The organism is Enterobacter cloacae complex sp. 394I7 (genome assembly GCF_057320345.1).
Genome location: NZ_JBXWCR010000007.1, coordinates 56,201 through 113,871, shown reverse-complemented (window position 1 = coordinate 113,871; position 57,671 = coordinate 56,201). Strand labels below are relative to the sequence as shown.

At 56.9% G+C, this 57,671-nt stretch carries 48 protein-coding genes (1 of these 48 cut by a window edge); 32 read left to right on the top strand and 16 right to left on the bottom strand.

The genetic code is table 11. From position 1 onward, the window contains the following. The 13 genes from AC2FAP_RS19930 to AC2FAP_RS19870 all read left to right on the top strand — a co-directional run. Positions 1–425: the 3' end of an alpha-2-macroglobulin family protein gene (locus AC2FAP_RS19930; protein WP_449541458.1), read on the top strand. 4,528 nt of this gene lie to the left of the window's left edge; only the last 425 of its 4,953 coding nucleotides appear in the window; the start codon falls outside the window, past its left edge; its stop codon occupies positions 423–425. A gap of 1 nt (position 426) precedes the next feature. Then, positions 427–2,751 carry a peptidoglycan glycosyltransferase PbpC gene (gene pbpC / locus AC2FAP_RS19925; RefSeq protein WP_449541457.1) on the top strand — a complete coding sequence of 775 codons (2,325 nt, stop codon included), beginning with the start codon at positions 427–429 and terminating at the stop codon, positions 2,749–2,751. A 156-nt stretch (positions 2,752–2,907) separates the two neighbouring features. Next, positions 2,908–3,339: a nucleoside-diphosphate kinase gene (gene ndk, locus AC2FAP_RS19920; protein ID WP_003860625.1), complete on the top strand. Its 432-nt coding sequence runs from the start codon at positions 2,908–2,910 to the stop codon at positions 3,337–3,339. A 169-nt stretch (positions 3,340–3,508) separates the two neighbouring features. Beyond that, positions 3,509–4,675, top strand: coding sequence for a dual-specificity RNA methyltransferase RlmN (gene rlmN, locus AC2FAP_RS19915; RefSeq protein WP_014171168.1), 1,167 nt, complete (start codon positions 3,509–3,511; stop codon positions 4,673–4,675). Positions 4,676–4,967: 292 nt separating this feature from the next. After that, entirely contained in the window at positions 4,968–5,984 is a 1,017-nt protein-coding gene (gene rodZ / locus AC2FAP_RS19910; RefSeq protein WP_449541456.1) for a cytoskeleton protein RodZ, read from the top strand. A gap of 26 nt (positions 5,985–6,010) precedes the next feature. Next, entirely contained in the window at positions 6,011–7,129 is a 1,119-nt protein-coding gene (gene ispG / locus AC2FAP_RS19905) for a flavodoxin-dependent (E)-4-hydroxy-3-methylbut-2-enyl-diphosphate synthase (protein WP_014171166.1), read from the top strand. A gap of 81 nt (positions 7,130–7,210) precedes the next feature. Next, positions 7,211–8,485 (top strand): histidine--tRNA ligase, encoded by a 1,275-nt coding sequence (gene hisS / locus AC2FAP_RS19900; RefSeq protein WP_020883031.1) that lies wholly within the window; start codon positions 7,211–7,213, stop codon positions 8,483–8,485. Between the two features lie 13 nt (positions 8,486–8,498). Continuing rightward, a complete protein-coding gene (locus AC2FAP_RS19895; RefSeq protein ID WP_020883032.1) occupies positions 8,499–9,119 on the top strand; it encodes a YfgM family protein in 621 nt (206 codons plus the stop codon). Between the two features lie 10 nt (positions 9,120–9,129). Next, positions 9,130–10,308: an outer membrane protein assembly factor BamB gene (gene bamB / locus AC2FAP_RS19890; protein WP_014171163.1), complete on the top strand. Its 1,179-nt coding sequence runs from the start codon at positions 9,130–9,132 to the stop codon at positions 10,306–10,308. Between the two features lie 112 nt (positions 10,309–10,420). Next, positions 10,421–11,893: a ribosome biogenesis GTPase Der gene (gene der, locus AC2FAP_RS19885; RefSeq protein WP_449541455.1), complete on the top strand. Its 1,473-nt coding sequence runs from the start codon at positions 10,421–10,423 to the stop codon at positions 11,891–11,893. 300 nt (positions 11,894–12,193) lie between these two features. Continuing rightward, the gene (locus AC2FAP_RS19880; protein ID WP_025203468.1) at positions 12,194–13,735 is read left to right on the top strand and encodes a peptide MFS transporter; all 1,542 of its coding nucleotides are present in this window, start codon (positions 12,194–12,196) and stop codon (positions 13,733–13,735) included. 65 nt (positions 13,736–13,800) lie between these two features. After that, complete coding sequence (locus AC2FAP_RS19875; RefSeq protein WP_449541454.1) at positions 13,801–14,835, top strand: Gfo/Idh/MocA family oxidoreductase; 1,035 nt, start codon at positions 13,801–13,803, stop codon at positions 14,833–14,835. Positions 14,836–14,887: 52 nt separating this feature from the next. Continuing rightward, the gene (locus tag AC2FAP_RS19870; protein WP_228176516.1) at positions 14,888–15,109 is read left to right on the top strand and encodes a zinc ribbon domain-containing protein; all 222 of its coding nucleotides are present in this window, start codon (positions 14,888–14,890) and stop codon (positions 15,107–15,109) included. Here the strand turns inward: AC2FAP_RS19870 and AC2FAP_RS19865 are convergent. The 3 genes from AC2FAP_RS19865 to xseA form a co-directional block, all read right to left on the bottom strand. After that, entirely contained in the window at positions 15,106–15,456 is a 351-nt protein-coding gene (locus AC2FAP_RS19865; RefSeq protein WP_032678683.1) for a protealysin inhibitor emfourin, read from the bottom strand. The genes AC2FAP_RS19870 and AC2FAP_RS19865 overlap by 4 nt on opposite strands. Beyond that, positions 15,457–16,476, bottom strand: coding sequence for a M4 family metallopeptidase (locus AC2FAP_RS19860; RefSeq protein ID WP_014171157.1), 1,020 nt, complete (start codon positions 16,474–16,476; stop codon positions 15,457–15,459). A gap of 72 nt (positions 16,477–16,548) precedes the next feature. Then, on the bottom strand, positions 16,549–17,922 hold the full coding sequence (xseA, locus tag AC2FAP_RS19855) for an exodeoxyribonuclease VII large subunit (protein WP_395017432.1): 1,374 nt from the start codon (positions 17,920–17,922) through the stop codon (positions 16,549–16,551). A 162-nt stretch (positions 17,923–18,084) separates the two neighbouring features. Here xseA and guaB point away from each other — a divergent pair, with 162 nt between their 5' ends. Both guaB and guaA read left to right on the top strand, forming a co-directional pair. Next, positions 18,085–19,551, top strand: a complete 1,467-nt coding sequence (gene guaB, locus AC2FAP_RS19850; protein WP_020883040.1) for an IMP dehydrogenase — start codon at positions 18,085–18,087, stop codon at positions 19,549–19,551. A gap of 67 nt (positions 19,552–19,618) precedes the next feature. After that, positions 19,619–21,196 carry a glutamine-hydrolyzing GMP synthase gene (guaA, locus tag AC2FAP_RS19845; protein WP_014171154.1) on the top strand — a complete coding sequence of 526 codons (1,578 nt, stop codon included), beginning with the start codon at positions 19,619–19,621 and terminating at the stop codon, positions 21,194–21,196. A gap of 58 nt (positions 21,197–21,254) precedes the next feature. Here the strand turns inward: guaA and AC2FAP_RS19840 are convergent, their stop codons facing one another. Beyond that, positions 21,255–22,085: a MurR/RpiR family transcriptional regulator gene (locus tag AC2FAP_RS19840; RefSeq protein ID WP_020883041.1), complete on the bottom strand. Its 831-nt coding sequence runs from the start codon at positions 22,083–22,085 to the stop codon at positions 21,255–21,257. Positions 22,086–22,363: 278 nt separating this feature from the next. On the opposite strand from AC2FAP_RS19840, the gene AC2FAP_RS19835 reads away from it, so the two are divergent. The 10 genes from AC2FAP_RS19835 (at position 22,364) to iolB (ending at position 35,483) form a co-directional block, all read left to right on the top strand. Then, on the top strand, positions 22,364–23,869 hold the full coding sequence (locus AC2FAP_RS19835) for a CoA-acylating methylmalonate-semialdehyde dehydrogenase (protein ID WP_449541453.1): 1,506 nt from the start codon (positions 22,364–22,366) through the stop codon (positions 23,867–23,869). 11 nt (positions 23,870–23,880) lie between these two features. Then, on the top strand, positions 23,881–25,806 hold the full coding sequence (iolD, locus tag AC2FAP_RS19830; protein WP_449541452.1) for a 3D-(3,5/4)-trihydroxycyclohexane-1,2-dione acylhydrolase (decyclizing): 1,926 nt from the start codon (positions 23,881–23,883) through the stop codon (positions 25,804–25,806). Positions 25,807–26,107: 301 nt separating this feature from the next. Continuing rightward, positions 26,108–27,094, top strand: coding sequence for an inositol 2-dehydrogenase (gene iolG, locus AC2FAP_RS19825; RefSeq protein WP_020883044.1), 987 nt, complete (start codon positions 26,108–26,110; stop codon positions 27,092–27,094). Between the two features lie 31 nt (positions 27,095–27,125). Continuing rightward, complete coding sequence (locus tag AC2FAP_RS19820) at positions 27,126–28,055, top strand: sugar ABC transporter substrate-binding protein (RefSeq protein WP_020883045.1); 930 nt, start codon at positions 27,126–27,128, stop codon at positions 28,053–28,055. Between the two features lie 54 nt (positions 28,056–28,109). Next, a complete protein-coding gene (locus tag AC2FAP_RS19815; RefSeq protein WP_032678678.1) occupies positions 28,110–29,657 on the top strand; it encodes a sugar ABC transporter ATP-binding protein in 1,548 nt (515 codons plus the stop codon). An 11-nt stretch (positions 29,658–29,668) separates the two neighbouring features. After that, entirely contained in the window at positions 29,669–30,697 is a 1,029-nt protein-coding gene (locus AC2FAP_RS19810) for an ABC transporter permease (protein ID WP_014171147.1), read from the top strand. A gap of 8 nt (positions 30,698–30,705) precedes the next feature. Continuing rightward, positions 30,706–31,839 (top strand): Gfo/Idh/MocA family protein, encoded by a 1,134-nt coding sequence (locus AC2FAP_RS19805; protein WP_020883047.1) that lies wholly within the window; start codon positions 30,706–30,708, stop codon positions 31,837–31,839. Positions 31,840–31,851: 12 nt separating this feature from the next. Beyond that, entirely contained in the window at positions 31,852–33,756 is a 1,905-nt protein-coding gene (locus tag AC2FAP_RS19800) for a bifunctional 5-dehydro-2-deoxygluconokinase/5-dehydro-2-deoxyphosphogluconate aldolase (RefSeq protein WP_449541451.1), read from the top strand. Positions 33,757–33,770: 14 nt separating this feature from the next. Further along, positions 33,771–34,661 (top strand): myo-inosose-2 dehydratase, encoded by an 891-nt coding sequence (gene iolE, locus AC2FAP_RS19795; RefSeq protein WP_032680496.1) that lies wholly within the window; start codon positions 33,771–33,773, stop codon positions 34,659–34,661. A gap of 9 nt (positions 34,662–34,670) precedes the next feature. Continuing rightward, positions 34,671–35,483 carry a 5-deoxy-glucuronate isomerase gene (iolB, locus tag AC2FAP_RS19790; RefSeq protein ID WP_406767478.1) on the top strand — a complete coding sequence of 271 codons (813 nt, stop codon included), beginning with the start codon at positions 34,671–34,673 and terminating at the stop codon, positions 35,481–35,483. Between the two features lie 41 nt (positions 35,484–35,524). Here the strand turns inward: iolB and AC2FAP_RS19785 are convergent, their stop codons facing one another. After that, positions 35,525–36,742 carry an MFS transporter gene (locus AC2FAP_RS19785; RefSeq protein WP_449541450.1) on the bottom strand — a complete coding sequence of 406 codons (1,218 nt, stop codon included), beginning with the start codon at positions 36,740–36,742 and terminating at the stop codon, positions 35,525–35,527. Between the two features lie 113 nt (positions 36,743–36,855). On the opposite strand from AC2FAP_RS19785, the gene AC2FAP_RS19780 reads away from it, so the two are divergent. Continuing rightward, the gene (locus tag AC2FAP_RS19780) at positions 36,856–37,302 is read left to right on the top strand and encodes a winged helix-turn-helix transcriptional regulator (RefSeq protein ID WP_047743060.1); all 447 of its coding nucleotides are present in this window, start codon (positions 36,856–36,858) and stop codon (positions 37,300–37,302) included. 44 nt (positions 37,303–37,346) lie between these two features. On the opposite strand, the gene AC2FAP_RS19775 is transcribed toward AC2FAP_RS19780, so the two are convergent. The 3 genes from AC2FAP_RS19775 to AC2FAP_RS19765 form a co-directional block, all read right to left on the bottom strand. Next, a complete protein-coding gene (locus AC2FAP_RS19775; RefSeq protein ID WP_279257717.1) occupies positions 37,347–38,090 on the bottom strand; it encodes an alpha/beta fold hydrolase in 744 nt (247 codons plus the stop codon). A gap of 11 nt (positions 38,091–38,101) precedes the next feature. Continuing rightward, entirely contained in the window at positions 38,102–38,569 is a 468-nt protein-coding gene (locus tag AC2FAP_RS19770) for a DUF6130 family protein (RefSeq protein WP_020883054.1), read from the bottom strand. Between the two features lie 111 nt (positions 38,570–38,680). Next, entirely contained in the window at positions 38,681–39,874 is a 1,194-nt protein-coding gene (locus tag AC2FAP_RS19765; protein WP_449541449.1) for an MFS transporter, read from the bottom strand. A 97-nt stretch (positions 39,875–39,971) separates the two neighbouring features. On the opposite strand from AC2FAP_RS19765, the gene AC2FAP_RS19760 reads away from it, so the two are divergent. Beyond that, the gene (locus AC2FAP_RS19760; RefSeq protein ID WP_410377772.1) at positions 39,972–40,862 is read left to right on the top strand and encodes a LysR family transcriptional regulator; all 891 of its coding nucleotides are present in this window, start codon (positions 39,972–39,974) and stop codon (positions 40,860–40,862) included. Here the strand turns inward: AC2FAP_RS19760 and AC2FAP_RS19755 are convergent. Continuing rightward, on the bottom strand, positions 40,859–41,029 hold the full coding sequence (locus tag AC2FAP_RS19755) for a YfgG family protein (protein ID WP_020883056.1): 171 nt from the start codon (positions 41,027–41,029) through the stop codon (positions 40,859–40,861). The two genes, AC2FAP_RS19760 and AC2FAP_RS19755, sit on opposite strands and share 4 nt — an antisense overlap. A gap of 370 nt (positions 41,030–41,399) precedes the next feature. On the opposite strand from AC2FAP_RS19755, the gene AC2FAP_RS19750 reads away from it, so the two are divergent. After that, positions 41,400–43,640 carry an EAL domain-containing protein gene (locus tag AC2FAP_RS19750; protein ID WP_151711832.1) on the top strand — a complete coding sequence of 747 codons (2,241 nt, stop codon included), beginning with the start codon at positions 41,400–41,402 and terminating at the stop codon, positions 43,638–43,640. 4 nt (positions 43,641–43,644) lie between these two features. Here the strand turns inward: AC2FAP_RS19750 and ppx are convergent, their stop codons facing one another. The 4 genes from ppx to purM form a co-directional block, all read right to left on the bottom strand. After that, on the bottom strand, positions 43,645–45,183 hold the full coding sequence (gene ppx / locus AC2FAP_RS19745) for an exopolyphosphatase (RefSeq protein ID WP_020883058.1): 1,539 nt from the start codon (positions 45,181–45,183) through the stop codon (positions 43,645–43,647). Between the two features lie 3 nt (positions 45,184–45,186). Continuing rightward, the gene (gene ppk1, locus AC2FAP_RS19740) at positions 45,187–47,247 is read right to left on the bottom strand and encodes a polyphosphate kinase 1 (RefSeq protein ID WP_014171133.1); all 2,061 of its coding nucleotides are present in this window, start codon (positions 47,245–47,247) and stop codon (positions 45,187–45,189) included. Between the two features lie 229 nt (positions 47,248–47,476). Beyond that, the gene (purN, locus tag AC2FAP_RS19735; RefSeq protein WP_333096785.1) at positions 47,477–48,118 is read right to left on the bottom strand and encodes a phosphoribosylglycinamide formyltransferase; all 642 of its coding nucleotides are present in this window, start codon (positions 48,116–48,118) and stop codon (positions 47,477–47,479) included. Further along, complete coding sequence (gene purM, locus AC2FAP_RS19730) at positions 48,115–49,152, bottom strand: phosphoribosylformylglycinamidine cyclo-ligase (protein ID WP_014171131.1); 1,038 nt, start codon at positions 49,150–49,152, stop codon at positions 48,115–48,117. Before purM ends, purN begins: the two co-directional genes overlap by 4 nt. Before the next feature lie 266 nt (positions 49,153–49,418). On the opposite strand from purM, the gene AC2FAP_RS19725 reads away from it, so the two are divergent. The 4 genes from AC2FAP_RS19725 (at position 49,419) to AC2FAP_RS19710 (ending at position 53,814) form a co-directional block, all read left to right on the top strand. Continuing rightward, complete coding sequence (locus tag AC2FAP_RS19725) at positions 49,419–50,849, top strand: 6-phospho-beta-glucosidase (protein ID WP_020883060.1); 1,431 nt, start codon at positions 49,419–49,421, stop codon at positions 50,847–50,849. A 165-nt stretch (positions 50,850–51,014) separates the two neighbouring features. Next, positions 51,015–51,641 (top strand): uracil phosphoribosyltransferase, encoded by a 627-nt coding sequence (upp, locus tag AC2FAP_RS19720; RefSeq protein WP_020883061.1) that lies wholly within the window; start codon positions 51,015–51,017, stop codon positions 51,639–51,641. A gap of 86 nt (positions 51,642–51,727) precedes the next feature. After that, a complete protein-coding gene (gene uraA / locus AC2FAP_RS19715; protein WP_014171128.1) occupies positions 51,728–53,017 on the top strand; it encodes a uracil permease in 1,290 nt (429 codons plus the stop codon). 95 nt (positions 53,018–53,112) lie between these two features. Next, complete coding sequence (locus AC2FAP_RS19710) at positions 53,113–53,814, top strand: DnaA inactivator Hda (protein WP_212479862.1); 702 nt, start codon at positions 53,113–53,115, stop codon at positions 53,812–53,814. 56 nt (positions 53,815–53,870) lie between these two features. Here AC2FAP_RS19710 and AC2FAP_RS19705 read toward each other — a convergent pair whose 3' ends face one another. Genes AC2FAP_RS19705 through celB form a run of 3 tightly spaced genes read right to left on the bottom strand, consistent with a single transcriptional unit; the run spans position 53,871 to position 57,571 of the window. Beyond that, on the bottom strand, positions 53,871–55,292 hold the full coding sequence (locus AC2FAP_RS19705; protein WP_449541448.1) for a leucyl aminopeptidase family protein: 1,422 nt from the start codon (positions 55,290–55,292) through the stop codon (positions 53,871–53,873). Beyond that, complete coding sequence (locus tag AC2FAP_RS19700; RefSeq protein WP_047366201.1) at positions 55,292–56,248, bottom strand: glycosylasparaginase; 957 nt, start codon at positions 56,246–56,248, stop codon at positions 55,292–55,294. Before AC2FAP_RS19700 ends, AC2FAP_RS19705 begins: the two co-directional genes overlap by 1 nt. 3 nt (positions 56,249–56,251) lie before the next feature. Continuing rightward, a complete protein-coding gene (gene celB / locus AC2FAP_RS19695) occupies positions 56,252–57,571 on the bottom strand; it encodes a PTS cellobiose transporter subunit IIC (protein ID WP_014171124.1) in 1,320 nt (439 codons plus the stop codon). Positions 57,572–57,671 lie beyond the last annotated feature (100 nt).

Sequence of the window (57,671 nt, the reverse complement as noted above, 5' to 3'; positions counted from 1 at the left end):
CAACCGACGGCAGTACAAAGTCGCTCACGTCACTGAAGAGCGGCGAGCTGGTGCTGGTATGGCTTGAAGTGAAGGCCAGCCAGAACGTGCCGGATGCGCTGGTTGTCGATCTCCTCCCGGCGGGACTGGAACTGGAAAACCAGAACCTGGCGAGCAGCAGCGCCAGCCTGCAGGACAGCGGCAGCGAAGTGCAGAACCTGCTCAGTCAGATGCAGCAGGCGGATATTCAGCATATGGAATTCCGCGACGATCGCTTTGTGGCGGCGGTGCCGGTTAACGAAGGGCAGCCGGTCACGCTGGTTTATCTGGCGCGCGCCGTGACGCCGGGAACCTATGAGGTGCCGGTCCCGATGGTAGAGTCCATGTATGTTCCGCAGTGGCGGGCAACAGGTGCGGCCAGTGGCCCGCTGATTGTTGTACCGTAATATGCGGCTTGTACGTCTGATACGCTCCCGCTGGCTGTGGCTGGCGGGAGCGCTTCTCGTTTTATGGGGGCTGATCCTGGCCGCTGATCGCCTGTGGCCGTTGCCTCTGAAAGAGGTCAACCCCGCACGGGTGGTGGTGGACGAAAAAGGCACACCGCTCTGGCGTTTTGCCGATAGCGAAGGGATCTGGCGCTATCCGGTCACTCTCGAAGAGGTTTCTCCCCGCTATCTTGAAGCCTTGATCCAGTATGAAGATCGCTGGTTCTGGGACCATCCAGGCGTGAATCCGTTCTCTGTGCTGCGCGCCGCCTGGCAGGATCTTACCTCCGGGAGGGTTGTCTCAGGCGGCAGCACGCTCACCATGCAGGTGGCGCGCCTGCTGGATCCGCATCCGCGCACTTTTGGTGGCAAAATTCGTCAGCTCTGGCGAGCCATGCAGCTTGAGTGGCATCTCTCTAAGCGCGACATCCTCACGCTTTATCTTAACCGCGCCCCATTTGGCGGTACGCTGCAGGGGATTGGTGCGGCAAGCTGGACCTATCTCGGCAAACCGCCTTCGCAGCTCAGCTATTCCGAAGCGGCGCTGCTCGCCGTATTGCCGCAGGCGCCAAGCCGGTTGCGTCCTGACCGCTGGCCGGAACGTGCAGAAGCGGCACGCAACAAAGTGCTCGACCGGATGGTGACGCAGGGCGTCTGGTCGGCAAGCCAGGTTAAGGAGTCCCGTGAAGAAGCGGTATGGCTGGCGCCCCGGCAAATGCCGCAGCTGGCACCGCTCTTTTCGCGCATGATGCTCAGTAAAAGTCGCGATACTAAAATTGTGACTACCCTGGATGCGTCCCTGCAGCGGCAGCTTGAAGAACTGGCGATGAACTGGAAATCCCGCCTGCCAGCACGCAGTTCGCTGGCAATGATCGTCGTCGATCACACGGATATGAAAGTGCGTGGCTGGGTGGGATCGGTCGACATTAACGATGACACCCGGTTTAGCCATGTGGATATGGTGAATGCGATCCGATCGCCGGGATCGGTGCTCAAGCCCTTTATCTACGGTATGGCGCTGGACGACGGTTTGATCCACCCGGCATCGCTGCTCCAGGATGTTCCAAGAAAAACGGGGGATTATCGCCCGGGTAATTTCGACAGTGGGTTTCATGGGCCGGTGAGTATGAGTGAAGCGCTGGTACGCTCTCTTAATCTGCCCGCCGTGCAGGTGCTCGAGGCATACGGACCAAAACGTTTTGCTGCGATGTTGAGTAATGCAGGTTTGCCGCTGATTTTACCTGCTGGCGCACAGCCAAATTTATCGCTGATCCTGGGCGGGGCAGGGGCGCGGCTGGCCGATATCACCGCGGCCTACAGCGCGTTCGCCCGACACGGTAAAGCGGGCCGGTTGCGATTACAGCCAGGCGATCCCTTGTCAGAGCGGCCGTTGTTATCCCAGGGCTCGGCGTGGATCATTCGCCGTATTCTGGCCAATGAGGCGCAGCCGCTGCCGGACAATACGTTGCCACAGGTGGTACCTCTGGCATGGAAAACGGGAACCAGCTATGGCTACCGTGATGCATGGGCGGTAGGGCTGAATGCCCGTTACGTTATTGGGATCTGGACCGGACGACCGGACGGCACGCCTGTGGCGGGTCAGTTTGGGTTTGCGAGCGCGGTACCTCTGCTTAACCAGGTAAATAATGTTCTGCAGTCTGGTTCAACGCTCGATCAGGCGCGTCTGCCACGCGACCCGCGTCCTGACGGTGTGGGACGCGGCGTCATCTGTTGGCCGGGCGGCCAGTCGCTGCCGGAAGGGAGCGAAAATTGCCGTCGTCGTCTGGCGACCTGGCTGCTGGACGGCAGCGAGCCGCCGACATTGCTCTTACCGGAACAGGAAGGTATTCGCGGGATCCGTTTCCCGGTCTGGCTGGATAAAGAGGGCAAACGCGTGGCGGCAGACTGCCCGGATGCGACCGAGAAAGTTCTGGATGTCTGGCCGCTGCCGCTGGAACCCTGGCTGCCTGCAGCCGAGCGGCGCTCAGCACGGATCCCTTCGCCATCGGCTACCTGTCCGCCCTTGTCGCAGGACTCACCTGCACCGCTGATGTTGACTGGCGTGCGTGAAGGCGCGGTTATCAAGCGTCTGCCGGGGGAATCCCGCGTCTCGTTACCGCTACAGGCCACCGGCAATAGCGGTGAACGCTGGTGGTTTTTGAATGGCGAACCGCTGGCGGTGAAGAGCCGGGTTTACACCTTGCAGCTTGATAAATCAGGCGATTATCAGGTGCTGGTGATGGATGAAGCGGGGCAGGTGGCGACGGTGAATTTCACGCTACAGTAGCGTTAAACGTCTCTTCTGCTGTGAGCTGTTGCTAATCTTCGTCTCATTTTAAAAAAATGTTACCTGAATCCATAGGCAATGGCGCTATTGCTCATTATAATCCGCGCCACACCATACTCAGGTATGAAAAACAACAGAACATTTACAGAGGTTATCATGGCTATTGAACGTACTTTTTCCATCATCAAACCAAACGCGGTGGCAAAAAACGTTATTGGCAGCATCTTTGCTCGCTTTGAATCAGCAGGGTTCAAAATCGTTGGCACCAAAATGCTGCACCTGACCGTTGAGCAGGCTCGCGGTTTCTACGCTGAGCACGAAGGTCGTCCATTCTTCGACGGCCTGGTTGAGTTCATGACTTCTGGCCCGATCGTTGTATCCGTACTGGAAGGCGAAAACGCAGTACAGCGTCACCGTGACCTGCTGGGTGCGACCAACCCGGATAACGCACTGGCTGGTACCCTGCGCGCTGACTATGCAGACAGCTTCACCGAGAACGGCACCCACGGTTCCGATTCTGTTGAATCTGCCGCTCGTGAAATCGCGTTCTTCTTCGCTGAAGGCGAAGTGTGTCCACGTACCCGTTAATTTAACGGTTTCGTTTACACATTATTTTCGTAAATGCCGCGTGCAGACGTGGCATCCCTGCGCCAGACTTTGTACAATGCAACGCCCCGGACGAGCAGACTGCTTTCCGGGGCGTTTCTTTTCAACCCTCCATGGGCCATAACGTGTAACAACGAGGCCGGAAAAAATTATGTCTGAATTAGTGAATACCTCCGAAGTCGCCATTCCTGCGGTTCCAAATAAAAATGGAAAAATTAACCTGCTGGATCTGAACCGTCAGCAGATGCGCGAGTTCTTTAAAGAGATGGGCGAGAAGCCGTTTCGTGCCGATCAGGTCATGAAATGGATGTACCACTATTGCAGCGACAACTTTGATGACATGACTGACATCAACAAAGTGCTGCGCAATAAGCTCAAAGAAGTGGCTGAAATCCGTGCACCAGAAGTGGTGGAGGAGCAGCGCTCTGCCGATGGCACCATCAAATGGGCGATTGCCGTTGGCGATCAGCGCGTTGAAACCGTCTACATCCCGGAAGAAGACCGCGCCACGCTGTGCGTCTCCTCTCAGGTGGGCTGTGCGCTGGAGTGCAAGTTCTGCTCAACCGCTCAGCAGGGATTCAACCGTAACCTGCGCGTGTCTGAAATTATCGGCCAGGTGTGGCGTGCGGCGAAAATCGTCGGTGCGGCGAAAGTGACCGGGACCCGTCCAATCACCAACGTAGTGATGATGGGCATGGGCGAGCCACTGCTGAACCTGACCAACGTCGTTCCGGCGATGGAAATCATGCTGGATGACTTCGGCTTTGGTCTGTCCAAGCGTCGCGTAACGCTGTCGACGTCAGGCGTAGTGCCTGCACTGGACAAGCTGGGCGACATGATTGACGTTGCGCTGGCGATCTCCCTGCATGCACCGAACGACGAAATCCGTGACGAAATTGTACCCATCAACAAAAAGTACAATATCGAAACTTTCCTCGCCGCCGTGCGTCGCTACCTGGAGAAATCCAACGCGAACCAGGGCCGCGTGACGATCGAGTATGTCATGCTCGATCACGTAAACGACGGTACCGAGCATGCGCATCAGCTGGCTGAACTGCTGAAAGATACGCCGTGCAAAATCAACCTGATTCCATGGAACCCGTTCCCGGGCGCGCCTTATGGCCGTAGCTCGAACAGCCGTATCGACCGTTTCTCCAAGGTGCTGATGGAGTATGGTTTCACCACTATCGTGCGTAAAACCCGTGGTGATGATATCGATGCTGCATGCGGACAGCTGGCAGGTGATGTGATTGACCGTACCAAACGTACCCTGCGTAAACGCATGCAGGGCGAGACGATTGCGGTCAAAGCTGTTTGATTCTTATGCACTCACGGCGCATTATTTGCGCCGTGAAGCATAATCTTACTGAATAATCAGTCAGATTCGTGATGACTGATCAATAATTACGGTGCGTTTCATCCGACTTTCGGGCAGTATGTAACGACGTAACAACAGTTTATCCTGACGGGCAGGGCTGTGCTGTCATCTCCGGGCTGACAGTCTTATACTGTCTGTTCAAGGTTAACTGATCAGAACTTTCGCGGTGCGGGTGGCATTGTGACTTACCGGCACCTGAACCCTTTTTTTCACGTACCAGTAGTTGTAGCGAATGAATACTGAAGCCACTCACGACCAACATGAAGCACTCTCCACTGGCGTTCGTCTTCGCAACGCCCGTGAACAACTCGGACTCAGCCAGCAAGCCGTTGCAGAACGCTTATGTCTGAAGGTTTCCACGGTTCGCGATATTGAAGAAGATAAGGCTCCGGCCGATCTGGCTTCAACATTTCTGCGTGGTTACATCCGCTCTTATGCAAAACTGGTGCATATCCCTGAAGAAGAATTACTGCCAATGATGGAGAAGCAGGCACCGGTCCGCGCAGCAAAAGTTGCGCCGATGCAGACCTTCTCCCTGGGAAAACGTCGTAAAAAACGTGATGGCTGGCTGATGAGCTTTACCTGGCTGGTGCTGTTTGTGGTGATCGGCCTGACGGGCGCATGGTGGTGGCAAAACCACAAGGCGCAGCAGGAAGAGATCACCACCATGGCCGATCAATCCTCCGCCGAGCTCAATCAGTCCGGAAATGACAACGCTCAGAGCGTGCCGCTGAATACCGAAGGTGCTGCCACCTCCAGCGAGCCGCAGACTGCCGCGACCGATGCGCCTGCAACCGATGCCGGGCAGGCACCCGCCGCAACGGCTAATACCCCTGCGCCTCAGGCTCAGGATCCAAACGCGGTGGTTGCCCCTTCTCAGGCAAACGTGGATACCGCGACCAACGCGCCAGCGGCCACTCAGCCTGCGGACAACGGTGCTGCGTCACTGCCAACCAATCCGGCCGGAACGGCTGCGTCGGCGGCGGACCCAAATGCGCTGGTGATGAACTTCTCAGCTGACTGCTGGCTGGAAGTGACCGATGCAACAGGTAAAAAACTGTTCAGCGGTCTGCAGCGTAAAGATGGCACGTTAAACCTAACCGGCCAGGCACCGTATAAACTTAAAATCGGCGCTCCGGCAGCAGTACAGATCCAGTATCAAGGAAAACCTGTCGACCTGAGCCGCTTTATCAGAACTAACCAGGTTGCGCGTCTTACCGTTAATGCCGAACAATCAGCAGCACAGTAACAGACGGGCAACGCGGGAGATTTTTCATGCATAACCAGGCTCCGATTCAACGTAGAAAATCGAAACGGATTTACGTTGGTAATGTGCCAATCGGCGATGGGGCTCCTATCGCCGTCCAGTCGATGACCAACACGCGCACCACAGACGTGGAAGCGACGGTCAATCAGATCAAAGCGTTAGAGCGTGTAGGCGCGGACATTGTTCGCGTCTCCGTGCCGACAATGGATGCCGCTGAGGCGTTCAAACTGATCAAACAGCAGGTCAGCGTTCCGCTGGTTGCTGATATCCACTTCGATTACCGCATTGCGCTGAAAGTTGCTGAATATGGCGTCGACTGCCTGCGTATTAACCCGGGCAACATCGGTAACGAAGAGCGTATCCGCATGGTGGTGGATTGCGCCCGCGATAAAAATATTCCTATCCGTATCGGCGTTAACGCCGGTTCCCTGGAAAAAGATCTGCAGGAAAAATACGGTGAGCCAACGCCGCAGGCGCTGCTTGAATCCGCGATGCGTCACGTTGATCATCTTGATCGTCTGAACTTTGATCAGTTCAAAGTCAGCGTAAAAGCCTCAGATGTGTTCTTGGCAGTAGAGTCTTATCGCCTGCTGGCAAAACAGATCGATCAGCCTTTGCACCTCGGGATTACGGAAGCCGGCGGCCTTCGTAGCGGTTCCGTTAAATCGGCGATCGGTCTGGGGCTGCTGCTCTCGGAAGGGATCGGTGACACCCTGCGCGTTTCGCTGGCGGCCGATCCGGTAGAAGAGATCAAAGTCGGTTTCGATATCCTCAAATCACTGCGTATCCGCGCACGTGGGATCAACTTCATTGCCTGCCCAACCTGTTCACGTCAGGAATTTGACGTGATTGGCACGGTGAATGCGCTTGAGCAACGTCTGGAAGATATCATCACCCCGATGGACGTCTCCATCATCGGGTGCGTGGTAAACGGTCCGGGTGAAGCCCTGGTGTCAACGCTCGGCGTCACCGGCGGTAACAAGAAAAGTGGTCTCTATGAAGATGGCGTGCGTAAAGATCGTCTGGATAATAGTGATATGATCGACCAGCTTGAAGCCCGCATCCGTGCCAAAGCAACAATGATGGATGAAGCGCAGCGCATCAGCATTCAGCAGGTTGAAAAATAACGTGATGGGAAGCGTGGCGCTTCCCATGTATGATTGAACCCATTCTTTGGGTTCTTTTTTGTATATAGAAAGAGAATAAACGTGGCAAAAAACATTCAAGCCATCCGCGGCATGAACGATTATCTGCCTGGCGAAACCGCCATCTGGCAGCGCATTGAAGGCACACTCAAACAGGTGCTCGGCAGCTACGGTTACAGCGAAATCCGTTTGCCGATTGTAGAGCAGACCCCGTTATTCAAACGCGCGATCGGCGAAGTGACCGACGTGGTTGAAAAAGAGATGTACACCTTTGAGGACCGCAACGGCGACAGCCTGACACTGCGTCCGGAAGGTACGGCGGGCTGCGTACGCGCCGGCATCGAACATGGTCTCCTGTACAATCAGGAGCAGCGCCTGTGGTATATCGGCCCGATGTTCCGCCACGAACGTCCACAGAAAGGTCGTTATCGCCAGTTCAACCAGTTGGGTGTGGAAGTCTTTGGCCTGCAGGGCCCGGACATTGACGCCGAACTGATTATGCTGACTGCCCGCTGGTGGCGTGCGCTCGGCATTGCTGAGCACGTCTCACTGGAACTGAACTCCATCGGTTCTCTGGAAGCACGTGCGAACTACCGTGACGCACTGGTTGCGTTCCTGGAGCAGCACAAAGAGAAGCTGGACGAAGACTGCAAACGTCGTATGTACAGCAACCCACTGCGCGTGCTGGATTCCAAAAACCCTGACGTACAGGCGCTGTTGAACGATGCACCTGCATTGGGCGACTACCTGGACGAAGCGTCACGTGAGCACTTTGCGGGTCTGTGCAAACTGCTGGAAGCCGCGGGCATTGCTTATACCGTGAACCAGCGTCTGGTGCGCGGTCTGGACTACTACAACCGCACCGTGTTCGAGTGGGTGACATCCAGCCTCGGTTCCCAGGGCACCGTGTGTGCCGGCGGTCGTTATGACGGTCTGGTTGAGCAGCTTGGTGGTCGTCCAGCCCCTGGCGTTGGCTTCGCCATGGGCCTTGAGCGACTTGTTTTGCTGGTTCAGGCAGTTAATCCGGAATTTAAAGCAGATTCCGTTGTCGATATATACCTGGTAGCCTCAGGCGCGGAAACGCAGCCTGCGGCAATGCAGCTTGCGGAACGCGTGCGTGATGCACTGCCGGACGTGAAGCTGATGACCAACCATGGCGGCGGCAACTTCAAAAAACAGTTTGCTCGTGCCGATAAATGGGGCGCAAGTATTGCACTGGTGCTGGGCGAGTCCGAAGTGGCTAACGGCGAAGTGGTTGTGAAAGACCTGCGCTCGGGTGAGCAGACAACGGTAACGCAGGACGGCGTTGCGGCGCACTTGCGCACTCTATTGGGCTAAGGAGAAGGACTGCGTGGAAATTTACGAGAACGAACACGATCAGGTCGACGCGATTAAACGCTTCTTTGTCGAAAACGGCAAGGCGCTGGTTGTTGGGGTTATTTTAGGTGTCGGTGCGCTGGTAGGCTGGCGTTACTGGAACAGTCATCAGGCGGACTCCGCGCGTGACGCGTCGCTGTCGTATGAAAATACCGTTAGCGCAATCCGTGCCGATCAGCCGCAAACGCTGACGGCGGCAGAGAAATTTGCCGCTGACAACAAAAACACCTACGGTGCGCTGGCCGCACTGGAAGTGGCGCAGCAGTACGTTGATAAGAACGAGCTGGATAAAGCCGCTAGCCTGCTGTCACAAGGGCTAACCGCCGCCAGTGATGAAAATCTGAAAGCGGTAATCAATCTGCGCCTGGCTCGTATTCAGGTTCAGCAGAAAAAAGCTGACGATGCGCTGAAAACGCTCGATACCATCAAAGGCGAAGGTTTTGCTGCCATTGTTGCCGATCTGCGCGGTGAAGCACTGCTGAGCAAAGGTGACAAAGCGGGCGCGCGTAAAGCGTGGCAAGCTGGCGTAGAGAGCAAAGCTTCACCTGCGCTGAGCGAAATGATGCAGATGAAAATAAATAATTTGTCCGTCTGAGAGGGACCCGATGCAATTGCGTAAATTACTTCTGCCAGGACTGCTTTCTGTTACGTTATTGAGTGGCTGTTCACTGTTCAGTGGCGAAGAAGACGTTGTGAAAATGTCCCCACTGCCGACTGTTGAAAACCAGTTTACCCCGTCCACCGCGTGGAGCACCTCCGTGGGCGATGGTATTGGTGATTTTTATTCCAACCTGCACCCGGCTTTTGCCGACAGCGTTATCTATGCGGCTGACCGCAAAGGTACCGTGAAGGCGGTTAATGCCGATGACGGGAAAGAAGTGTGGTCGGTTAACCTGGCGGAAAAAGACGGCTGGTTCTCTCGTAAACCGGCACTGCTTTCTGGCGGTCTGACCGTTGCCGGTGGGCATGTGTACGTGGGTAGCGAAAAAGCCCAGGTCTATGCTCTCAACACCAGCGATGGTTCTGTTGCATGGCAAACCTCCGTGGCCGGTGAGTCTCTGTCTCGTCCGGTCGTGAGCGACGGCATGGTACTGATCCACACCAGCAACGGCCAGCTGCAGGCGCTGAACGAAGCCGATGGTCTGGTGAAATGGACCGTGAACCTGGATATGCCTTCCTTGTCCCTGCGCGGTGAATCTGCGCCGGCTACCGCCTTTGGTGCTGCCATTGTTGGCGGTGACAACGGTCGTGTAAGCGCGGTACTGATGCAGCAAGGCCAGATGATCTGGCAGCAGCGTATTTCTCAGGCGACAGGCTCAACGGAAATCGATCGTCTGAGCGATGTCGACACGACCCCGGTTATCGTAGACGGTGTGGTTTACGCACTGGCCTATAACGGTAACCTGACCGCGCTGGATCTGCGCAGCGGCCAGGTCATGTGGAAACGTGAACTGGGCTCAGTAAATGATTTCGTGGTTGATGGCAACCGTATCTATATGGTCGATCAGAACGACCGTCTGCTGGCGCTCAGCACCGAAGGTGGTGTTACGCTGTGGACGCAAAGCGATCTGCTGCACCGTCTGCTGACCGCACCAGCACTGTACAACGGTAGTCTGGTGGTGGGTGATAGCGAAGGGTATATGCACTGGATTGACCCGGACAACGGTCGTTTTGTTGCTCAGCAAAAAGTCGACAGCTCTGGTTTCCTGACGGAACCGGTCGTGGCTGACGGCAAACTGCTGATTCAGGCAAAAGACGGCACGCTGTACGCGATCACGCGTTAATTACCCAGCGGTTGTAGTATACTAAACGGCTCCTGTTCACTCAGGAGCCGTTTTGACATTTTTAAAAACGCCGCAAATGCGACGTTTATTTGAATTTTATGAGGCTTCAAACATGGTACCTGTGGTCGCGCTTGTCGGGCGCCCTAACGTTGGAAAATCCACTCTTTTTAACCGTTTAACACGCACCCGTGATGCGCTGGTTGCGGATTTCCCGGGGCTGACGCGTGACCGTAAGTACGGTCGTGCAGAAGTAGAAGGACGCGAGTTCATCTGTATTGATACCGGTGGTATTGACGGGACAGAAGATGGTGTTGAAACCCGCATGGCGGAACAGTCGCTGCTGGCGATTGAAGAAGCTGACGTGGTTCTGTTTATGGTGGACGCTCGCGCAGGCCTGATGCCGGCGGACTCCGCTATTGCGAAACATCTGCGCTCGCGTGAAAAACCCACTTTCCTGGTGGCGAACAAAACTGACGGTATTGATGCAGACCAGGCGGTTGCGGATTTCTGGTCCTTAGGTCTGGGCGAAATCTACCCGATCGCGGCATCTCATGGCCGTGGCGTGACCAGCCTGCTGGAAACCGTTCTGCTGCCGTGGGTTGATGAAGTTAACCCGCCGGAAGAGATCGATGAAGACGCCGAATATTGGGCGCAGTTCGAAGACGGCGAAGCGGTCGAGGAAGAGCCTGAAGACGACTTCAACCCGCAGGATCTGCCGATCAAACTGGCTATCGTGGGCCGTCCAAACGTAGGTAAGTCTACACTTACTAACCGTATCCTCGGCGAAGAGCGTGTGGTCGTTTACGACATGCCGGGCACCACCCGCGACAGTATTTATATCCCGATGCAGCGCGATGAGCGTGAGTATGTACTCATTGATACCGCAGGCGTACGTAAGCGCGGGAAAATCACCGATGTGGTGGAAAAATTCTCCGTTATCAAAACCCTGCAGGCGATTGAAGATGCCAACGTGGTCATGCTGGTCATCGATGCGCGTGAAGGTATCTCCGATCAGGACCTTTCTCTGCTCGGCTTCATTCTGAATAGTGGGCGCTCACTCGTTATCGTGGTCAACAAATGGGATGGCCTGAGTAATGAGGTGAGAGAGCAGGTGAAAGAGACGCTCGACTTCCGTCTGGGCTTTATCGACTTTGCCCGCGTGCACTTTATCTCTGCGTTACACGGCAGCGGTGTAGGTAATCTGTTTGAGTCCGTGCGTGAAGCGTACGACAGCTCCACCCGTCGTCAGAGCACCGCCATGCTGACCCGTATCATGAACATGGCAGCAGAAGACCATCAGCCGCCGCTGGTGCGTGGTCGTCGCGTGAAGCTGAAATATGCTCACGCCGGGGGTTATAACCCACCAATCGTGGTGATTCACGGCAACCAGGTTAAAGACCTGCCGGATTCCTACAAGCGCTATCTGATGAACTACTTCCGTAAATCACTGGACGTAATGGGCACGCCAATCCGTATCCAGTTCAAGGAAGGGGAGAACCCGTTCGCCAACAAGCGCAATACCCTGACGCCAAACCAGATGCGTAAGCGTAAGCGTTTAATTAAACACATTAAGAAAAGCAAATAAGCTTTGCCGTTCTTTCTGAAGCCCGCGTTGATCGCGGGTTTTTTTTCGCCCGCTCATACCGCCAGTCCTCTCTGTGTGATGTCAATCACTATTCACTTTTAACCAAGTTTAAATCTAAGAAAGTAGACAATCATCGAATTTTCATCTTAAAGTCCAGGGTCCGGTACTAGACAAAACTAGCGACTGGTTATCAAATGGTTAACTAACTTTTCGCCGCATGTAAAAAATCGGTCAGATACGTAACTGGCCGGCGTACATGCTGGTGTTTACAAGCACGACACATACCTTCCTGGGAGAATTATGCAATCCTCTGTTAATCAAAAAGAAAGCCGAACGTTCTTCGGCCACCCTTATCCGCTCGGTTCGCTGTTCTTTACCGAGATGTGGGAACGTTTCTCGTTTTACGGCATTCGCCCATTACTGATCCTGTTTATGGCCGCCACCGTGTATGACGGCGGGATGGGGCTGGCACGTGAAAACGCGTCGGCAATTGTGGGCATCTTTGCCGGCACCATGTACCTGGCCGCACTGCCGGGTGGCTGGCTGGCGGATAACTGGCTCGGCCAGCAGAAAGCCGTCTGGTACGGATCTATCCTGATTGCGCTCGGCCACCTGTCGATTGCGCTTTCGGCCATCATGGGTGATAACCTGTTCTTTATCGGCCTGATGTTCATCGTGCTCGGTTCTGGTCTGTTTAAGACCTGTATCTCGGTCATGGTGGGGACGCTGTACAAAAAAGGCGATGCGCGTCGTGACGGTGGTTTCTCGCTGTTCTACATGGGCATCAACATGGGCTCGTTTATCGCGCCGTTGATTTCCGGCTGGCTGATTAAATCTCACGGCTGGCACTGGGGCTTCGGCATTGGTGGCATCGGGATGCTGGTTGCCCTGATCATCTTCCGCGTGTTTGCCGTTCCGGCAATGAAACGCTATGACAGCGAAGTGGGGCTGGACTCGACCTGGAACAGCCCGGTGGTGAAAAGAAACGGCGTGGGCGCATGGTTGCTGGCGCTGGCTGTGGGTGTGGCTGTTATCGTTACGCTGATCGCGCAGGGTGTGATTGTGATTAACCCGGTTGCGGTAGCCAGCGTGCTGGTTTACGTGATTGCGGCGTCCGTTGCCCTCTACTTTATCTACCTGTTCCTTTTTGCGGGCCTGAATCGTAAAGAGCGTGCCAGACTTCTGGTCTGTTTTATTCTGCTGGTCTCCGCCGCGTTCTTCTGGTCCGCCTTCGAGCAGAAGCCAACGTCATTCAACCTCTTTGCCAACGACTACACTAACCGCATGATCGGTGACTTCGAAATCCCGGCGGTATGGTTCCAGTCGATTAACGCCCTGTTCATCATCCTGCTGGCACCGGTATTCAGCTGGGCCTGGCCGAAACTTGCCAGCATGAACATTCGTCCGAGCAGTATCACCAAGTTTGTTATTGGTATTTTGTGTGCCGCCGCAGGCTTTGGTCTGATGATGCTGGCTGCGCAGAACGTACTGAATAACGGTGGCGCGGGCGTGTCGCCATTCTGGCTGGTGGGCAGCATCCTGATGCTGACGCTGGGGGAACTGTGCCTGAGCCCGATTGGTCTGGCGACCATGACGCTGCTGGCACCGGAAAGAATGCGTGGGCAGATGATGGGCCTGTGGTTCTGCGCAAGTGCGCTGGGCAACCTGGCGGCAGGTCTGATTGGCGGTCACGTGAAGGCCGACCAGCTGGATATGCTGCCGGATCTCTTCGCACGTTGCTCCATCGCGCTGCTGATTTGTGCCGCGGTGCTGATCGTCCTCATTGTTCCGGTACGTCGCATGCTGGAAAATGCGCAGACTAAACCGGCCGCTAACGCCTGATAACGCCTCGCTCGTCAATACCGGGGCAGGCGTTTGCCCCGGTAATTTACTCGACGAGGTAGAACATGCTGTTAGGGTTTGTTGGTCTTGGCGCGGTGGTGGAAACCGCTTATTTACCTGCATTACACAATCTGTATGGCGATTCACTGCACTGCCTGGGTTTTGATGTTCAGCCTGGCAGACACCCTGAAGGCGTGACGCGCTGCGCCTCTCTCACCGAACTTCTCTCGCATCCTCTTGATACCCTGTTTATTACCACGGCTTCTCTGCAGCATCTTGAGGTGCTGGAGCACGCCCTGGCGTCTCCTGTGGTGCGGATCGTGGTTGAAAAACCCATCGTCGCCACGCTCGCGCAGCTCGAAAAACTGAACAGGCTGCTGGCGTTGCCCGGTGCGGCGTCTCGTGTGCTCGCACTTGACCACTGGATGGCGCGCCTCGCAACGGTTCAGCTTGGGCTGATCGGGATTTTTGCTGATATCGCCAGAATTGACGGTTTTTTGCAGGAACCGAGCGGGTTTAACGCAAAAGGAGAACCTGTCGCGCTTAACTTCGCCACGGGTGAAGTGGACACCCGCACGCTTCACCATCCTGACGGCGTTATCCTGGACATCGGCACGCATGTGCTGGCGATGCTGCGTGAAACGGTGCGTTATCTGGGGGGCGGGGATGATATGACGCTGCAGGTGGTGGCCGCTACTGACCGGCTTGGGCGTGAGATCAAACAGGGCGATCTCACCACGGCAGAGGGCAGCGCTCATCTTCGCGGGCAGCTTAGTGGCATTCCGGTGGAGATTTGGCTCAACAAATATGCGGGACCGTCAGGCGGGCAAAAAGGGTTACGGCTGTATCTGCATGACGGGCGCGTCATAAGCCACGATCGTCACGGAGCAGAAGATGTGCTCGTGCTGACGGACGGCGATCGGGTTCAGCGCTGGCATATTCCAGGAACGATTTATACGCACTGCCTGGCAGAGCGCATTCTGGGGCAGAAAAGTCTGTTCGAATGTGACCCGGAAGAAGTGAGCCGGACGACACGCCGTCGAATGGCGGAAGTAGAACTGCTGCTGACCTTACAGCAACAGCTGCGTGGCCCGCACTGAGTGCTGCGTGTTAATATCAACGTATTACAGAATGCCCAGCAAAGGAGTCATCATGTCGATTACCTGCCCGGATTGCCACGCAGACCTTGAAGTGCAAAATGGCGTCGCCCACTGTGAGCACTGCGATAAGGATATCGCGCTCGAAGCCCGCTGCCCGGAGTGTCATCAGCCACTCCAGGTCTTAAAAGCCTGCGGTGCGGTGGATTATTTCTGCCAGAACGGCCACGGCCTGATTTCGAAAAAGCGCGTGGAGTTTGTCCCGGCTGAAGCTTAATCACACACGCAGCCTTCGCCTTTCTGCCACAGCTCGACCAGCGACTCAGGGGCTTCCTGCTCAGGCACCAGCACAATCATATCGGTGTACTGGGCCTGATTATGCTGAGTCCAGATTATCTGGATGCGAAAATAACGCTGATCGCCACTCCCCGGCGAGGTGGGTTCACCCGGCGGCTGGCCGCGTGGAAATGCCTGCTCCAGGATGTTTACCACGCGCTGACGCTGGGCCTCATTGAGTGACGAAAGCGTAATGGTGCGTTGGCCGCTTAGCTTAGGGATAAAAGCGACGCCGCCTTCCCGGGCCAGCTCAACGACGGCGTCATCTGTGAGTTCCGGAACCTGCATTTACAGCACTCCCACCTGTTCCCAGGCTTGTTTTATCGCAGCCGCCACGTCGCCACCGGACCGTTTCTCGCCGTGGGCAACCGTCAGTTTTGCGAAGGCCTCAAAATCGGCATCTTGCGCCAGGTGACGGTCGCAAACTGTGTCGTACCAGGCATATCCCGCTTTTTCCCAGGCATGACCCCCAATCGCCTTCGCGGCCAGATAAAACGCCCGGTTGGGAATACCTGAATTCAGGTGTACGCCGCCGTTGTCTTCGCGCGTTTTGATAAAGTCTTTCATGTGCCCAGGCTGCGGGTCTTTACCGAGCAGAGGATCGTCATAGGCGGTGCCGGGCGCTGACATGGAGCGTAGCCCTTTGCCGTTAATACCGTCTGCCAGCAGCCCCTCACCAATCAGCCAGTCGGCTTCATCGGCGGTCTGTTTGAGGTGGTACTGTTTGACCAGCGAGCCAAACACATCTGACAATGATTCATTCAGCGCGCCAGACTGCTCAAAATAGATAAGCCCGGCTTCGGTCTCGGTGACACCGTGGCTTAGCTCGTGGGCCACGACGTCAATGGCAATGGTAAAGCGGTTAAATATTTCGCCGTCGCCATCACCAAAGACCATCTGCTGACCATTCCAGAAGGCGTTTTGATATTCCCGGCCATAGTGCACGGTACCGGTCAGGATCAGGCCTTTATTATCAAGCGAATCGCGCTGATACATTTTCCAGAAGAAATCATGAGTGACCCCCAAATAATTGTAGGCTTCATCAACCGCCACATCGCCATTTGACGGCTGGCCCTCATAACGCACCTGAGTACCCGGCAGCTCCTGCGTCTGTCTGGCATCGTAAATATCACGCTCCAGTTGACCGGCTTTATTGACGTGCGGCGCGGCGGGTTTGCCCGGCATATGCGCCATGAGCGTTTGCACATGCGTTAACGTCTGACGGGCGCAGCGCTGCTGCGGCTCAGAACCACTTTCGATAATGCGACGAAGAATATAGGGGGGAATGACGCTGTGAAGATAAGACATGCTGCTCTCCTTAGTTCGGGCAAGGCCAGATAAAAGGGAATAGCAGCAGTATAGTTTGTAACCGACGAAGAATTATCCGGTTTTTCGCTGGCGGGTTTTTTTCACCGGTTTAATCTCTTTCACTTCGCTCTCCACCCAGCCGTCTGACAGACGGGTGGTGAGAACATCTCCGGCTTTCACCTGCTTCGTTTGCTTCAGCACTTTACCGTCGGTGGCGGTCGTTACGCTATAGCCTCGTGCCAGCGTCGAGAGCGGGCTGACCGCCTCGAGGTGGGTCACCGCGTTGCCAAAGCGTTCACGTGTGGTGCTAAGACGTGCACGGATAGTGTCTGCCAGTCGATACTCAAGCTGTCGGATACGCGTTTGCGCGCGATAAATCTTCGGCTGTGGGTTCTGCTGGTTCAGGCGCTGAGTAATACGCTGCTGGCGCGAGACCGCGCGCTTGAGCTGAATATCCAGCGCGACGTTCATTCGCTGACGCAGACGCTCCAGCACGGTTTGCTGACGGGCCAGCCGCAATTGCGGGTGCTGCTGTTGCAGGCGATGATGAAGCTGGGTAAACCGGCGCGTCCGGTTAGCCAGGAAATAGTCCATCGCCATTTCCAGACGCTGCTGACCATTCTGCAGCTGACGCAGCAGCTCCAGTTGATTGCGGCTCACCACTTCCGCGGCTGCGGAGGGCGTTGGCGCGCGTAAATCCGCCACAAAATCAGCTATCGTTACGTCCGTTTCGTGGCCGACGGCGCTGACGACCGGGATCTGGCTTGCGAAAATGGCCCGTGCCACACGTTCGTCGTTAAAGCTCCACAGGTCTTCCAGCGAACCGCCGCCACGCCCGACAATCAGCACGTCGCACTCCTGACGTGCGTTTGCAAGTTCAATGGCGCGGACAATCTGACCCGGTGCGTCATCACCCTGAACAGCGGTCGGGTAGATGATAACGGGCAGGGACGGGTCGCGGCGTTTGAGGACATGAAGAATATCGTGCAGTGCCGCCCCGGTTTTTGACGTAATCACCCCAACGCAGTGGGCAGGTGAGGGGAGCGGTTTTTTGAACTGCTGATCGAACAGACCCTCTTGCGAGAGTTTGTCTTTTAGCTGCTCGTACTTCTGCTGCAACACACCTTCGCCCGCAGGCTGCATACTTTCGACGATGATTTGATAATCGCCGCGCGGCTCATACAGGGTGATATTGGCGCGAACCAGAACCTGCTGACCATGCTGAGGGCGAAACGTCACGCGGCGGTTGCTGTTGCGGAACATTGCACAGCGCACCTGAGCGGTGTCGTCTTTTAACGTGAAGTACCAGTGACCAGAAGAAGGCTGCGTGAAGTTAGAAATTTCACCGCTGATCCAGACCTGCCCCATTTCCTGCTCAAGCAGCAAACGAACCGTCTGATTAAGGCGGCTGACAGTAAAAATTGAGGGGGATTGAGTGGATAACATGTGAGCGGGATCAAATTCTAAATCAGCAAGTTATTCAGTCGATAGTAACCTGCTGAGAGGGGAGTGCAAGGTTTTTTTATAAAAAAGTGTGGATGCAATCGGTTACGCTCTGTATAATGCCACGGCAATATTTAACCACCCACCAGGTCAGAGATATTGCCCATGCTACGTATCGCTAAAGAAGCACTGACGTTTGACGACGTCCTCCTCGTTCCCGCTCATTCCACCGTTCTGCCGAATACTGCCGATCTCAGCACGCAGTTGACGAAAACGATTCGCCTGAACATTCCTATGCTCTCTGCGGCAATGGACACCGTGACTGAAGCGCGCCTGGCTATCGCCCTGGCACAGGAAGGTGGCATCGGCTTTATTCATAAAAACATGTCTATCGAGCGTCAGGCTGAAGAAGTTCGCCGCGTGAAGAAACATGAATCCGGCATCGTGTCTGACCCACAGACCGTTCTGCCAACCACCACCCTGCACGAAGTGAAAGCCCTGACCGAACGTAACGGTTTCGCCGGTTACCCGGTTGTCACCGAAGATAACGAACTGGTGGGCATCATCACCGGCCGTGACGTGCGTTTCGTGACTGACCTGAACCAGCCTGTCAGCGTATACATGACCCCGAAAGAGCGTCTGGTGACCGTCCGTGAAGGTGAAACCCGTGACGTCGTGCTGGCTAAAATGCACGAGAAGCGCGTTGAGAAAGCACTGGTTGTGGACGCGAACTTCCACCTGCTGGGCATGATCACCGTTAAAGATTTCCAGAAAGCAGAACGTAAACCTAACGCCTGTAAAGACGAGCATGGCCGTCTGCGCGTAGGTGCTGCCGTTGGCGCGGGTGCAGGTAACGAAGAGCGTGTTGACGCGCTGGTGGCTGCGGGCGTTGACGTACTGCTGATTGACTCCTCTCACGGCCACTCCGAAGGCGTTCTGCAACGTATTCGTGAAACCCGTGCGAAATACCCAGACCTGCAGATCATCGGCGGTAACGTTGCAACGGGCGCAGGCGCTCGCGCACTGGCTGAAGCAGGCTGCAGCGCGGTGAAAGTCGGTATCGGTCCTGGCTCTATTTGTACCACCCGTATCGTGACTGGCGTAGGCGTTCCGCAGATCACCGCGGTATCCGACGCGGTTGAAGCGCTGGAAGGCACCGGTATTCCGGTTATCGCTGACGGCGGTATCCGCTTCTCTGGCGACATCGCGAAAGCGATCGCTGCAGGTGCTGCAGCCGTCATGGTTGGCTCCATGCTGGCCGGTACTGAAGAATCTCCGGGCGAAATCGAACTCTACCAGGGCCGTTCTTACAAATCATACCGTGGTATGGGCTCCCTGGGCGCGATGTCCAAAGGCTCTTCCGACCGTTACTTCCAGAGCGATAACGCCGCTGACAAACTGGTACCGGAAGGTATCGAAGGCCGCGTTGCCTATAAAGGCCGCCTGAAAGAGATCATTCACCAGCAGATGGGCGGCCTGCGCTCCTGTATGGGTCTGACCGGCTGTGGTACCATCGACCTGCTGCGTACTAAAGCGGAATTCGTACGCATCAGCGGTGCGGGTATCCAGGAGAGCCACGTTCACGACGTGACGATCACCAAAGAGTCCCCGAACTACCGTCTGGGCTCCTGATAAATTTCCGCGCCCGGCTCATGCCGGGCGCTCTGTATTTGTTTCACTTGCCTCGGAATTAGCGTCAATGACGGAAAACATTCATAAACATCGCATTCTCATCCTGGACTTTGGTTCTCAGTACACTCAACTGGTGGCGCGTCGCGTGCGTGAACTGGGCGTTTACTGTGAACTGTGGGCATGGGATGTCACGGAAGCACAGATTCGCGAATTCAATCCAAGCGGCATCATCCTGTCCGGCGGCCCGGAAAGCACCACCGAAGAGAACAGCCCACGCGCACCGCAGTACGTGTTTGAAGCGGGTGTGCCGGTATTCGGCGTTTGCTACGGTATGCAGACCATGGCCATGCAGCTGGGCGGCCACGTAGAAGGGTCTAACGAGCGTGAGTTTGGCTACGCGCAGGTTGAAGTCGTCACCGACAGCGCGCTGGTTCGCGGTATCGAAGACTCCCTGACCGCAGACGGCAAACCGCTGCTGGACGTGTGGATGAGCCACGGCGACAAAGTCACCGCCATCCCGTCTGACTTTGTGACCGTTGCCAGCACCGATAACTGCCCGTTTGCGATTATGGCGAACGAAGAAAAACGCTTCTACGGTGTGCAGTTCCACCCGGAAGTGACTCACACCCGTCAGGGTATGCGCATGCTGGAACGCTTCGTGCGTGATATCTGCCAGTGTGAAGCACTGTGGACGCCAGCAAAAATCATCGACGACGCCGTTGAGCGTATCCGCCAGCAGGTTGGCAATGACAAAGTGATCCTCGGCCTGTCCGGCGGTGTTGACTCCTCTGTCACCGCGATGTTGCTGCACCGCGCAATCGGCAAAAACCTGACCTGTGTATTCGTGGACAACGGTCTGCTGCGTCTGAACGAAGCGCAGCAGGTTATGGATATGTTCGGCGACCACTTCGGTCTGAACATCATTCACGTGGAAGGCGAGAAGCGCTTCCTCGACGCGCTGGCCGGCGAGAACGATCCGGAAGCGAAACGTAAAATCATCGGTCGCGTCTTCGTTGAAGTGTTCGATGAAGAAGCGCTGAAGCTGGAAGACGTTAAATGGCTGGCGCAGGGCACCATTTACCCTGACGTGATTGAATCTGCGGCTTCCGCAACCGGTAAAGCACACGTCATCAAATCTCACCACAACGTGGGCGGCCTGCCGAAAGAGATGAAGATGGGCCTGGTTGAACCGCTGCGTGAGCTGTTCAAAGATGAAGTACGTAAGATTGGCCTGGAACTGGGTCTGCCATACGACATGCTCTACCGTCACCCGTTCCCGGGTCCAGGTCTGGGCGTGCGTGTGCTGGGCGAAGTGAAGAAAGAGTACTGCGACCTGCTGCGTCGCGCGGACGCTATCTTCATTGAAGAGCTGCACAAAGCTGACCTGTACAACAAAGTGAGCCAGGCGTTCACCGTGTTCCTGCCGGTGCGCTCTGTCGGCGTGATGGGCGATGGCCGTAAGTACGACTGGGTTGTTTCCCTGCGTGCGGTAGAAACCATCGACTTCATGACCGCGCACTGGGCGCACCTGCCGTACGACTTCCTGGGCCGAGTCTCTAACCGCATTATCAACGAAGTGAACGGTATCTCCCGCGTGGTGTATGACATCAGCGGTAAGCCACCGGCTACGATTGAGTGGGAATGATTTTCCCCTGATATCACCCCAAACCCTCTGCTTGCGCAGGGGGTTTTTTTATTCTCCGTTACTTCCCACTGCCCAGCCGATATGCCAGCGCTACCACCAGCGACTGCACGAGGCACAGCGTCGCCGACTGCGAGCGAAACGCGTCAACCTGCGCCTCTTTCACCACAAAACAGAGATCGCTGAAGGTGGCCAGCGGGCTTATCTGGCTGTCGGTGATCACAATCTGCCGCGCGCCGACGCTGGCGGCGGTTTCGCTGACCATCACCGTCTCTTCCGCATACGGCGAGAAGCTGATCGATACCACAATGTCCTGCGCCTTGATGCGGTTGATCTGCTCACGCAGCATCCCCCCCATACCGTCGAGCAGAATAGGGCGGCACTCCAGGTGGCTCAGGGCGTAGGTCAGATAGGCGGCGACGCTAAACGAGCGGCGTAACCCGGCGATATAGATTGTGTCGGCGTCGGCCAGCAGTTGTACGGCGCGCTCCAGCATCTCCGGCTCGGCGCGGGCGGCCAGCTGCTGGAGGGCCTGCGCATTTGAACGGGCGAACTCCTGTAGAATATCGAGCGGGGTTTCCGGGACGGCCTGACTTTCCATTTCGCGAAACAGCCGGGCGCGGTCACTGTAGCTGGCGGTCTCTTCCACCAGGTTCATGCGAAACAGCTGTTTCATCTCGTTGAAACCGGTGAAGTCAAAAGCATTGGCAAAACGGATCAGCGTTGACGGCGGCACATCGGCACGCTCGGCAATGACGGCGACCGTATCAAAGGCCACGCTGTTGGTATTATCCAGCACATAGCGGGAGACCTGCTGCAGCCTCTTGCTCAGGCTATCGTAGCGATCGCGGATTTGCTGCTGCAGCTCATTCAGGCTGGTTGCTGTGGTCATTTTACCCCCTATGCATAGTTTTATGATTCTAAACGCAAAACCGCGTCTTTTAAATGCCGGCCGTCCATCTGGCCTCAAAAATGAAACAGAAGCTTCACGCTTTTCAACGCCTGAAATGCCTTAATAGCGCAGGCTGCACCGGCGATGGTGGCTGTTAACATAAAAATCCATCCTTGATCACAATAATCATCATTTATTTTATTTCAACTTAAAATGGAATATTTGTTTCATATATAGTGTGCAGGTAACAGTCACGTATCAACAGCGAGAGGTTAAGGATGGAGACGGTAGCGAATTTTATTCACGGCGAGTGTGTCACCGGTTCAGGCCAGCGTGTTCAGGCAATCTTCAACCCGGCCACCGGAGAGCAGATCCGCCAGGTGGTGATGAGTACGGCACAGGAAACCGAACAGGCGATTGCCGCAGCACAGCAGGCATTTCCTGGCTGGGCGCGTCATTCTCCACTTAAACGCGCACGCGTGATGTTCCGCTTCAAAGCGCTGCTGGAAGAGAACATGGAGCGTCTGGCCCGCATCATCAGCGAAGAGCATGGCAAAGTCTTCTCCGACGCGGTGGGCGAGCTGACCCGCGGCCTGGAAGTGGTGGAGTTTGCCTGCGGCATCCCGCATCTGCAAAAAGGTGCGCACTCCGCTAACGTCGGCACCGGTGTCGACAGCCACTCGTTGATGCAGCCGCTCGGCGTATGTGCCGGGATCACGCCGTTTAATTTCCCGGCAATGGTGCCGATGTGGATGTTCCCGATTGCGCTGGCCACCGGCAACACGTTCGTGCTGAAACCGTCGGAAAAAGATCCCTCTCTGGCGCTCGCGCTGGCAAAACTGCTGAAAGACGCCGGCCTGCCTGACGGCGTGTTTAACGTGGTGCAGGGCGATAAAGAGTCGGTTGACGTGCTGCTGACTGACCCGCGCGTGCAGGCTGTGAGCTTTGTCGGTTCAACGCCGATCGCCCAATACATTTACGAGACCGCCTCCGCCCACGGTAAACGCTGTCAGGCGCTGGGCGGGGCAAAAAACCACTGCATCTTAATGCCGGATGCCGATATGGATATGGCGACGAACGCGATTATGGGCGCTGCCTTCGGCGCGGCGGGAGAACGTTGCATGGCGCTGTCGGTGGTGCTGGCGGTGGGGGATAACACCGCTGATGAACTCTGTTCCCGGCTCGAAAAACAAATTGCCGCGCTGCGCGTCGGACCGGGTCTGGACCAGACGCCAGAGAACGAAATGGGGCCGCTTATCTCCTCGGCACACCGTAACAAAGTGCTGGGCTATATCGACAGCGGGGAAACCCAGGGAGCCCGCCTGCGCGTGGATGGCCGTGGGTTCAGCGTGAAAGGCCACGAGCAGGGCTATTTTGTCGGACCAACGCTGTTCGATAACGTCACGCCGGAGATGACCATCTATAAAGAAGAGATTTTCGGGCCGGTACTTTCTGTGGTGCGTGTTGCAGATTACAGCAGCGCGGTGGACCTGATTAACCGGCATGAATATGGTAATGGCTCGGCAATATTTACCCGTGACGGTGGCTGCGCGCGCCGCTTCTGCGAAGAGGTGCAGGCGGGGATGGTTGGGGTGAACGTGCCGATCCCGGTGCCGATGGCGTTCCACAGCTTTGGTGGCTGGAAGCGTTCGATCTTTGGTGCGCTGAATGTCCACGGCAACGACGGCGTGCGTTTCTACACCCGAATGAAAACCATCACCGCACGCTGGCCGGAAATGCAGCAGGAGACTGGCGCTGCGTTCTCCATGCCGACGCTGGGCTGACAGGAGGTTTTATGCAAACCGAACGTATGACCATGGCTCAGGCCCTGGTCAGATTCCTTAATCAACAGTATGTCTCCATTGATGGACAAGAATCGCCCTTCGTGGAGGGCGTGGCGACCATTTTTGGTCACGGCAACGTGCTGGGTATCGGCCAGGCACTGGAGCAGGATCCTGGCCACCTGCAGGTGATGCAGGGGTGTAACGAACAGGGCATCGCCCATATGGCGACCGGATTCGCCAAACAGCATCGCCGTCGGCGCATTTTTGCCGTCACCTCATCCGTCGGGCCCGGCGCGGCTAATATGGTGACGGCCGCGGCGACCGCCACCGCGAACCGCATTCCGCTCCTGCTGTTACCAGGGGATATCTATGCCAGCCGCCAGCCCGATCCGGTTTTGCAGCAAATCGAGCAGTACCACGATCTCAGTATCAGCACCAACGACTGCTTCCGTCCCGTTTCACGCTACTGGGACCGCATTAACCGTCCGGAACAGTTAATGAGCGCGATGTTAAATGCGATGCGTACGCTTACTGACCCCGCAGCGACGGGGGCAGTGACCATTTGCCTGCCGCAGGACGTACAGGGCGAAGCCTGGGATTATCCCTTGAGCTTCTTTGCGCGTCGCGTGCATCACATTGAACGCCGTCCGCCTGATCCCCAGCGTCTGGCCCAGGCACAGGCGTTGATTGCCCGTAAACACCGTCCGCTGGTGGTGTGTGGCGGGGGCGTGCGTTATTCCGGCGCGCATGAGGCATTTCGGGAATTTGTTGAGACGCTGCAGCTGCCGTTTGCCGAAACCCAGGCCGGAAAGGGGGCGCTGGTAAGCGATCATCCCCTTAATCTGGGGGGGATCGGTGTGACGGGCGGAATGGCCGCTAACCAGCTTGCACCCAGGGCGGATTTGGTGATTGGCATCGGCACGCGCCTGACGGACTTTACCACCGGCTCCAAAGCGCTCTTTTCCCATCCGGACGTCGAGTTCCTGCTTTTGAACGTCGCCGAATTTGATGCCCTGAAACTGGATGCCACGGCGCTGATTGCCGATGCGCAAACCGGGCTGCACGCGTTAACGCAGGCGCTCCCGGCGTACCGAAGCCACTGGGGAGAGGAGATCGCTCAGGCGAAATCTGCCTGGCATGCGGAGTGCCAGCGCTTATGGGGCCGTCAGTGGCATCCCGACGATGCGCCTGAAGTGGCAGGGCACCTTGATGCGCAGCTGGCGGAATACGGTGAGGCGCTCAATACCCGCCTGACCCAGACGCGGGTGCTGGGGCTTATCAATCAACATATCGAAGATAACGCCATCGTCGTGGGTGCGGCCGGATCGCTGCCCGGGGATTTACAGCGCCTCTGGCAGGTGAAGACGCCGGACAGTTATCACCTGGAGTACGGCTACTCCTGCATGGGGTATGAGATTGCGGCGGCGATAGGCGCGAAGCTTGCCAGCCCGCATCAGCCGGTTTACGCCATGGTGGGGGATGGCTCCTACATGATGCTGCACTCCGAGCTACAAACCGCGGTGCAGGAGGGGATCAACGTCACCGTCCTGCTGTTTGATAACGCCAGCTTCGGCTGCATTAATAACCTGCAGATGGGGCACGGGATGGGGAGCTTCGGTACGGAAAACCGTCATCGAAACCCAGATTCAGGCCGGCTTGACGGGCCGCTGGTGAAAGTCGATTTCGCCCAGAACGCGGAAAGCTATGGCTGCCGCGCGTGGCGGGTCCACGACGAGCAGAGTCTGCTGGCGGCGCTGGCGGCGTCGCGGGCGCATCCTGGCCCAACGCTGCTGGATATCAAAGTGCTGCCGAAAACCATGACCCATGATTACGCGTCATGGTGGCGAACCGGTGATGCGCAGGTCGCGGGATCGCCTGCGGTGCGCAAAGCCGCCGAGCAAACCCAGGCGCAGGTAAAAAAAGCACGCCAGTATTAAGTATTTCCCGCCGTAACGAAATTTTCATTTCATTTTCCCCTCACCCTAACCCTCTCCCCAAAGGGGAGAGGGGATGGTGTGGTGCACTCTTTTCTCCCTCGCCCCTTTGGGGAGAGGGCAGGGGTGAGGGGTTAGTAGCACCTTCTTCCATGTTGTGAGATTGATAACAAAATTTATCTCAATCATCTCAAAAGTGTTAACCCACACTCAAAAATATAATTTTCACTATTTATAAAAATGAAATAAATGTTTTATTTAAGGGGTCGTTAGTTCACAGCATTCACCAACACCGGGAGCCGTTATGTTTAACATTGCTTTACTGGGCGCTGGCCGAATTGGCCAGGTACATGCAGCTAACATCGCCAGCCACAGTGAGACCACGCTCTGGTCTGTGGTCGACCCGAATCAGGAATTTGCCACCCGCCTCGCCGCGCAATATCAGGCTCGTCTGCAGAGTCTGGAGGACGCGATGAGCGACCCAAACGTTCATGCCGTGCTGATCGCGTCTGCGACGGATACCCACGCGGATCTGATTGAGATGGCCGCCCGCCACGGCAAAGCGATCTTCTGTGAAAAGCCGGTACACCTGGATCTTGCCCGCGTGCGCGACTGCCTGAAAGTGGTTAACGAGTACAACGTACCGCTGTTTATCGGTTTTAACCGCCGCTTTGACCCGCAGTTTCGCCGGGTCAAAACCGAGGTACAGGCCGGGCGGATCGGTAAGCCCGAATCGCTGCTGATTATCTCCCGCGACCCGTCCCCGCCACCGGCGCAATATGTGCGCGTTTCCGGCGGTATGTTCCGCGACATGACCATTCACGATTTTGATATGGCGCGCTTCATCATGGGCGAAGAGCCGGTGTCGGTGTATGCCCAGGGCAGCAATCTGGTGGATCCGGCGATTGGCGAGGCGGGGGATATCGATACCGCGTTTATCGTACTGAAGTATGCCTCCGGCGCGATGGCGACCATCGTCAACAGCCGCCGCTCTTCTTATGGCTACGACCAGCGCCTGGAACTGCACGGCTCAGAAGGCCTGCTGTGCGCGGGCAATATTCTTGAAAATCAGGTGCAGCACTACGGCAAACAGGGCTGCACCGGCGCGCTGCCGGAACACTTCTTCCTGCAGCGCTACAAATCCGCTTACGCCGCGGAATGGGAACACTTTGTTGCGGTGCTGCGCGGCGAAGCGACGCCTGACTGTAGCGGCGATGATGGTGAACGTGCGCTGTACCTGGCGGATAAAGCGCTGGAATCCCTGCGTAGCCAGCGTGAGATCGTCCTCTAAACACAACCACCCTACACAGAGAGACATAATAATGAAAAAACTGATCTTAGCCGCCCTCATCGCCATGACCGCCGGGGCAGCAATGGCCGAAAACGAGCAAATAGTTTTCAGTACACCAAACCTGGCGATGCCGTTTGAAGTTCACATGCAGCGTACCGCGGTAAAAGCCGCAAAAGAGATGGGCGTAAAGCTTCAGGTACTGGACGGGCAGGGCAGCTCGCCGAAACAGGTCGCTGACCTGGAAAACGCCATCACCCGTGGTGCGCAGGGGTTCATCGTCTCCCCGAATGACGTCAATGCCGTCTCCAGCGCGGTGGATGAAATTCAGGATGCGAATCTGCCCGTTGTGACGCTTGACCGCTCCGTCGACAGCCAGAAGAAGGTGCCGCATTTTGGTGCCAACAACTACAAAGGCGGCCAGGCGATTGGCGACTTCGTTAAAAGCAAATTCCCCAACGGGGCAGACATTATTCTGCTCACCGGCCAGCCAGGTTCCTCCTCCAACATTGAACGTACCAAAGGGATCCGCGACAGCCTGAAGGCGGGTGGGGACAAGTACAAGATCGTTGCCGATCAGACCGGCAACTGGATGCGTTCTGAAGGGATGCGCATTGTGGAAAGCGTTCTGCCGTCACTGCCGAAACGCCCACAGGTGATCCTCTCCGCCAATGACGACATGGCACTGGGCGCAATTGAAGCGCTGCAGGGCCAGGGCGTGAAGCCTGGCGAAATTCTGGTGACCGGCTTTGATGCGGTACCTGAGGCGCTGGCGCGCGTGCGCGACGGCTGGCTGGCGGTCACGGCGGATCAGCGCCCGGGCTTCGCGGTACAAACGGCGATGAGCCAGCTGGTGGCCAACGTGCGTGAGAAGAAAGCCATCACCGGCGCGGACTACCCGCCAACGCTTATCACCAAAGAAAATCTGCAGCAGGCTGAGCGCATCAGTGAGGCCGGTAACTGATTTATCCGGAGCCGCCGCGCAGGTGGCGGCTCCCTATTAAGGAGGAGCAGACCGATGTCGCAACCCTTACTGAAAGTGACCGACCTGGCAAAAAGCTTTTCTGGTGTCTGGGCGCTGAGCAGCGCACAGCTCACCGTCGGTGCCGGGGAGATCCACGCGCTGCTGGGTGAGAACGGAGCGGGGAAATCCACGCTGCTGAAAGCCCTGGCGGGCGCACAGCCGCAAACGCGCGGGGATATCTGGTTCAACGGCGACACGCTGCCGGTGGACGATTCACCGGTTGAGCGGCAGAACAAGGGCATTATCACTATCTATCAGGAATTTAACCTGCTGCCCAATATGACCGTCGCGGAAAACATGTTTCTCGGGCGTGAGCCGCGTAAACGTAACCTGATTGTCGACGAAAAAGCGGTGAACCAGGAGGCGCAGGTGATCCTTGATTATCTGCAGTTGAACGTTGCGCCAACCACGCCTGTCGCCCGTCTGAGCGTAGCCCAGCAGCAGATGGTCGAGATTGCCCGGGCGCTGACGCTGAACGCCAGGCTGATCATCATGGATGAACCCTCCGCGGCGCTGAGCGACAGCGAGGTGGAAAGCCTGCACCGCGTGGTGCGCGAGCTGAAAAACCGGGGGGTGAGCATTATTTATGTTACCCACCGACTGCACGAAGTTTTCCAGCTTTGCGATCGCTTTACCGTTTTCCAGGACGGCCGTTTCACCGGCAGTGGCGCCGTGGCGCAAACCAATGTCGAGCAGCTGATCCGTCTGATGGTGGGGCGTGACGTGGCCTTTAATCGTCGTCCCGCCAGCGAAACCCATCATGAAAACAAGCCGGTCCGACTGGCAGTAAAAGGGCTGAGCCGCGAAAAACCGCCGCTGGATCCGCACGGCATTGCCCTGCATGACATCAGCTTCCATGTCCACGCCGGAGAAGTACTGGGCATTGCCGGCCTGGTGGGGGCAGGGCGCACCGAAGTGGCGCGCTGCCTGTTCGGGGCGGATGCCTTTACCTCGGGCAGCTTTGAGCTGGACGGCGTCCCGTATCAACCGCGCGACCCGATGTACGCCCTCGATCAGGGCATCGCGCTGGTCCCGGAAGATCGCAAGAAAGAGGGGGCGGTGCTGGGGTTATCGATTCGCGACAACCTGTCGCTCTCCAGTCTTTCTTCTCTGATGCAGTGGCGCTGGTTTGTGAATACCCGCAAAGAGGACGATCTGATTGAGTCCTACCGCAAGGCGCTGCAGATCAAAATGGTCAACAGCGCGCAGGAGGTGCGCAAGCTCTCCGGCGGTAACCAGCAGAAAGTTATCCTGGCGCGCTGCATGGCGCTGAACCCTCGGGTGCTGATTGTCGATGAGCCGACGCGCGGTATCGACGTGGGCACCAAGTCGGAAGTGCACCAGGTGCTGTTTGATATGGCCAAACAGGGCGTGGCGGTGATCGTGATCTCCTCCGATCTGCCTGAAGTGATGGCGGTATCCGATCGGATCATCACGCTCAGTGAAGGCCGGGTGACTGGTGAGATCCACGGCGACGACGCTAACGAAGAGCGGCTGATGACGATGATGGCCATCAACCACAACGCCCTCAACGCGGCATAACGGAGTTTTCCATGACGCAGATGATTTCTAAAACGCAGGTTCCGGTGAAACGCAGCGGACGCCTCGATCCCATCGCCTTCTTCGAGCGCTTCGGGGTACTGATTTTCATGATCCTGCTGCTGATTTTCTTTCAGTCGCAGAACAGCAATTTTTTCTCTGAACGCAATATTTTCAACATCCTGACCGAGGTGTCCATCTACGGGATCATGGCCGTGGGGATGACCTTCGTCATTCTGACTGCCGGTATCGATCTTTCTGTCGGCTCCATCCTGGCGGTCTGCGCCATGACCGCTGCATACGTGATTAAGGGCGACAACTTCACCACCGTTGATCCGAACGCCTGGGGCGGCATGAGCTGGCTGATTGGGCTGGGGATTTGTCTGGCGATGGGCACGGCGATTGGCTTCCTGCACGGCCTGGGCGTAACCCGCCTGCGCCTGCCGCCGTTTATCGTCACGCTCGGCGGGATGACCATCTGGCGTGGCCTGACGCTGGTGATCAACGACGGCGCGCCCATTGCAGGTTTCGACCCGGGTTACCGCTGGTGGGGACGCGGGGAGCTGCTTGGCATCTCCATTCCAATCTGGATTTTCGCCATCGTGGCGCTTGGCGGGTATCTGGCGCTGCATAAAACCCGCTGGGGACGCTTCGTCTATGCCATCGGCGGTAACCCGGAGGCAGCGCGCCTGGCGGGGGTCAACGTGAAGCGCGTGCTGGTGAGTGTCTATGTGCTGATTGGCTGTCTGGCGGGACTGGCGGGCTTTATTCTCAGCGCTCGTCTTGGCAGTGCGGAAGCGGTCGCCGGGATCTCCTTTGAACTGCGCGTTATCGCCTCGGTGGTCATCGGCGGCACCTCGCTGATGGGCGGCTATGGACGCATCGGCGGCACCATCATTGGTTCCATCATTATGGGGATCCTGATTAACGGTCTGGTGCTGATGAACGTCTCGGCCTATTACCAGCAAATAATCACCGGATTAATTATCGTTCTGGCGGTGGCATTCGACACCTATGCCAAGAGCCGTCGCGGCGCATTGTGAGGATCAGGATGAAAGAGGTTCGTATTGGATTGATTGGCACCGGGTATATCGGCAAGGCACATGCCATCGCCTATGCCCAGGCGCCGACGGTATTTACCCTGCGCGGCAAACTGGTGCGCGAGATGGTGGCGGAAGTGACGCCCGCGCTGGCAGCAGAGCGGGCGCAGGCCTTTGGCTTCAACCGCTCAACCGGCGACTGGCGGGCACTGGTGGCTGACCCGGCGATTGATGTCGTGGATATATGCTCGCCCAACCATCTGCATAAAGAGATGGCGCTGGAGGCCATTCGCCACGGTAAGCATGTCTACTCGGAAAAGCCGCTGGCGCTGAATGCCCATGACGCACGTGAAATGGTGGACGCCGCGAAGCGGGCAGGGGTGAAAACGCTGGTGGGTTTTAACTACATGAAAAACCCGACGGCACAGCTGGCGAAAGAGATCATCGCCCGCGGCGAGATTGGCGAGGTGATCCACTTCTACGGTACCCACAACGAAGATTATATGGCCGACCCGCTTTCTCCCATTCACTGGCACTGTTTTAAAGAGACCGCCGGGCTGGGTGCACTGGGGGACCTGGCGGCGCATATCGTCAACATGGCGCAGTATCTGGTCGGGGACATTCAGCAGGTCTGCGGTGATTTAAAAATTGTTGTGCCTGAACGCCCGGCGCAGGCAGGTTCGTCGCAAAACGTTGCGGTTGAAAACGAAGATCAGGCGCACGCGATGGTCCGTTTCGCCGGCGGAGCACAAGGGGTGATTGAAACGTCCCGCGTCGCCTGCGGGCGCAAGATGGGACTGTCGTATGTGATAACCGGCACCAAAGGGGCCATCAGTTTTACCCAGGAGCGGATGGCGGAACTGAAGCTCTATCTGCATGACGACCCGGTAAACCGCCAGGGATTCCGCACGCTGCTCGTGGGTCCGTCACATCCGGACTATGGTGCGTTTTGCATGGGGGCGGGCCATGGTATCGGCTTTAACGATCAAAAAACGGTGGAAGTACGCGACCTGGTCGACGGTATTGCCGCTGATGTGCCGATGTGGCCGGACTTTGAAGAGGGCTGGAAGGTTTCGCGGGTGCTGGACGCCATCGCACTCTCGCACCAGGAAGGCCGCTGGCTGAACGTGAACGACATTGTCTGATGAGGTATCAACGTGGAAAAGCAGTTTGATGTGATATGCATGGGCCGCGTGGCGGTAGACCTCTACAGTCAGCAAATTGGTGCCCGTCTTGAAGATGTGTCGAGCTTCGCGAAATATCTCGGCGGCTCGTCCGGCAACGTAGCCTACGGGACGGCGCGTCAGGGGCTGCGCTCATCGATGCTGGCACGCGTCGGTGATGAACATATGGGACGCTTCCTGCGAGAAGAATTACACCAGGTGGGCTGCGATACCAGCCATCTGATCACCGACAAAGAACGCCTGACGGCGCTGGTGCTCCTCGGCATTAAAGACCGGGACACCTTTCCACTGATTTTTTATCGCGATAACTGCGCGGATATGGCCATCACGGCCAGCGATGTGGACGAACGCTACATAGCCTCCGCACGGTGCCTTGCCATCACCGGGACCCATCTCTCGCACCCTCAGACCCGTGACGCGGTGCTGACGGCGCTTAACTATGCCCGCCGTCACGGTGTTCGCACGGTGCTGGATATCGACTACCGTCCGGTACTGTGGGGGCTGACCTCATTAGGGGACGGGGAGACGCGCTTTATTGCCGCGGAAAACGTGACCCGTGAACTGCAGGAGGTGCTGCACCTTTTCGACGTCATTGTCGGCACCGAAGAAGAGTTCCACATTGCAGGTGGCAGTACCGATACCCTGCAGGCGCTGGGTCGCGTGCGCGCCGTGAGTAACGCTACGCTGGTTTGCAAGCGTGGAGCGCTTGGCTGTTCGGTGTATACCGACGCTATACCGCCCCGGCTGGATGAGGGTCTGACGGTGACCGGCGTGCGCGTTGAGGTGCTGAACGTGCTCGGTGCGGGCGACGCGTTTATGTCCGGCCTGCTGCGCGGCTACCTTAACGACGAAGGCTGGGAGCAGGCCTGCCGCTATGCCAACGCGTGTGGTGCGCTGGTGGTGTCCCGCCACGGCTGTGCCCCGGCGATGCCGAGCAAGGCTGAGCTGGACGACTACCTGTCGCGTGCGGCGTCGGTGCCGCGTCCCGATCTTGACGCGCGCCTGAACCATCTGCACCGCGTCACCACCCGCCGCCGTGAGTGGCCGGAGCTGTGCGTGATGGCCTTCGATCATCGCAGCCAGCTGGAAGATATGGCGTTGCAGTGCGGGGCATCCCTGAAGCGCATCCCGGCGCTGAAGCAGCTTATTCTGCAGGCCAGCCGTGAGGCGGCCAGCAGCGCAGGGCTTGAGGGCAAAGCCGGTCTGCTGTGTGACGGTACTTTTGGTCAGGACGCCCTGAACGCGATTACCGGTGAAGGGTGGTGGATAGGCCGCCCTATTGAACTGCCGGGCTCCCGGCCGCTGGAGATGGAGCACGGTAACATCGGCACGCAGCTCATCAGCTGGCCGCAGGAGCATGTGGTGAAATGCCTGGTCTTTTTCCATCCGGAAGATGCGCACGGCCTGCGTCTGGAGCAGGAGCAGAAAATCGCTGAGGTCTACCACGCCTGCTGCCAGTCCGGTCATGAACTGCTGCTGGAGGTGATCCTGCCTGCGAGCATGCCGCGCAGCGATGAGCTTTACCTGCGCGCCATCTCGCGTTTTTACAACCTGGGGATTTATCCCGACTGGTGGAAACTGCCGCCGCTCTCTGCCGATGGCTGGACGGCGCTGAGCGAGATTATTGAACGTCGGGATCCACACTGTCGTGGCGTGGTGATCCTCGGGCTGGACGCCCCGGCTGAGCAGCTTCGTGCTGATTTTAAAGCCGCCTCGGGACACGCGCTGGTGAAGGGCTTTGCCGTAGGACGCACGCTGTTTGGCGATGCGTCCCGTGCATGGCTGAAACACGATATTGACGATGCGCAGCTGGTGGCACGCATCCGGGACAATTACCTGCAGCTTATCGCCTGGTGGCGCGAGCGCGGACACACATAATTCAGGAGACGACAATGAGTGTGCAATTAGGCATTAACCCGCTGACATGGACGAACGACGATCTGCCTTCACTCGGCGCGGAGACGCCGCTGGATACCTGTCTGAGCGAAGGGAAAGAGGCCGGTTTTGCCGGTTTCGAACTGGGCAATAAATTCCCGCGTGAGGCGCGCCTGCTTGGCCCCATTTTGCAGCGCCACGATCTGCAGCTGGTATCCGGCTGGTATTCAGGGCGTCTGCTGGAGCGTAGCGTGGAGGAGGAGATTGCCGCCGTGCAGTCCCACCTGACGCTGCTGCGCGAACTGGGGGCAAAGGTGCTTGTATTCGCCGAAGTGAGCGGCTGTATTCACGGCGAGCAACAGACGCCGGTTCATCTTCGCCCGCGCTTCCCGCACGCGCGCTGGCAAGAGTACGGCGAGAAGCTGACCGCTTTTGCCCGCTACACGCAGCAGCAGGGGGTGCAGATTGCCTACCATCACCATATGGGAACGGTCATTGAGTCCGCTGAAGATGTCGATAACCTGATGACCCATACCGGTGAAGAGGTGGGCCTGCTGCTGGACACCGGCCATCTGACCTTTGCCGGGGCTGATCCGCTGGCGGTGGCCCAGCGCTGGGCATCGCGCATTAACCATGTTCACTGCAAAGACGTGCGCGCCGACGTGCTGGCGGACGTCAAAAACCGCAAAACCAGCTTCCTTGATGCGGTGCTGAGTGGGGTCTTCACCGTACCGGGTGACGGCTGCGTGGACTATCCGCCCATCATGCGGCTGCTGAAGGCGCAGGATTATCACGGCTGGCTGGTGGTAGAGGCGGAGCAGGATCCTGCTATCGCTCACCCGCTGACTTACGCCCGTCTGGGGTATAACAACCTGAGCCGTCTGGCGCGCGACGCCGGGCTTATCTGAGGAGGTGACATGTCACGTCTGTTATCACGCTGGCAACCGCCGAGTGCGGAGGGCCGCACCCAGTCCGTCACGCCGGAACGCGCGGGCTGGGGATACGTTGGCTTTGAAGCGTATGAACTGCAGGAGGGGCAGATGCTGACGCTGCCCGCCGTCAGCGAAGAGCGCTGTCTGGTGCTGGTGGCTGGACGAGCCTCTATCAGCACACCTACCGCGCAGTTTACTGACATCGGCGAGCGGATGAGCCCGTTTGAGCGCATAAAGCCCTGGGCGGTCTACGTCACGCCGCAGGAGACGGTGCAGATTAAGGCGCTGACGACGCTGGAGCTGGCGGTCTGTGTCGCACCCGGCAAAGGGACCTTCCCGACACGGCTTATCGCTCCGCAGGATATCGACGCGCAGGCGCGTGGCAAAGGCCATAACCAGCGCTACGTGCACAACATTCTGCCGGAAGATCAACCCGCCGACAGCCTGCTGGTGGTTGAGGTCTGGACCCACGAAGGCTGCACCAGTTCATACCCGAGCCATAAGCACGATACGGATAATCCACCGCAGGAAACCTACCTGGAGGAGACCTACTATCATCGCCTCAATCCCGGGCAGGGGTTCTGCATGCAGCGGGTCTATACCGACGACAGGTCGCTGGATGAGTGTATGGCCGTTTATAACCGCGACGTGGTGATGGTGCCGAAGGGGTACCATCCGGTGGCGACGCTGGCTGGTTATGACAGCTACTATCTCAACGTGATGGCCGGTCCGGTGCGAAAATGGATGTTCACCTGGGAAGACGATCACGCGTGGATCAACCGCGACTATCCACGTTGACGTTGCAGAAGCCCGCACCCCGCGGGCTTTTTTTATCAACATTATCCTGTCTTGCGCGTTACCCACCAGAACACCAGCGCCACCAGGCTCACCGCTGCGCCAGTCAGGCAGACGCCCTGCCAGCCCGCGATGGCATACGTCATCGTGGTGCTCAGCGCGCCCAGACCGCTGCCGACGGCATAAAACAGCATGTAAAGCCCGACCAGCCGGCTATGCGCCTCGGGGCGGGCGCGAAAGATCAGGCTCTGGTTGGTGACATGCAGCGCCTGCCCGCCCAAATCGAGCAGCACGATGCCAATGAGCAAAATACCGAGCGAACGATCCATCAGTGAAATCGGCCACCACGCCAGGAGTAACATGACCAGCGCAGCCGCGCTGGTGCGCCGGGCATATCCCCGATCGGCCCACTCGCCGGCCCGGGTTGCCGCTAACGCGCCTGCCATTCCGGCCAGGCCAAAAGCACCAATGGCGGTATGCGATAAGTTATAGGGTGGGGCACTTAACGGTAGCACCAGAGCGCTCCAGAAAATATTGAACGCAGCGAACATCAGTAAAGCCAGTACGCCGCGCACCTGCAGGACTTTTTCTTCCCGCAGCAGGGTCAGCATTGAGTGAATCAGGCCCGGGTAACTCATCGTTTCAGGCACCGCAGGCAAGCGGGGCAGCCTCCACCACAGCGGAAACGCAATAATGATCATCAGCCCGGCGGCAGAGAGATACACGCCACGCCAGCCCGCGATATCACTGATGCCTCCGGAGACGACGCGGGCCACTAACAGGCCCATAAATACCCCGCCTTGTGCCGCACCAATAACGCGGCCTTGCTCATGCGGCGACGCGGCGTTGGCGGCATAGGCGATAAGCCCTTGCGTCATGGCTGTTCCTGCCATGCCGGTGGCGAGCATACCCGCCAGCAGCATCGTTGACGTCTGCGCCATGCCGACCGTGACCAGTGCGGCCACCAGTACGACAAGCTGTAGAGCCATCAGACGCCGGCGTTCCACTTTATCCCCCAGAGGAACCACGAACAGCAGAGCCAGAGCACAGCCAATCTGCGTGGAGGTGACCACGCCGCCAATGGCACCATGGCTGATGCCAAAGTCTCTGGACAACGCGTCAAGCAACGGCTGTGCGTAATAGACGTTGGCCACGCTTAAGCCGCTGGCGAGGGCGAACAGCCACACCAGGCTACGCGGCATGTCGCCTGAGCGGACGTGCCCGGTTTTTCGATCTGACGGTAGTGGTGACGCGTGTGACATGTTCAAATCCTCGCCCTGGGTAAGGTGGTTTTAAAAAGAAACCAGTTGAAGGCTAGGCTATGCAGTTTTAAAATGCAACCAGTTATTGTTGACTAACCTGCCGGGGTAACGCTGTGCCGTCTCGTAAACCGATTGAACAGGAATTCTGTCCCGTTGCCCGCAGCGTCGATCTGATTGGCGATCGCTGGTCGCTTCTGATTGTGCGCAATGCTTTTGACGGCATGCGCCGTTTCGGGGATTTTCAGCGGGATCTCGGGGTTGCGCGTAACATTCTGGCTGACCGGCTGCGCAAGCTGGTCGACGCGGGCATTCTCGCGATGCAGGGGGCGTCGGACGGTACGTCGTATCAGGAATATGTCCTGACGGACAAAGGCGAAAGCCTGTTTCCCATCGTCGTTGCGCTTCGCCAGTGGGGAGAGCAGCATCTGTTTGAACGCGGGGAGCGCCACTCGCTGTTGATCGACAGGCGTACCGGCAAGCCGGTTCCCCTGATGGCGCCAGCAGCGCAGGATGGAACGGCGCTGAAGGCGCAAGATACTGAAGTGCAGAAAGTGAAGTAACTCACCCTTCGCAAGCCCGCTCATCGCGGGCTGTTGTGTCATTCTTAATGGTTTGTGATTGCCTGCTCAATCGTGCGGGCAATATCATCCGGCTGACTCACCATCGACACGTGGCTTGCTGCCACTTCCGTGGTTTTCGCGTGGATCGTTTTCGCCATCGCACGTTCAAGCTCCGGGTTAATCATCCGGTCATTTTTGCTGACCACAAACCAGCTTGGCTTTTCATGCCAGGCCGCATGGCCCACTTTTTCCGCAAACGCGTCGGCCTTGATCGGCCCCTGAGTGGCTGCAATCGTCTGCTGTTCAACGGCGCCTGCATCCGGTGCGAAGTCTTTCATCACGGCTTCTGGCGGGAGATACAAATACCCGTCTGCCGTTTTTGCGATATCCGCGCTCCCCGCTGGCGGTGGGTAACTTCCCGCCAGGTCCGCCGTCGACTGGCCGGAATCAGGCGCAAAGGCCGCTACGTAGACCAGGGATTTTACCCGTGCATCGTTGCCCGCTTCGCTGATCACCGTTCCGCCCCAGGAATGACCTACCAGCACCACATCGCCCTGCGCCCGTGCAATGGCGCGCCGGGTGGCAGCAACGTCATCTTTAAGCGACGTGAGCGGCAGCTGGACGGCGATCACCTCGGTATGCTGTTTTTGCAGCCGGGTAATGACCTTGTTCCAGCTGCAGCCATCGGCAAACGCGCCATGGACCAGCACCACGCTGGTTTTGCTCTCAGCAAAGGCGCTGGCTGAAAGCGCCAGCAGACCCGCCGTCAGTACAGTGCGTGCTTTCATTGTCTGGCTCCTTAAAAATGATGGACCGTTGCGTGAGGCGGTACGGTGAATTCAATGGTTTTATGGTCGATGGGTTTATGCGTGGGGTCGGCCAGAATTATGGTCACTTTATGCTTCCCGGCGGGTAACCCAACCAGAATGATTGGCTCTCCGCTGGTATCGGCCCAGTGCCAGGGGGCGTCATCCACCACGACATGGATATGGCCGATTCGTGGTGTGACCTTCAGCGCATCGGGCCCGAATACCGGCTCGATGCGCAGGTTTTCAGCCCGGTATTGAATAAAGACCGCCCCCTTGCTCAGCGGGCCGGCAAGCGGTGGATCGACAATCAGCTTAGCGGCCGGTTGTGGACGTTCCAGCGGGGCAACAGCGGCAGGGCCGTTGACGTCGGCAGCGCTGAGGTTATCCAGCGGTGCGGCCCAGGAGCAGGTTGCTGACGCCAGAACAAGTGCAGGGAGCAGTAAATAACGACGGATCATCTGAGTCTCTCCTCAATCGGTTTCAAATTCGGTTTCAAACAATGACAGACACAGAAAACCATTTTTATGTATCCGGGATGTTTGCGGGGAACGGCGTTTTGTACCGGCTTGTCAGCGTGGCGCTCCGGATACAGTGGGATACATTTCATCATTCCGCGCGGGGTCTGCACTGCGCACAATCGCTATCGCCAGCCCGGCAATCACCAGCGTCAGCGCGGTGGAAACCCACATTGCGCCGGCGATCCCCAGCGTTTTGTTTAGCCACGCATAGGCAAACGGCGATGCCGCGGCCATAAGCTGTGCGGGAATGAGCAGCATGCCGGTGCGGCGGGCATAGCTTTCGGCGCTGAAAAGCGTCAGCGGCAGGGTGGCTTTTACTATCGTCATCAGCCCGTTGATGGCGCCGTAGCCCAGCACAAAACCGGCGGCACACCCGACAAACAGCGAGCTGCTTAACCCGATAACAAAGCAGAGCGGCATGGCGAGGGCGGTCAGGAGCGTCAGGTTGAGCGGGGTTAAGCGTGCACCCGCCAGCACCTCCGTGGCGCGTGCGCCCGTCTGGCCAACGCCCCACAGCATGCCAATGGCGACCGGCAGGCCAAAACTGGCAATAAACTCTGGCAGATGGGTGGACGTGCCGTTAGAGACAAAGGTCATGAGGGCAATAAACGTGGCATACCGCCAGCCGTTACGCCGTTCCTCGCGCACGGGCGGCGCGGTAACGTGCGGGGGGGCCGCCAGCTGCTGGTGGGGAAGCGTGCGAATCAGCACCGCACTCAGCAGGCCAAAGAGGGCGTAGATCTGCAATGCGTGTTGCCAGCTCATCACTTTCAGCAGCCCATCACCCAGCGGCCAAAAAACCGCTGAGGCCAGACCGCCAGCGAGCGTGATGCGCGAGATCGTTCTGCGTGCCTGCTGGCCGTACAGGTTCACCAGCGCGGCGAACAGCGCATCATACAGCGACAGCCGCATCCCGATACCGGTAACCAGCCAGGCACCGTACCAGCCGAACAGCGTCTGCGTATATGCCATGCCCGCGCAGCTTGCAGCAATCAGTAACGTTCCGCTCATCACCACGCTCTGCCCGCCAGCGTAAGCCAGCAGTCGGGCGACAAAAGGGGAGACCATCGCCATTACCAGCATCGCCAGCGTCAGGCCGAGGTAGAGCTGCGGTGATGACCACCCCCGGTCGGCCACAATGGCCTGGGCAAAGGTCCCGGGCATATAAAACGAGATCCCCCAGTTGATAAGCTGATGACAACCTGCCCGGAGGGCGAGGTGACGGGGAAGGGCAGGTGTTTTCATTGTTTTTCATTCCGTTATGCAGTTGTCCTGAGCATAGCGAGCGCGCTATTGTGCTGGCAGGTCAGTCACCTTATGCGCTGTATAAGAGAAACTTTGAATGACAACGCTCAACCTGGGCTATCTCGCGACGTTCCGTCTGGTTATCCAGCGCGGCAGTTTTTCCGCGGCGGCGGACCTGCTGGGCATTTCCCAGCCGGCCGTCAGCCTGCAAATCCGCCAGCTGGAGCAGTTTCTGCAAACCCGGCTGGTAGAGCGTACCGGGCGGGGTATCAAACCCACGGCTGCCGGGCAGGCGTTGCTGGTGCACGGGGAGCGTATTCAGCAGGCGGTGGATGAAGCCATTCGGTCCGTGAGTGAGTTCAGCCACGACGTGAGTGGCACCATTACGCTTGGTACGGGCGCAACGGCCTGCATTCATCTTCTGCCGCCGCTGTTACAGCAGCTCGGACGTGACTATCCGCTTCTCAGAGTGGGCGTGACGACCGGCAATACGCTCGACATCGTCCGGGCAATTGAAGAAAACCGTCTTGATATGGGGCTGGTGACGTTACCGGTGAGCGGAAGAGCGCTCGACGTTACGCCGGTGATGGACGAAGAGTTTGTTTTTATCGCGTCGCTGGACCAGCAGGACGGTTTTCAGCCGTTGACGCCCGCTGCGTTGCACGCGCAGCCATTCATTGCTTTTGAATCAGGCAGCGGCACCCGGGCGCTGATCGACGGCTGGTTTGCGGCCGAGGGGCGAATCCTCACGCCGGTGATGCAGCTGGGCAGCATCGAGGCGATCAAGCGGATGGTACGTGCGGGGCTTGGCTACAGTATCGTGCCGCGTATGGCCGTAGACCTGGCGGCTGACCGCGAAGGGCTATGCATGATGTCGCTCACGCCCGTGCTGCAGCGACAGCTGGCTGTGGTGATGCGCCAGGATAAAATCCTGAGCAAAGGAATAGCAGGGATAATTCGGATATTACAAAATCCTTCGACGCGTTAGCGATCGGCTGAATCAACGGTCAGGCTGGATTGCTGTGACTGGGCCTTGTCCTGATGGTGATACCAGGCGCCAATAGAGGAGTAAACGAAGCGGCCGAAGAAAAACAGGAAGCTGATAAGCAGTATGATGCGGGTCATCCGGGTGTTGAACTGATGTCGTTTTCGCATACGCGTGGCCTGACTCACTGTGTTTTTCCTGGGCATGCCCTTTTGGGCGACAGGGATATTAAGGCACAGCGGGAAGAGAGGGTCAATTCGCAAATGTGTAAATAACCGTCAACAGTTACATTAATTAATGTTATTGAAATTAATAATTGCATTTACCATATTGATAATATGAAGAAAACTATTTCAAAAAAAATGTAAGAAAGGATCGTTTGAGTAAATTAGTTTGATTTAAGTCAACGGTTTCCCTGGCCTGGTATTTAAAATCCCACCTCCATGCTGTTCGCCCCACACCTTGTCGGGCGGCAGGTACGTCAGGTTGGATGCCTGTCTTCATTTCCCTCTGGAGCGAAAGGGGTTTAAACGGGCATCTATGAACATTATTTCTTTCCTGAAAAACAATAAAGACCGCTGGTGGGCTTTACCGCTTATTTTACCGGTGGGTTTACTGCCTGTATTAAGCGTTGCCAATACCTTTACCCGATTGGGCGATGGTCTGGTGGCACTCTATTATTTACCTCTCTCCTTTCTGCTTTCAGTGATGATGTTTTTTGGTCTGGAAGCGCTTCCCGGCATCGTATTGTCACTGTTCATCCGCTACTACCCGTCGGTTGGGTTGTTCGAAACCATCGCCGGCATTTTTCATTTTATTGTCCCTGTTGTGCTCAGCTGGGGAGGGTATCGGGTGTTTGCGCCCAGACGCAGCATGACGGCTTACGGGGATGTCAGACTGATGGCGCAGCGTATCTTCTGGCAGGCCTTTTGCCCCGCGACGCTGTTTCTGGTGCTGTTTCAGTTTGCCCTCTATCTGGGGGTGTATGAGAGCCGTCAGAGCCTGGAGGGGTTGACCCCGCTTAATATTCGCACGTTGATTAACTATCAGGCGCTGCTGGTCAGTGGGCTGACGGGCGTGCCGTTAAGCTATTTATTGATCCGTCTGATTCGCCATCCGCGGTATATCAGAAGTCTTGTCTCGCAGGTGCGAATGCAGATAGACAAAAAGGTGACGGTCATTGAATTTCTGCTGTGGGCCATTGCGCTTGGCGGGCTGCTTACCCTGCTGCTGCTCCCGATGAATGAAAACAGCTCGATTTTCACCACCAACTACACCCTGTCGTTGCTGATGCCGGTGATGTTGTGGGGAGCGATGCGGTTTGGCTATAAGCTGATGTCGCTTATCTGGACCCCGGTGCTGCTGGTGTCCATCCACTATTTTTACCGCTATATCCCTCAACAGTCCGGGTATGACATTCAGTTGGCAATTACCTCTTCCAGCTATCTGGTCTTTTCGTTTGTGGTGATTTACATGTCGATGCTGGCCACCTGCCAGCGCGCCGCAAATAAACGTTCCCGCAGGCTGGCGCTACTCGACCCGGTTGTCCATATGCCGAACCTGCGGGCCTTGTCGCGCGATCTTGCCAAAAACCCGTGGTCGGCGCTCTGTTTGCTGCGCATTCCGGAGCTGGAGGTGCTGGGCCGAAATTACGGGGTGTTGTTGCGGATCCTGTATAAACAGCAGCTGGCGCAATGGGTCAATGGCACCTTGCAGCCCAGTGAGCGGGTCTATCACCTCACCGGCTGTGACCTGGCGGTTCGCCTTAACGCGGAATCGCACCAGCAACGCATCGAGGCGCTGGACGAGCATATTAAACAGTTCCGCTTTGTCTGGGATGGGATGCCGCTGCAGCCTCAGGTGGGCGTGAGCTACTGCTATGTGCGCTCACCGGTGACCCATCTCTATCTGGTCCTCGGTGAACTGGGGGTAATTGCCGATCTGTCGATTTCGACCAACCATCCGGAAAATCTGCAGCAGCGCGGTGCTGTCCATCTCCAGCGTAGCCTGAAGGACAAGGTTGCGATGATGAGCCGTCTGCAAAGTGCGCTCGACAGTAACGCGTTTACTCTGCTGGTCCAGCCGGTTTGTGGCGTGCGGGGCGATTGCTACCACGAAGTGTTGCTGCGGATGTCGGATGCAAACGGGGCGTTGCTCTCTCCCTTGCAATTCCTGCCCGTCGCCCAGGAGTTTGGCCTGTCGTCGCGGGTTGATTTGTGGGTTCTGGAGAACACGCTACACTTCCTGGCAGAGCATCGGGTACATCTTCCCGGCCAGCGTTTTGCCATTAATCTGGGCCCTTCCACCGTGTGCCGTGCGCAGTTCCCGGCTGAGGTGAGTCGTCTGCTGGCGAAATACGCCGTGGAACCCTGGCAGCTGATATTTGAAGTGACCGAGTGCAGCACCTTCGGCAGTGGTGAGCAGGCGTTACATACCCTCAGGCAGTTGCAAAAAATGGGGGTACGCATTGCGATTGATGATTTCGGTACCGGCTATGCGAGCTACGCGCGGCTGAAAAGCGTGGACGCCGATATCCTTAAGATAGACGGAAGCTTTATCCGCAATATCGTCAACAACAGTCTGGACTATCAGATAGTGGCCTCGATTTGCCATCTGGCGCGAATGAAGAAAATGCTGGTGGTCGCGGAGTATGTCGAAACAGAAGAGATACGTAGCGCGGTTCACGCGCTAGGTATCGATTATGTGCAGGGTTATCTGATTGGCAGACCGGTGGCGCTTGAGTCACTGCTGGAAGCAGAGGCGTCGCCGGTCGAGGCCTGAGGGGTTACGCCGCGACGTCTGAGCTCTCTTCTTCGATTTTGAGTAGCCAGCCGGTGACCGCTTCCCAGTACTGCTGCTCTTTTTCCAGATCCAGCAGCACCAGCGCATTCTGGCTAAACCAGTCTGGCGGGAAGCTCAGGGTCCAGTGGTTGTCATCCGTTTTGAGCTTCAGCGTGGGCGGGGTGGTCGTGGCCTGACGCTGGTTATTGAGCAGGACGCCGAGACGCAGCAGCTGAATAAGCGGCAGGAATTGCTTCTTCTTAAACAGCGTGAAGCGCGGCAGATCGTCAAGCTTGATGGCTTTACGATGGTAGCGCACCAGGGTCGCCATCATGGTTTGCTGCTCCTGGTTGAAGCCAGGCAGATCGCTGTTTTGCAGGATATAGGCTGAGTGGCGGTGCATTCCGCTGTGGTTAATATTCAGTCCCACTTCGTGCAGCATCGCTGCCCATTTCAGCAGGGCGGCAAGCTGCGGATGCGCCAGCTTAGGGTTCTGCTCCTGCCACTGGTCGTATATCTGAACGGTTGTTTCCAGCACGCGCTTCGCCTGTTCGCGGTCGATATTGTACTGGTTTGCCAGGCTTTGTGCGGTGCGGCTACGAATATCCTGATGGCGGAAACGGCCTTCCATTTCATACAGCACACCTTCACGCAGCGCGCCGTCGGAAAGACGCAGCTCTTTAATTGCCAGCGCATCAAATACGCCGCACAGGATAGCCAGCCCCGGTACGAATACCGCTTTGCGCTCGTCGGAAAGACCCGGCAGGCTTAAGGCGTCAAAGCTTTTATGTTTCAGCACCTCTTCGGTCAGCAAGGTCAGGCGCTCAGGGGTGATAAACCCATCTTTTTCACCCATCGCCAACAGCACTTCATGTGCCGCTTTGATGGTGCCCGATGCGCCCAGCGCTACGTTCCAGCCCTGAATACGGTACTGCCAGGCCAGGTTCTCCAGTTTCTGGATAGCGGCCATGCGCGCGCGCTGGAAGTTTTCGCGGCTGATTGCGCCACCCGGGAAATACATCTGCGCAAAGCTGACGCAGCCCATACGACGGCTTTCGACCAGACGCGGCTCAAAATCTTCGCCGATCACCAGTTCCGTAGAGCCGCCGCCGATGTCGATGACCAGCTTGCGCCCTTTTTCCGGCTGAGTGTGTTCCACACCCATGAAAATCAGACGGGCTTCCTCGTTACCGGAGATGATCTCAATGGGGTAGGGGATCACTTTTTCGGCCCGCTTGAGGAATTCAGGCGCGTTCAGCGCCTGGCGCAACGTGTGGGTGCCTACAATGCATACGCTGGAGGGCGAGAAGCCCTGCAGGCGTTCAGCAAATAGCGACAGGCAGTTTAAGCCTCGCTCCATTGCCTCTTCGCTGAGCATGCTGCGCTCATCAAGACCATCCGCCAGGTGTACACGCTGCTTCAGACGACCGATGATCTGCAACGCGCCATCCACCTCACGGGCGATGACCATGTGGAAACTGTTAGAACCAAGATCGACCGCGGCGAATTCCTGCGGGCGTGGGGTCTTATCATTTATCGGCATAGGTTAATCGGGTTGCTCGAGTGATTTGATATAGTCGTAAATCGCCAGTTGCGACCGCACTTTACGGCGATTGCCGCGCGGTACATAGCGGTTACTGAGTTCTTTGTCGATATAGCGTGCTTTCACCGTATCGCTGAACAGAATCTCGATGATATCGAGGATCTGCTGTTTCAGCCGCGGATCCAGGAGCGGTGTCGCGACTTCAATTCGGTAGTCAATATTGCGCGTCATCCAGTCTGCAGAGGAGAGATAGACCTGTTTATCACCCGCATTATCGAAAATATAGACCCGATCGTGTTCCAGGTAGCGGTCAACAATGCTGATCACGCGAATATTGTCGCTAATGCCTTCGAGTTCAGGGATCAGTGAGCACATACCGCGTATCAACAGATTGACCGGAACGCCGGAGCTGGACGCCGCATACAGACGATCCACCAGTCCTTTGTCGACCAGGTTGTTGAGTTTCAGCGTAATGCCCGACGACAGCCCTTTCTGGGCATTAGCGATCTCTTTATCGATCATGTCGTACAGCAGGCGGCGTGAGTTCTGCGGCGAGACCAGCAGATAATCGAAGCTGACCGGGCGGTACGGGTTCTCAATAAAGTTGAACACCCGGCGAACCTCGTTAGTGATGCGCGCATCGGCAGTCAGCAGCGAGTAGTCGGTATAAATTCGCGCGGTTTTTTCGTTAAAGTTTCCGGTTCCGATGTGGGCATAACGCACCACGTCCTCCCCCTCTTTACGGGAGATAAGGAACAGCTTGGCGTGAATTTTCAGCCCGGGTGCTGAGAAGATAACGTGGACACCGGCTTCCGTCAGACGGCGCGCCCAGTGAATGTTTGCCTCTTCGTCGAAGCGTGCCTGCAGCTCAACCACCACGGTCACTTTTTTGCCGTTATGCGCCGCATGGATCATCGCGTCGATGATGCGGGAATCTTTTGCTACACGGTAGATGTTGATTTTGATCGCCAGTACGTTCGGGTCGAACGAAGCCTGACGCAGCAGTTCCAGCACGTGTTCAAACGTATGGTACGGATAGTAGAGCAGGACATCGCGCTCGCGAATGGCGTCGAAACCGTTACGGAATTTATCGAACCAGAGATGGCGCAGACGCGGCAGCGGTTTGTTCACCAGATTGGCCTTGCCGACGTTCGGGAAGCCAATAAAGTCTTTAAAGTTATGGTAACGACCGCCCGGCACGATGGAGTCATAGCGAGAAATGGTCAGCTTGTCGCGCAGCATTTCCACCATGGCATCTGGCATATCGCGCTGATAAACAAAGCGCACCGGCTCCGCGGTCAGGCGCTGTTTCAGGCTGGATGACATCAGCTCCATCAGGCTGGCTTCCATCTCGTGCACCAGATCGTATTCGGCGTCACGGGTCATCTTCATGGAGTAGGCGTTTAACGCGTCGTAATCGAAGAAGCCCTTGAAGATGTCGTCCAGGCAGTAACGCAGGATGTTATCGAGCAGGATCATTGGCTTGCGTCTGCGCGGAGTTTCCGGCGGCAGGTTCACAAAGCGCGGCACCTTATCGGACGGGATCTCAAGCAATGCGTAACGAATCGTGTCGCCACGAATAATTTCCACCGCGAGGTAGGTGTAGTCATCTTTCAGGAACTGCACCAGATCGGTTTCGCGGTTGATCAGAATAGGGGTAATGTGCTGGCGCAGGTAATGTTTGAAATAGTGACGCAGCCAGGTTTGTTGGTTAACAGAAAGCTGACGCTCGTTAATCAGGAAGATTTGATTGCGTGCCATTTCCAGCAGCAGTTCGTTATACAGGCCGTCAAACTCCTGATCGGCTTTCAATACGCGCGACTGAATTTTGCCCAGCAGATGGCGCGAGTGAGAGTTTAAGCCCTGTTCTTCGCTGATGATGATTCGCCGTTTCAGTTCGGCAAAGCGAACCTTGTAGAACTCATCCAGGTTGTTGGAATAAATCCCCAGAAAACGCATACGCTCGATAAGCGGGTTACTTTTGTCTGCCGCTTCCTGGAGTACACGTTCGTTGAATGCTAACCAGCTTAGCTCTTTCTCGATATATAACTTTTCCTGACCCATTACAGCTCACACTCCAGTTCAATCACAGGACGTGGTAAATCCGTCTCGTCCTTATTATGGCGAGCATTTCCACGATATGTCCAACAGTGCCAGAAAAGTATGACAGTTATTTTTTTTCTGGGGGATTTTAGAGGGTTGGGGGAAGGGCATGTCGGGAAGCGCGGTGCTCACCCGACAGTGAAGACCACAGGCCCGTGCAGGCGTCGCGCCGCCGGGCACATCAAACAAACTACTCGTCAGCGGCATAACCCTGTGCAGGGAGCCTGACGCCGTCCAGCCAGGCGACACCGTCGCGCATCTGAAGACGCCCGTCAACAAACCAGCTTACCACCAGAGGATAAATGGCGTGTTCCTGCGTCTGCACGCGTTCGGTAACGTCGTCTTCGCTGTCACCTTCAAAGACCGGCACCTTTGCCTGCAGGATCACCGGCCCGCCGTCCAGCTCGTCGGTAACGAAATGCACGGAGGTACCGTGCTCTTCATCGCCGTTTTCCAGAACCTGACGATGGGTGTGCAGGCCGGGATACTTCGGCAGGAGGGAAGGGTGGATATTCAGCAGACGACCAGCGTAGTGCCCGACAAAGGCCGGGCTCAGGATACGCATATACCCCGCCAGCACGACAACGTCAGGCGCGTAGGCATCAATCTCCTGAACCAGTTCCCGGTCAAACGCTTCACGTCCGGAAAACTGGCTGGCTTCCAGCGCGTGCGCGGGAATGTTCTCTTCCCGGGCACGTTCAAGGCCGAACGCGTCGGCCTTATTGCTGAATACTGCCCGAATGGTGCCGTTGATTTTCTTCTGTTTGCAGGCGTCAATTATCGCCTGCAAATTGCTTCCGTTACCGGAAATGAGCACCACAATGTTTTTCATTCAATGACCACACGCTGTTCGGAATCGGATGCTTTGATAATACCGATTTTCCACGCGTTTTCACCTTTGTCGGTCAGCAGCGTAATCGCCTTATCCGCTTCGCTTGCTGGCAGCGCGATAACCATGCCCACGCCACAGTTAAAGGTGCGGTACATCTCGTGTGAGCTCACGTTGCCCGCAGTCTGCAGCCAGTTAAAGACGGACGGCCACTGCCAGGACGATTCGTCGATCACCGCCTGGGTGTTGTCCGGCAGGACGCGCGGAATGTTTTCCCAGAAGCCGCCACCGGTCAGGTGGGCAATGGCGTGCACGTCAACCTTCTCGATCAGCTCCAGCACGTTTTTCACGTAGATGCGGGTCGGCGCCAGCAGATGGTCAGCCAGTGGCTTGCCATCAAGCTCGGTGGTCAGTGGATCGCTGCCGCTCACGTCGAGGATTTTACGCACCAGAGAGTAGCCGTTCGAGTGTGGGCCGCTGGAGGCCAACGCGATCAGCACATCACCATCAGCTACTTTACTGCCGTCGATAATTTCTGATTTTTCTACTACGCCAACGCAGAAGCCTGCGACGTCATAATCTTCGCCATGATACATACCGGGCATTTCGGCGGTTTCACCACCGACCAACGCACAGCCAGACTGCAGACACCCTTCGGCAATGCCGTTAATGACGCTTGCTGCGGTATCCACGTCCAGTTTTCCGGTCGCGTAGTAATCCAGGAAGAACAGCGGCTCTGCGCCCTGAACCACCAGGTCGTTAACACACATCGCGACCAGATCGATACCGATCGTGTCGTGACGTTTTAAATCCATCGCCAGGCGCAGTTTCGTCCCTACACCATCAGTACCCGAGACCAGAACAGGTTCACGATATTTTTGCGGCAGCGCGCACAGTGCGCCGAATCCACCCAGACCACCCATCACTTCCGGGCGGCGGGTTTTTTTCACCACACCTTTGATTCGGTCAACCAGCGCATTACCTGCGTCAATATCAACACCGGCATCTTTGTAGCTGAGAGAAGTTTTGTTGGTCACGGCTCAAGTCCCCACGCGATTGCATAGCTAGTAAGAAAAATCGGCGCAATTCTAACAGTCCAGGCAAACGTTTGCGAGCCTATTCTCGGCGAGAGGATTTTTTTTTCAGCAGGCCCTGCGAATGCGCCCAAAGTTGAGTCTGTTCACGAAAATGAAACCGGTTTCGGTTTTCTCCTTGCAACAGAAAGCCCCTTTGCACATCATCAGAATGAAACCGGTTTCTGTAATTGTTTTTGCAGAAAATAACGCAGAATGAGGGAAAGTGTATGTCAGGATTCAAAGCAGATTTTCTGTGGGGTGGTGCGGTCGCAGCGCATCAGCTGGAAGGGGGCTGGAACGAGGGCGGTAAGGGGATCAGCGTTGCCGATGTGATGACTGCCGGCGCGCACGGCGTGCCGCGTGAAATCACCAACGGCGTGCTGCCAGGGAAAAATTACCCTAACCATGAAGCCATCGATTTCTACCATCGCTATAAAGAGGACATCAAACTCTTTGCCGAGATGGGCTTCAAATGCTTCCGTACCTCCATCGCCTGGACGCGTATCTTCCCGAAAGGGGACGAGCTGGAGCCTAATGAAGCTGGCCTGAAATTCTATGACGACCTGTTTGACGAGTGCCTGAAGTATGGCATCGAGCCGGTTATTACCCTTTCCCATTTCGAGATGCCGTTCCACCTTGTCACCGAATACGGTGGCTGGCGTAACCGTAAGCTGATCGACTTCTTTGTTCGCTTTGCGGAGGTTGTGTTCAGACGTTACCAGCATAAAGTGAAGTACTGGATGACCTTTAACGAGATCAATAACCAGGCCAACTTCCACGAAGACTTTGCACCGTTTACCAACTCCGGTCTGAAGTACGAGCCGGGCGAAGACCGCGAACCGGTAATGTTCCAGGCGGCACACTATGAGCTGGTGGCCAGCGCCCTGGCGGTGAAGGCCGGGCGCGACATTAACCCGTCGCTGCGGATCGGCTGCATGATTGCCATGTGTCCAATCTATCCGCTGACCTGTGCCCCGGACGATATGATGATGGCGATGAACGCCATGCACCGTCGCTACTGGTTCACCGATGTCCACGTGCGCGGCAAGTACCCACAGCATCTGCTTAACTACTTTGCTCGTCGCGGTTTCACGCTGGATATCACAGAAGAAGATAACGCGGCGCTGACGCAGGGGTGTGTCGATTACATTGGCTTTAGCTATTACATGTCTTTCGCCACCAAAGCGACGGCGGATAACCCGGAGCTGGATTACGACGAAAGTAAGAGCCTGGTCTCCAACCCGTACGTGCAGAAATCTGACTGGGGCTGGCAGATTGATCCGGTGGGCCTGCGTTACTCCCTGAACTGGTTCTGGGATCACTATCAACTGCCCCTGTTCATCGTGGAGAACGGCTTTGGCGCCATTGACGTGCAGGAGAGCGACGGTTCGGTGAATGACCAGTACCGTATTGATTACCTTGCCGCGCACATCCGCGAAATGAAAAAAGCGGTGGTCGAAGATGGCGTTGATCTGATGGGGTATACCCCGTGGGGCTGTATCGACCTGGTGTCTGCCGGAACGGGTGAAATGAAAAAACGCTACGGCTTTATCTTTGTCGACAAAGACAATGAAGGTAACGGCACCCTGAACCGCAGTAAGAAGAAGTCGTTTGACTGGTATAAGCAGGTGATAGCCAGCAACGGCGACACTCTTTAATTCCAGCAGAGTAAAAACGCAAAAAGCCGGAGCTTGCCCTCCGGCTTTTTTGCCTCTAAAACACTTTGCTTGATGTACGTCAAGCAAGTTGGGTATGGTGCAATCCGAAAAAAGCGGTATAATCCCGCGATTTTTTTGCGGTTGCCCCCTCAGAGGAGAAAGAGAATGAAGATTGTGGAAGTGAAGCACCCACTCGTTAAACACAAGCTGGGCCTGATGCGTGAGCATGACATCAGCACGAAGCGTTTTCGCGAACTGGCTTCTGAAGTCGGCAGCCTGCTGACCTATGAAGCGACCTCTGACCTGGAAACGGAAAAAGTGACCATCGAGGGCTGGAACGGCCCGGTTCAGGTTGAGCAGATCAAAGGTAAGAAAATTACCGTTGTGCCCATCCTGCGTGCCGGCCTCGGCATGATGGAAGGCGTGCTGGAGCACGTGCCAAGCGCGCGCATCAGCGTGGTCGGGGTCTACCGCGACGAAGAGACCCTGGAGCCGGTACCGTACTTCCAGAAGCTGGTGTCTAACATCGACGAGCGTATGGCCCTGGTGGTTGACCCGATGCTGGCGACCGGCGGTTCAATGATTGCCACCATCGACCTGCTGAAAAAAGCCGGTTGCAGCAGCATCAAAGTGCTGGTGCTGGTTGCTGCACCAGAAGGTATCGCGGCGCTGGAAAAAGCGCACCCGGACATCGAACTCTATACCGCGTCTATCGACCAGGGGCTGAATGAGCACGGGTACATCATCCCGGGGCTTGGCGATGCCGGCGATAAGATTTTTGGTACTAAATAATCGAATAACGATAATGAAGCCGACTTTGATAGTCGGCTTTTTTTTGAATAAAACGCCAACAACAATACTACTCAGAGGAAAACACTATGACGCGCCGTGCTATCGGGGTGAGTGAAAGACCGCCGCTTTTACAGACAATCCCGCTTAGTCTGCAGCACCTGTTCGCCATGTTTGGCGCAACCGTGCTGGTGCCAATCCTGTTTCACATTAACCCGGCTACCGTGCTGTTGTTCAACGGTGTGGGTACGCTGCTTTACCTCTTTATCTGTAAAGGCAAAATCCCTGCCTATCTCGGCTCAAGCTTCGCCTTTATTTCACCGGTTCTGCTGTTGCTGCCGCTGGGGTATGAAGTGGCGCTGGGCGGCTTCATTATGTGTGGCGTCCTCTTCTGCCTGGTCTCTTTCATTGTGAAGAAGGCCGGTACCGGCTGGCTGGACGTTATGTTCCCGCCAGCCGCAATGGGGGCCATTGTCGCCGTCATCGGTCTGGAGCTGGCGGGCGTGGCGGCCAATATGGCTGGCCTGCTGCCTGCTGACGGGCAGTCACCGGATTCCAAAACCATCATTATCTCGATGGTGACACTGGGCGTAACGGTGTTTGGTTCCGTGCTGTTCCGCGGTTTTATGGCGATTATCCCGATCCTGATCGGTGTGCTGGCGGGGTACGCGCTCTCCTTCGTGATGGGCGTTGTTGATACCACGCCTATTGCTGAAGCGCACTGGTTCGCACTGCCAACCTTCTATACCCCGCGCTTTGAATGGTTTGCCATTTTCACGATCCTGCCCGCGGCGCTGGTGGTTATTGCTGAGCACGTAGGTCACCTGGTGGTGACGGCAAACATCGTTAAACGTGACCTGATCCGCGACCCGGGTCTGCACCGCTCGATGTTTGCCAACGGCCTCTCTACCATTATCTCCGGTTTCTTTGGTTCTACGCCTAACACCACCTACGGTGAGAACATCGGCGTGATGGCGATTACCCGTGTCTACAGTACCTGGGTCATTGGCGGCGCGGCAATCATCGCCATCCTGCTCTCCTGCGTGGGCAAACTGGCGGCGGCTATCCAGATCATTCCGGTACCGGTAATGGGAGGCGTCTCTCTGCTGCTGTACGGTGTGATCGGCGCGTCCGGTATTCGCGTGCTGATTGAATCCAAAGTGGACTACAGCAAAGCGCAAAACCTGATCCTCACCTCCGTGATCCTGATCATCGGCGTGAGCGGCGCGAAGGTGCACATCGGTGCGGCTGAACTGAAAGGCATGGCGCTCGCGACCATCGTGGGTGTGGGCCTGAGCCTGATCTTCAAACTGATCTCTGTCCTGCGCCCGGAAGAAGTGGTGCTGGATGCTGAAGACAGCGAAAAAGCGTCACATTGATCGTAAAATCGGGCGGACGATCCGCCCGGTTCTCTCCTTGCACGTTCCGTGCTAAACTCACCGCCGATTTTATGTAAGATCTGGTTGAGGTACTTCTGAACGGACCGGCACAGCTCTCTCTGCCACTCTATCTCCCTGACGACGAAACTTTTGCGAGTTTCTGGCCGGGTGATAACCCCTCTTTACTGGCTGCACTGCAAAACGTGCTGCGTCAGGAACACAGCGGATACATCTATATCTGGTCACGCGAAGGCGCGGGGCGCAGCCACCTGTTGCATGCCGCCTGTGCGGAGCTTTCCGCGCGGGGTGATGCGGTAGGCTATGTGCCGCTGGATAAACGTACCTGGTTTGTGCCTGAAGTCATGGAGGGAATGGAACATCTCTCACTGGTCTGCATTGATAATATCGAATGTGTGGCGGGGGATGAGCCGTGGGAAATGGCGATCTTTAACCTCTATAACCGCATTCTGGAGTCGGGGAAAACCCGGTTGCTGATCACCGGCGATCGTCCGCCGCGCCAGTTGAATCTGGGGCTGCCGGATCTGGCTTCCCGTCTGGACTGGGGGCAAATCTACAAGCTGCAGCCGCTGTCGGATGAAGACAAACTTCAGGCGTTACAGCTGCGCGCAAGATTGCGCGGCTTTGAACTCCCGGAAGACGTGGGGCGTTTCCTGCTCAAGCGCCTGGACCGGGAAATGCGCACGCTCTTTGATACGCTCGATCAGCTCGATCGCGCTTCGATTACCGCGCAGCGCAAGCTGACCATTCCTTTTGTAAAAGATATTCTGAAGCTGTGATGCGCTTTTCTCCCTCTGCCTGGCGCAGAGGGAGAACCAGCGCCACCGGCTAAAAATCACCTGTCTTCCAGCAAATGCTCAACCAGAAGTGGAATGGGTCTGCCCGAGGCCACGCTTTTTCCATTCTCACGCCACAGCGCCGTGCCGCTAATATCCAGATGGGCCCATGGAATGGTCGGCGGGCAAAAATGGTGTAACAGCCAGGCCGCCGATGCGCTGATCGCCGCATTATTGGGTGGGGTATTGCACAGGTCGGCGATGGCGCTGTCGGTCTGTTTTTTTAACCGTGCATCCAGCGGCAGGGACCACACCTCATCACCGCTCCGTTTCCCCGCGCGGGTGAGCGCCTGACGCAGCGCTTCGTCCTGCGTCATTAACCCACTCAGTTCGTACCCCAGCGCTTTTACGACGGCACCGGTTAAGGTCGCCATATCAATAATATAGCGAGCCTGCGGATGACGCTGGCTGGCCCAGGCGATCGCATCCGCCAGTACCAGCCGGCCTTCGGCATCGGTATTGTTGATTTCAACCGTGATACCGTTGCAGGCGCTGGCCACCGTGCCCGGCTGCATCGCATCCGGTCCTATGGCGTTTTCCGCCAGCGCCAGTACGCCCATAATACGAACCGGCAGGCCGAGTTCTGCCACGCTCAGCATCAACCCGAGCACGTTCGCTGCTCCGCACATGTCATATTTCATGGTGTACATACCCGCGCCTTCCTTCAGCCACAGGCCACCGGTATCAAACGTTATGCCTTTGCCCACGTAACAGCGTACCGGGCCATCAGCGATGCCGTTATAGTGAATGGCCAGCAGCCGCGGTGGACAGGTCGCGCCTTTACCGACGGCATGCAGAAGCCCCAGACCCTGTTCAATAATTTGCTTCTCATCAAGCACTTCACACCGCAGGGCGGGGAAGGCGGCGCACAGCTTTTGCGCTTCGTCGACGACATACTGCGGCGTACAGCGATCGGACGGCATATCCGCCAGACGTCGCGCGGCGACCATTCCTCGGGCAATGGCCTGCTGTCGCTGGAAGAGAGCGTCCAGCCTTTCACGCTGTTGCGGATGACACAGGGCGGTGACATGGCGAAGGCGAACGCTTTTGCCATCGGTTTTCTTAAGCTGCAGATCGCGAAGGTCATACGCCTGGTTAAAGAGAAAACGCAGAACCTGCGTCAGCACCACCTCGTCAATATTCGTGACATCCAGTACCACATCGGCGCTGACCGGCGCTGCCAGCAGTGGACGGAGGGCGGTGAGTAACCCTTCTGTCAGACTGTCCTGCCAGAGCGTATCCGGCAGCAGCGTGATTCTGGCAAACGGAGCACAGCCAAAGCGGGTATCTGCGACGGCGTTTTGTTCACGCATTTCAGCGATGAGTGCGGTGTCCGGCAGTAACGCGCAGGCGGCCCGGGCAATAAGATGACTCCGGGGCTTTGCGTCTGCAAGGGCGGTGATAAGCGTAAAGGTAATCATTATGACTCCTCAACTGGCGCGCGGATCCGCGCGGCATAGGCCTGCATCCATTCCTCATCCACGGGCTGATAGTGCGTTTTTTCCCGCAGGCGCTCGGCGCGAAATACGGTGAGAGGCTGGCGGGCCGTTGCCACCACAAATGAGAAGGTTTTGATGTTGGTTGCGGCGCCGAATTCGCCTTTATTATTCATGCACACCACCGAGAGATCGCCCGCGCGGCCAAAGCGCGACATCAGTTTGTCTTCCAGTTCGAAGACCACCGAGTCCGCCGCCTGCTGCGGTGACATGCCCTGTGCCATGCGGCGAACAATTTCGTAGCTGGTGCAGCCTTTCATCAGGTCTTCCCCCACGCCGGTGGCGGTGGCGGCACCGGTTTCACTGTCGCAGTAAAAGCCGGAGCCGATAATCGGCGAGTCGCCAATACGGCCGCGCTTTTTCATAAACAGACCGCTGGTGGAGGTCGCCACGCTCATCGACCCCCTTTTGTCGAGGCCAATAATCCCGACGGTGTCATGCCCATCGTACGGGCTTAAGCCTTTGTCCAGCGTCTCCCGGCAGCGCTTACGATAATGCTGCATCGCGCGGTCGGTAAGCATGGTTTTGTCGGCAAACCCCTGACTCAGCGCCCATTCGCGCGCGCCCTGGCCGACCAGCAGGCTGTTATAGCGCTGGCGGCTTAGCGCATGGGCGACACGTACCGGGTTCGCAATATCAACCAGATCTCCCACGGCCCCAAACGCAAGCGTATCGCCATCCATATACGCCGCGTCCAGTTCGACTTCGCCATTTTCGGTTGGCAGCCCGCCGTAGCCGACGGATTTATACAACGGGAAGTCCTCGACGGCAGCAACGGCATCGACCACCGCTTCTGCTACCGGTTTCCCCGCAGCCAGCGCGGACGCAGACTCCGTGACCCCTTCAAGCGCCATTCGCCAGGTTGCGATAATTCCCCACATGCTTTACTCCTGTTTTGCAAGGGTTGGGTCGGTTTGCGTCACGGTGGCAATCTCCGCGGCGCGGTATTGTTTATCCACGATACGCATGAAAGGCAGATACAGCATGGCGCCAATCAGCAGGTTGATAAGCTGCATCACGCTGCCGCTGAGATGCCCCGTGACGATAAACCCGCTGATCACCGGCGGTAACGTCCAGGGGATAAACACCCCGGTGGTCACAGCGACGGCACCCATTTTCATCGCGGCATATTGCACGGTAACCAGGACCAGCGGCACCAGATTGAACGGGATCAGCATGATGGGGTTCATGATAACCGGCAGGCCAAACAGAATCGGCTCGTTGATGTTAAACACCGAGGCCCCCGCGCCGAGACGCGCCACCTCGCGCATATTTTTGCTGCGGGCAAAAATCAGCATCGCAATCACCAGCGAGAGCGTTGCCCCTGCGCCACCCATCCAGATCATGTCAAAAAACTGTTCGGTGATAATGTGCGGCGGCGTCGTACCCGCCTGAATGGCGGCGATGTTATCGGTCTGGTTCTCCATCCACAGCGGGCGAATGATGCCGTTGATCATTGAGCCGGAGTTAATGCCCACAGACCACAGAATGGTGATGCTGAACACCGTCATCAGCGCGCCGAAATAGGAGGTCCCGTAGTGGCGAACCGGCGTGGCGACCACCTCGTAAATAAACTGGTGAATGGTGTTGTAGTGGGTGTTTTCGAAAATGATGCGGATAATAAGCACCAGAATCATTACCAGCAGGGCCGGGATCAGCGCGGCGAACGATTCCTGCACCGCCGGCGGCACGCCATCAGGCATTCTGATGACCAGCTTTTTGCGCTTCAGCCAGCAGAACAGCTCCGTCCACAGCAGAGAGCCAATCATCGCCACGAACAGCCCTTTGCTGCCAATCCACTCCACCGGCATGACCGTGATACCGCCGTTTTCGGCCACTTTGATAAAAGGTGTCAGGATTAAAAAGGCGACCAGAGCCAGAATGCCGCAGGAGATGCGATCTTCGCCGTAGTGTTCAGCCAGGCGAAACGCCACCAGGAAGCTGATAAACAGCGACATGGTTGAGAACACCGCGTTGAACGGAATTTCAATGATGGCACTCCAGCTTTCACCAAATGCCTGAGACATAAACTGCTGATAGGTTTGGTTCGGAAAAGAGGAGATGACCAGCAGAATCGAGCCGACGATGATAAACGGCATGAAGGAAACATAGGCCCCGCGTATGGCGCCCAGATGCCGCTGTTGCGCGGTTTTGGCCGCCAGCGGCATCAGTTTTGCTTCAAGAAATCCCAGAACATTGTTCATTGTGAACTCCGTACAAGATTGAGGGGTGTTGTTATGTTATGTCTGTGGATTATCAGTGAAGCGCGGTGGCTGAAAGGTGAAACAGGTCACAAAGCACTCG

What these genes read in the sequence shown, in the direction of transcription:
- pbpC (WP_449541457.1), top strand. Translation starts at nt 427, where the DNA reads ATGCGGCTTGTACGTCTGATACGCTCCCGCTGGCTGTGGCTGGCGGGA.
- ndk (WP_003860625.1), top strand. Translation starts at nt 2,908, where the DNA reads ATGGCTATTGAACGTACTTTTTCCATCATCAAACCAAACGCGGTGGCA.
- rlmN (WP_014171168.1), top strand. Translation starts at nt 3,509, where the DNA reads ATGTCTGAATTAGTGAATACCTCCGAAGTCGCCATTCCTGCGGTTCCA.
- rodZ (WP_449541456.1), top strand. Translation starts at nt 4,968, where the DNA reads ATGAATACTGAAGCCACTCACGACCAACATGAAGCACTCTCCACTGGC.
- ispG (WP_014171166.1), top strand. Translation starts at nt 6,011, where the DNA reads ATGCATAACCAGGCTCCGATTCAACGTAGAAAATCGAAACGGATTTAC.
- bamB (WP_014171163.1), top strand. Translation starts at nt 9,130, where the DNA reads ATGCAATTGCGTAAATTACTTCTGCCAGGACTGCTTTCTGTTACGTTA.
- der (WP_449541455.1), top strand. Translation starts at nt 10,421, where the DNA reads ATGGTACCTGTGGTCGCGCTTGTCGGGCGCCCTAACGTTGGAAAATCC.
- AC2FAP_RS19880 (WP_025203468.1), top strand. Translation starts at nt 12,194, where the DNA reads ATGCAATCCTCTGTTAATCAAAAAGAAAGCCGAACGTTCTTCGGCCAC.
- AC2FAP_RS19875 (WP_449541454.1), top strand. Translation starts at nt 13,801, where the DNA reads ATGCTGTTAGGGTTTGTTGGTCTTGGCGCGGTGGTGGAAACCGCTTAT.
- AC2FAP_RS19870 (WP_228176516.1), top strand. Translation starts at nt 14,888, where the DNA reads ATGTCGATTACCTGCCCGGATTGCCACGCAGACCTTGAAGTGCAAAAT.
- AC2FAP_RS19865 (WP_032678683.1), bottom strand. Translation starts at nt 15,456, where the DNA reads ATGCAGGTTCCGGAACTCACAGATGACGCCGTCGTTGAGCTGGCCCGG.
- AC2FAP_RS19860 (WP_014171157.1), bottom strand. Translation starts at nt 16,476, where the DNA reads ATGTCTTATCTTCACAGCGTCATTCCCCCCTATATTCTTCGTCGCATT.
- xseA (WP_395017432.1), bottom strand. Translation starts at nt 17,922, where the DNA reads ATGTTATCCACTCAATCCCCCTCAATTTTTACTGTCAGCCGCCTTAAT.
- guaB (WP_020883040.1), top strand. Translation starts at nt 18,085, where the DNA reads ATGCTACGTATCGCTAAAGAAGCACTGACGTTTGACGACGTCCTCCTC.
- guaA (WP_014171154.1), top strand. Translation starts at nt 19,619, where the DNA reads ATGACGGAAAACATTCATAAACATCGCATTCTCATCCTGGACTTTGGT.
- AC2FAP_RS19840 (WP_020883041.1), bottom strand. Translation starts at nt 22,085, where the DNA reads ATGACCACAGCAACCAGCCTGAATGAGCTGCAGCAGCAAATCCGCGAT.
- AC2FAP_RS19835 (WP_449541453.1), top strand. Translation starts at nt 22,364, where the DNA reads ATGGAGACGGTAGCGAATTTTATTCACGGCGAGTGTGTCACCGGTTCA.
- iolD (WP_449541452.1), top strand. Translation starts at nt 23,881, where the DNA reads ATGCAAACCGAACGTATGACCATGGCTCAGGCCCTGGTCAGATTCCTT.
- iolG (WP_020883044.1), top strand. Translation starts at nt 26,108, where the DNA reads ATGTTTAACATTGCTTTACTGGGCGCTGGCCGAATTGGCCAGGTACAT.
- AC2FAP_RS19820 (WP_020883045.1), top strand. Translation starts at nt 27,126, where the DNA reads ATGAAAAAACTGATCTTAGCCGCCCTCATCGCCATGACCGCCGGGGCA.
- AC2FAP_RS19815 (WP_032678678.1), top strand. Translation starts at nt 28,110, where the DNA reads ATGTCGCAACCCTTACTGAAAGTGACCGACCTGGCAAAAAGCTTTTCT.
- AC2FAP_RS19810 (WP_014171147.1), top strand. Translation starts at nt 29,669, where the DNA reads ATGACGCAGATGATTTCTAAAACGCAGGTTCCGGTGAAACGCAGCGGA.
- AC2FAP_RS19805 (WP_020883047.1), top strand. Translation starts at nt 30,706, where the DNA reads ATGAAAGAGGTTCGTATTGGATTGATTGGCACCGGGTATATCGGCAAG.
- iolE (WP_032680496.1), top strand. Translation starts at nt 33,771, where the DNA reads ATGAGTGTGCAATTAGGCATTAACCCGCTGACATGGACGAACGACGAT.
- iolB (WP_406767478.1), top strand. Translation starts at nt 34,671, where the DNA reads ATGTCACGTCTGTTATCACGCTGGCAACCGCCGAGTGCGGAGGGCCGC.
- AC2FAP_RS19785 (WP_449541450.1), bottom strand. Translation starts at nt 36,742, where the DNA reads ATGTCACACGCGTCACCACTACCGTCAGATCGAAAAACCGGGCACGTC.
- AC2FAP_RS19775 (WP_279257717.1), bottom strand. Translation starts at nt 38,090, where the DNA reads ATGAAAGCACGCACTGTACTGACGGCGGGTCTGCTGGCGCTTTCAGCC.
- AC2FAP_RS19770 (WP_020883054.1), bottom strand. Translation starts at nt 38,569, where the DNA reads ATGATCCGTCGTTATTTACTGCTCCCTGCACTTGTTCTGGCGTCAGCA.
- AC2FAP_RS19765 (WP_449541449.1), bottom strand. Translation starts at nt 39,874, where the DNA reads ATGAAAACACCTGCCCTTCCCCGTCACCTCGCCCTCCGGGCAGGTTGT.
- AC2FAP_RS19760 (WP_410377772.1), top strand. Translation starts at nt 39,972, where the DNA reads ATGACAACGCTCAACCTGGGCTATCTCGCGACGTTCCGTCTGGTTATC.
- AC2FAP_RS19755 (WP_020883056.1), bottom strand. Translation starts at nt 41,029, where the DNA reads ATGCGAAAACGACATCAGTTCAACACCCGGATGACCCGCATCATACTG.
- AC2FAP_RS19750 (WP_151711832.1), top strand. Translation starts at nt 41,400, where the DNA reads ATGAACATTATTTCTTTCCTGAAAAACAATAAAGACCGCTGGTGGGCT.
- ppx (WP_020883058.1), bottom strand. Translation starts at nt 45,183, where the DNA reads ATGCCGATAAATGATAAGACCCCACGCCCGCAGGAATTCGCCGCGGTC.
- ppk1 (WP_014171133.1), bottom strand. Translation starts at nt 47,247, where the DNA reads ATGGGTCAGGAAAAGTTATATATCGAGAAAGAGCTAAGCTGGTTAGCA.
- purN (WP_333096785.1), bottom strand. Translation starts at nt 48,118, where the DNA reads ATGAAAAACATTGTGGTGCTCATTTCCGGTAACGGAAGCAATTTGCAG.
- AC2FAP_RS19725 (WP_020883060.1), top strand. Translation starts at nt 49,419, where the DNA reads ATGTCAGGATTCAAAGCAGATTTTCTGTGGGGTGGTGCGGTCGCAGCG.
- upp (WP_020883061.1), top strand. Translation starts at nt 51,015, where the DNA reads ATGAAGATTGTGGAAGTGAAGCACCCACTCGTTAAACACAAGCTGGGC.
- uraA (WP_014171128.1), top strand. Translation starts at nt 51,728, where the DNA reads ATGACGCGCCGTGCTATCGGGGTGAGTGAAAGACCGCCGCTTTTACAG.
- AC2FAP_RS19705 (WP_449541448.1), bottom strand. Translation starts at nt 55,292, where the DNA reads ATGATTACCTTTACGCTTATCACCGCCCTTGCAGACGCAAAGCCCCGG.
- AC2FAP_RS19700 (WP_047366201.1), bottom strand. Translation starts at nt 56,248, where the DNA reads ATGTGGGGAATTATCGCAACCTGGCGAATGGCGCTTGAAGGGGTCACG.
- celB (WP_014171124.1), bottom strand. Translation starts at nt 57,571, where the DNA reads ATGAACAATGTTCTGGGATTTCTTGAAGCAAAACTGATGCCGCTGGCG.